The following is a 57,671-nucleotide window of genomic DNA, read 5'->3' as shown; positions in this document are numbered from 1 at the left end:
GCCCGCCAACGATCTCACGGTTAGTGACTTTAATACTGACTCGGAATGCAGATTGATATTCGCCATATCTGTGCAATATGTGGTAAAATCCCTCACTGGATGTAATACGTCCGCCATTGTTATAACTTTTTTAACGGAAGTGCCTCGGCAAAGGCTCTTATCCAGTGAGGGAATACTTATTAATTGCTCGAATTTTTGCGGGATATCTTTCAGCAGAAAAATCAGGAGGGGGCTCGTGTTCCGCCATGGGTTCTCGTTGCTGACAAGTAGGCCCGTAGTCTCTACAGGCAATCCACTCGCCCCAGCTCCCTTTTTTTCTCTTGATAAACAAGACCTACATATCAGCATAGGGATATATTTACTAAGAATTCCTATCGATGTCAAATAATTTATTAGTTATTTTTAGTGGTTTTGGTCATCGATTACGTGCATGGCGAGAGAATCTTAATCTATCTCAAAGTAAAGTAGCTGAATTAATAGGGGTTTCTGGACCTACTATTCATGAAGCTGAAAAAGGTTCAAATGTCGGTGTAAAGTTAATAATTGGAATAGCTAGTAAATGGCCAAACGATATCTACTACCTTCTGACTGGCAAACACCCGGAAACTATCCAGGCAACTACCGAAGAACGCAACCTGCTGGAAACCTATAGAAATGCCGACGACAACACAAAAACCATCGTAGATCTCGCTTTGAAAATTAGAAAATCTTCTTTACCAAAAGGTAAACTGAAGTAGTATTATACCGGCATAATTTCTCTTACCAGTCATTTGGAGGTTTTACAGTTATGTTTAGATTCGTGCCATTTTTACTCTTTTGTTTGCCCCTATTTGCCCCTTCTATTGCACTAGCGGATGAAAATGCTTTTTATGTAAAGGGTGTAGCGGCTTTCTATAAACGTGATTATAAAAATGCTCTACAAAATTTTACTATCGCCTCTAGTCAAGGAGACAAAAGCTCTCAGTGCTTATTAGGTGTTATGTATGCTGAGGGGGTTGGAGTTGCTCAAGACTACGAAGTAGCATTCCGCTTGCATAGCAAAGTTGCGGAAGAATGCATATTTGCACAATATTCTCTTGGTTTTATGTATTCCAATGGCAAGGGGGGGGTCTCACAGGACTATAAAGAAGCCCTCAAATGGTATCGAAAGGGTGCTGAAAGAGGGCACTCAGAGTCTCAACTCGAATTGGCTTTAATGTATGTAAGGGGTGATGGAGTCATTAAAGATAATAAAGAGGCCATGAAGTGGTTTTTAAAATCTGCTGAGCAAGGAAATGATGTAGCACAGAATGAAAGTGGCATGAAATACGCCATGGGACAGGGGGTTGTTCAGGATAATATTCAAGCACATATGTGGTTTACCATTGCCGCATTAAATGGAAATGCGAATGGTAAAGATAACATAAATGTTATCGAAAAACGGATGAGTCAGGCACAGATTTCAGAGTCTCAAAAACTTACTAAAAAATGGATAGAAACTCATAAATGAAACAAAAATATCTGAATTGCCGATCTTATTTTTTGGAGGTAACAGTATGATTTCCGGACCAACACGGACGGATGGACTGAGAACCTATTTTGGAAACAAATCAGACTATGTGAGAAATTTTTTCGAAAAGGTTCCAGTTCTGATCGATAGTTCATTAGGCATTGATATCGTATTAGCTTATGTGTTTTTTAGGCTGGAATATGGACAAAGGTTAATTTTGTATTCAGGAGTTCGTAAATTACATAAAACAAACTCAGAGCTCACGTGGGATGCAATTGAGACTCATGACTTAAAACGCAAGGATTTTATGAACCTTTTTAAAATTATTTATGGTTTTCCTATTAAAAAATATGCAAAAGACGATTTAAAAATCGCAGAAAAATTCAGAGACTACCTTATGCATGGAAAAGATATCAAGACTACCCAAATGATTGAAGCAATAGGTAGGGTACTTGACTATAGCAGCAAGATAAACGAACAAGTAGATCAGAAATGCGGATTCAAGCCCTTTAGTAATCTTAGGGGTCTAACCGGCGCTGGTAAATCTTTAGATAAATCAACAAGCAGATGGGTGTTAAAGGGGATGGGATTCAATTTAGATTAAATGTATTTTTCAAGCATGCAAATATATTTGAAATACTCTGTAATGTAACACCGATGTTATCTTGTTCTTTATGTTAACTCAGGTATTTTCATTACCTTTTAACCCAAGAATTCTCAAAACTATTTCCCGCAACTCAAGATCTTTAAGTCTCAGGAACCTTTCAAACACCCGAACCGAAATAACAAATTCCCTGACGGCATCAAGACTCGACATCATTAATCTCCATATTTTATACTGACCCAATGAATATCTTTTATCCTTCGGATAATTCCTTGTATTCCTACACTGTATTATTTTTTACACTATTCTTCGTATAATCCAATCTACTACCAGAAGCATTCTTTTACACAACTTGTTACAAATCATTTTCAATAATTTCGTGCAAATCTAAATCTGTAGCAGTTCTGTAATTATTTCTTGCTCTCACCATTTTCTTATGCTCTAATTACGGTGCTGTTACGGACCTGTCCCAAAATGAGGACGGGCAGAATGATCTTTGAAAATAAAATATTCAACGATGCTACCCTTCATTGCAATGATTTCATTTCAATTCTCCCTACTCTGTCAAAATGACCACAATCGCGAAAAGATTCTACAGTGTGAAGGAAGCCTCCATCTATACTGGTATTCCGACCGGCACTTTGTACGACTGGGCAGGTATTATAATTCCAGCGATAAAGATTGCAGGACACGGGAAAGGTAAAAAATGTAAGATTCTTTTCGATATGAAAGACCTCGACAATTTTTTAGTGTCAAAAAGGATTGCAGACAAGCGAAAACCCGATTTAAAAAAGAAAGCGCAAGATCTCGTTGGAATGCTATAACTGGCATTTGATTTAATTGCGTTATATTTTTATCATATTAGGCAGTTATGTATAAAAAACCAGGCGGCTCAACTTACCATATTACGATCAGGTACCAAGGTAAGTTTAAAAAAATAAATCTAGGAACATCTTCAAAACGTGAAGCCGAAAAAATTGCGATAAGAATAAAAGCCCAGATTGCGGAAGGCAAGTTTTTTGGATTTTCAAAAGGTGCTAACAAAACATTTTCAGATCTTGCAAGAGAATATCTGAAAGATTACTCCACTAAAAAATCCCACAAGTCACAGCTTCGCGACGAAGGGATCTTTAAAAACCATCTCCTCCCTTTTTTTGGTGACTTTATTCTAAGGTTTATTGAGCCAAGCGATATTCAAAAATATAAAATCAACCGTAGCAAAATTGCTGGATCCCTTGACACCGTTAATAAGGAATTGACACTATTAAAAACGTGCCTGAATGTTGCCTTAAAAGAGCTTGAGTGGATAGAAAAAAATCCCGCTGAAGCAGTTAAAAAGAACAAGCCTGGGAAAAGCAGAATACGTTTTTTAGAAGAATGGGAGATCCAGGCACTTTATGAGGCATCTCCTGAATGGCTTAAAAATCTTATTATCGGTGCACGCCATTCCGGGCTTCGACGCGGGAATCTTCTCGAACTGAAATGGTCACAGGTGAATCTGTTTAAACGCTGGATACTCATCGGAAAAACAAAAAATGGTGAACCGCTGGGTATCCCCATTTTCGACGAATTTCACGATATTCTGCTCAAACTTTCCAAGCTTAAGCATATTCGTTCTGATTACATTTTTGCAGAGCCGGATGGGAAGAAGATACACGAAAGCAAACTTAGAAAGGCGTGGTTAACCGCTTTGGATCGAACTTCGAAACCTCCTATCGTAAGTAAATCTCCAAACAATACAGGAATTGAAAATCTTAGATGGCATGATCTAAGACACGATTTTGCATCCCGACTAGTTCAAGCCGGTGTTGACCTTTACGTCGTGAAGGAATTACTTGGCCATAAAGATATAAAAGAGACTCAAAAGTACGCTCACCTTGCTCCAAGCAATCTGATGAATGCCGTCGAGATAATGAGAAATCTGCCGATCGGGAAAAACAGTGCCCCGCATGTGCCCCATATCGAAAATCCGAAAGGCTAAATCCCTTTGTATTCAATCAGTTACATTAATATAATCCGCCCTCTCACGGCGGTAACACGGGTTCGATTCCCGTTGGGACTACCAAATATTCTTATCTCTTTCTCAACTGCGGTGGGATATCAGTATCTTAATAAATAAGCACGGGGAATCGAATGTGAGCTTGCGGCGCGAGTGAATAGCAAGCGAATCGCGGCTAATGGCGCGGCAACAGGACGTTGACGCGAGAGGAGCCAATTCCCGTTGGGACTACCAATAAACTTACAACAACCCCACTTTTCATGGTGACCTTCATTATTGCGTGCGAACTGGAAAGACATCACACTTTCAAATACGGCAGGAGTGTTCCATCTTTTTCAAGATAACCGTAACCCTACTGTTTAAATCTGGGATAAAATCTCGTTAGGGATATTATGAAGATTGCAGTAGTTTACAACCGTGACAGCAAAAGTGTAATAAACCTTTTTGGCACGCCCAACCGCGAAAAGTATGGCCTTAAAGCGATAAAAAGAATTCTCGACTCCCTTAAAAAAGGGGGGCATCAGGCAATTGCTGTTGAAGGGGATAAAGATCTCATAAAACAGCTGGAAAACTTCATGCCCAGGGCGCTAAAAGGCGAACGGCCAGGAATGGTTTTCAACCTTTCTTACGGGATACAGGGGCAGGCGAGATACACTCATGTGCCAGGGATCCTCGAGATGGTCGGCGTTCCCTACATTGGATCAGGCCCTCTTTCACACTCTCTTTGCCTCGATAAAGTTGTCGCCAAAATGATTTTCAGGCAACATGGATTGCCTACCCCCGATTTTGCCGTTCTTGACGATCCCGATTTCGAAGATCCCCCTCTCGAATATCCGATTATCGTAAAACCCAAAAACGAAGCTGTCTCATTGGGGCTTCGCATCGTTTACAACAAGGAAGAGCTCCGCGAGGCCGCTGGTAAAATATTCGAGATGTTCAATCAACCTGTTCTCGCGGAGGCGTACATCGACGGTATTGAAATTAACGTTGGCCTCCTGGGGAACATGCCAACAGAGGCGTTCGTCCCCGCCGAAATTGTGTTCGAGGGTGGAGGACCGGCGATATATACATGGGAAGACAAAACTCACAGATCCGACAGAACCGTAAGACCTCGATGCCCAGCGCGCATATCCGAAGAAACCGCGCTAAAGGCAAAGGAGCTCGCCCTGAAGGCATTCAAGGCGTTGAACTGCGCCGATTGCGCTAGAGTGGATATGCGTATCGACTCATCTGGGAACATTTATATACTTGAGATAAACAGTCTTCCCAGCCTGGGAGAGAACGGCTCATTTGTCGCCGCCGCCGCGAATATGGGGCTTGATTTCGACGCGCTGGTAAACAGACTCGTGGAAGTAGCAAGCGCAAGATACTTCGGAACTCCAAATCCACCCCCATTTGAAACAACGAAGGAGTCGATAGGTACCGGCGCTTTCAATTACCTTACGGAACGCCGCGACCAAATTGAAAAATCCCTGCAGGAATGGACGAACCTTCCAAGCAGGACATCAGAACCTGTCGAGATTCAAAACATCGCCAACAAACTTGACGAATTCTTTAATCAGATTGCGATGTCGCAGGTTCCCAGGTTTACGAACAACAATTCTGTTTGGACCTGGGAGACAAAAAAAGGTATGGAAAAAGGCGTCCTTATCGTTGGACATCTAGACGTGCCGATAGACGAATCAGCCCCTCGCCAGATGTTCAGGAAAGATCCTGAACTACTTTACGGCGAGGGGATCGGGATTTCCCGCGCTCCGCTGGTATCAATGATGTACGCTTTACGCTCCCTTCGCAGTCTAAAGGTACTTAGAAACGTCCCGCTTGGAGTTCTTTATTACGCGGATGAGGGGGAAGACTACCGCTATAGCAGAGATATCATAAGAAAGGCGATGAGCGAGGCAAATAAAATAATTGTTCTTCGCCCCGGAACGCCTGACTGCAAGATAATCACGAACAGGAGAGGGCAGAAAAATTTCCGTCTTGTGATAGAAGGAAAAAAACGGAGGCTTGGTCAGAGCTTGAAACAGCCGGAGCCTCTCAACTGGCTTATGACAAAAATGAAAGATATCTTTCCGCTGACATCCAAGAAGAATCGCACCGCGGTTTCCATAATCGACATCAAGCTAGATGCGTTTCCGATGTTGCTCCCACACCGAGTTACCGCTCTTTTGCAGATATCATACCCGGATGAAGAACATGCCCAGTCTCTTGAAAAGGAGATTTTTTCCATTCTAGGCAAAACCGATCTCAAATGGAAACTTGAGATGATCGCAGAAAGGCCTCCTATGCTGAAAAGAAAACAGACCGATGTTCTGGCTAAAGAGTTTGTGGATATCGCCTCCCAGTGGGAAATTCCGCTGGAACTTGATTCTTCCGTCTGGCCCTCAGTGGCGGGTCTGGCACCAAAAGATAAAGGGGTTTTGTGCGGGATCGGACCGGTGGCGCAGGATCTTTATACAACGCAGGAATCGGTTCAGCGTATTAGCCTTGTGCAAAGAACATTACTCTTAACAGAATTCCTCGCCACGGAATTAAAAAAAATATGAATTTATGACCCTGAAATCTCATTACGTTGGCGACACGGAAGAGTTTGAACTGAATAATTCCGGCATCCCGAAACCGCAGAGAATATCCGCTTCCCCTCGCGGCATGGTGTCTTCCGCGCATTACCTGGCAACCAAGGCGGGGGTCGAAATGCTTAAAAAAGGGGGGAACGCGGTTGATGCCGCTGTCGCAACCGCCTACGCGCTGGGGGTCTGCGAGCCTCACGCGTCCGGTCTGGGCGGACAGACCATGATCCTCATTTACAACAGCAAGACAGGAAAAACAGTCGCGCTTGACGGTTCGTCGCGCGCACCTCATAGAATTATACCTGGCACTTTTTCCAAATCGGAATTGATTACCGGTTTCCGTGCTTCTACCGTGCCAAGCACCCCTGCTGTTCTTGAATATGTCCAAAAAAGGTACGGCGAACTCCCGCACGAATATGTTTTCCAGCCCGCCATTTCACTAGCCATAGACGGATACCCGATATCCCCTCTACAGCATGCACTGACAAAAAGGGAGATAAAAAATCTAAGGAAAGGATCGGCTGGCGCCCTCTTCTTAAGGAACGGCCAGAAAGCATATCCTGCGGGGCATATTTTCAAACAACCTGAACTTGCCACAGCGCTGAAAAGACTTTCAAAGCATGGTTCAAAGACCTTTTACCGCGGGAAGATAGCCCGTTCGATAGCGAATGACATGATAAAACATGGGGGATTTATCCGAAGGGATGATCTGGCTCAAATCCCGCTCCCTATTGAAAGAAAGCCTATATCAACCAAATTTGGAGCGATGCGCGTTATCACATTTCCGCCTCCCGGCGCCGGGAGAGTGCTGATAGAAATGCTCAATCTCTTTTCACATCTTCCGGCAAAATTCCGAGACCTGGACAAACCCGAAGGAGCCTTGGCTCTTGCCGAGGTTATAAGACAGTGCAACATCGACCGGAATGACCGGCCGAGAAATCCCGATTTCTTCCCCCAGGTCGTTCAGGAAAAGATGTTAAGCGTGGAATACGCTGAAAAGGTTTCAAAAAATATCTATAAAGGCATACGCACAAGCGGCGAAACAACGCACCTCTCCGTAATGGACAAAAATGGAAATGTAGTTTCGTTAACGCAGTCAATAGAAAGGGTCTACGGGTCTTGCGAAATTTCCTCTGAATACGGTTTTCTATTCAACAACTACATGAGCGCGTTTGAATACGACGATATCGGCCATCCATACTACCTGCGACCAAACGCAGTTCCATGGGCAAGCGTGGCGCCAACAATTATCTTCAAAGGAAAACGCCCGTGGGTATCTATCGGTTCTCCCGGAAGTGAACGCATAGCCTCCTCCATTCTTCAGGTGCTGCTTCGCATGGAGAACCGCTCCCCCCTTGAGGCGGTAAGCGCGCCTCGCATGCACTGCTCAATAGATAAAAATGTTTCGCTTGAATCTTCCCGGATAAGAGATGACGTAATTTCCGCTCTTAAAAAACATGGATATACCGTCATAGAGAAAGAGCCGTACTCCTTTTACCTTGGGTGTGTGCAGATGGTATTGCGTGAAGGAAAGAATTTTATCGGTGTTGCCGATCCTAGACGGGACGGCTCCGCCTGCGGGCCGGAATCTTGAAACTGCCTCTGATATTATCCCTTCCTCATGCAGGAACATCCGTTCCAAAGGAGGTAATGGAATACAACCTGCTCACTCACGAACAAATTGTCGAAGACGGCGACGAAGGGGCAGATGAAATTTTCAACTTCAATGACACTGTTGAATCATATGTTACGACAGATATTGCCCGGGCATTTATAGATATCAACAGGGCTCCGGACGATATAAGGGACGACGGAGTGGTAAAAACGAAAACCTGCATGAATGCTCCCATATACAACGCTCCTCTTCCGGAAATGCTGATCAACAAAGTGATCGCAAAATACCATACCCCATACCATGAACGCCTGACCGCACTATCGCGTAACGTTGCCGCCGGAATCGACTGCCACACAATGTTCGCAACCAGCCCGCCGAATTCAGCCGTCCCTGGCATTCCACGACCTCATATCTGTCTTGGTAACGGAGATGGAACCTGCCCTGTTAATTGGATCGAGGAAATGGCAAACTGTTTCAGGAAACAATTTGGCGAAACAAATGTTCTAATCAACGATCCTTTTTCAGGCGGGTACATTATCAGGAAACACTTTTCAGAAATACCCTGGATACAGATAGAGGTTTCGCGCGGACAATTCATGACCAATGCAGAAAAGCGGAGAAAGGTATTTTCAGCTATAGAGTCTTGGGTTCGAAGTATTCAATAATATCCGAATTGCATGTCAATCGGGATTCTTCTCTTTTCCAAGTATTTTCAGATATACGATCTTATCATCATCTGGAGCGTAGTACTGGTCAAACAACGCTACCTGCTCAAAACCGTTGGAAAGATAAAATTTTCTCGCGGGTGCGTACACCTCTCTTGATGAGGTTTCGGCATACAGCCTCCTCCCCCCCATCTCCAGCACTCTTTTTTCTGTGATATCAAGAAGCCTCTTCCCTACCCCCTGGCTCCTGAATGAATTTTCAAGCACTATCCAATAAAGTGAAAAGCTCTCCTTGCTTGCCGGCACCGGCCCGAAACAGGTATATCCGCAGAAACGGTTTTCCAGTTCTCCCATTATGAAATAGTATCCGCTCGCTACCCCCTTTTCCAGTCTTTCACGAACCAGTTCTGCCGAGATATCTATCTCTTCTTCCGAAAATACCACCGCATCCCTTACCAGCTGTCGTATTCTCTCCACATCATCAGCATGGATATTTTCCCTCGCGTTAAAACTGAAAAAGGATATCAGGGTATGCTGTCCGGCGTGTTTGCCAGGTACGCTTTTCCTCGCTTTTTTCCTCATCATTACCTACCCCGCGCTTTCCGCGAGCCTCTTCTCATGGCACGCAAAAGCATCTTCAACTATTCTCTTTAGAACTTCCTCAAACGACATCCTGTTTCTTTCCGATGCCGCGAAAAACCCGGCATCAGGCGAAAGGCATGGATTTGTATTCACTTCCAGCACGTATGGGCGTCCGCTTTCATCTACCCTGAAATCAACCCTGCCATAACCGCCAATACCAAATATCTTCCAGCACTCTTCGGCAATTCCCGAGATCTTGTCGATAAGCGGTTTTTCCTCTTCGGCAAAATCGAAACTCCTGGTGACTTTTATATATGACTCGCTTTCGCTCTCCCATTTCGCGTCATAATCAAGAATCCGGGGTTCGTCAATTCCCCAATCATTGAACAGAAGTTCCGCTACCGGCAATACCTCAACACCGCATGGAGAGCTTATAAGAGAAACATTGAACTCTCTGCCGCCGATATATTTCTCGCCGAAATATTTCTTCCCTTCCTTCATGCTTCGTTTCTTAAGCATCTTTACAAACTCGTCGATATCCGCGACTTCAACCACACTTGCTGAATCGATCCCTACCGAGGCATCCTCCGAGACCGGCTTTATGATATATTTCCCCGTACCGGCGCTCCTGCCAAAGGTTCCGTCGATATTGATCCAGTCAGCCGTAGGTATGCCATTCTCCTTCATCTTCTCTTTCGCCAGGACTTTGTCGGTTGTTTCAATGACCGCACGGCTCCCAGACCCGGTAAACGGTATGCCATGTTTTTCGAGCAGTTCCGGAACCGCCTCAGGGCGAAAGCCACCAGTTGAAAAATTTTCCACGAGGTTGAATACCAATTCGATATTTCCCGAGTGGATAGCAGAAAGAAGGTCGCCGCCGCGCCCGCTATAAAGGTCTATTTTCGGGATAAACCCCATCTTACCAAGACATTCCGAAACATACATCACCTGATGAAAAGTATCCCGTTCGTCAGGATTGCCGTAAATATCCCGACAATCGTGCAAAACAGAAACTTTCACGCGACAACTCTTCCATTTTCCATGCTACACTTTATTCACCTTGCCGCCCCCGGTTCTTTCAAAAGCCGATTCAATGATCGCCTCTATCAGGCTTAGATATTTGATCCCCTTCTTCGTGCAGAGAATCGGCAGGTCGGATTTTTTCGGATCCAGCCCAGGGAGTGTGTTTACTTCCATAAAATTAGGTATGCCATCGGCATCCGACCGCAAGTCGACCCTTCCGCCGTCGTGACACCCCAGCTTCCTCCATATTTTCAAAGCGGTATCAGCGGCAGTCATCGCCTCATCATCATCAGCCAGGCGATATTCAACAAACTCTTCGTAACGTTCCTTATTAATAAGGGTATAACCGTTCTGCTCGGCTCCGTCCTTGTATAGTATTTCAAGGACTCCGACAATTTTGGCTGACTGACCTGTGCCCGTGATCCCAACCGTAAATTCCCTTCCTGGCAGATATGTTTCAACTATCACCGGCTGTCTGCATTCCGCTATCTTTTTAGCGACGCTCTCTTTCAGCTCTTTTAAATTGCCTACTTTTGAGCTTGCATCAATTCCTTTGCTGGTTCCTTCCGCGACAGGTTTTATGAAAAGCGGAAACCCGAGATTTACGCTATCTGCTTCATCCGCGCTATCGAGAACTTCAAAATCGGTCGTTGGAAAGCCCGCGTCTCGAACGAATCTTTTTGCAACACCTTTATGGAAGCAAATTGAAGTAACGAGCGGATCGGAAAAGGTATAAGGTATGCCATATGCGTCTAGAATTGCCGGCACCTGCGATTCCCTTCCGATCCCCAGAAGACCCTCGGCAATATTAAAGACCATGGACCACCTTCTCCCTTCTGCCAGGGATGTGACAAGGTCTTTTACATTACCTATCCTCTCGGTTTTAAAACCGAGAATATTCAGGGACTCCTCTATTGCATCAATGGTAGAATCGGAATCAAACTCCGCTGTCTCTTCAAGGGTATATCCAAGCATCTGGTAATGGCTACGCAAATCATAAGTCAATCCAATAACGGTATTTCTGTCCAAAATTATATCTACTACTCCTCTCCTCTTATCGGATTCATAGGGAATGCCGATTCCTGCGATAACAGGCTTCCAAGGTATTCGGCATTCCCTGCTTTATTCAAAACTGTGCAAATCATCCACGCTATCGATTTGCCTCGCGAATGAACAGGGGGGATTACTCCTCTGGGGCGTCTTCCGAACCTTCACCCTCGCCCTCATCTCCGCCTTCCTCGTCGCCGGAACCTTCATCGGTTGTCTCTTCATCATCCGAAGTGGTCTCCTCATCCGATGACGCTACGATCATTAAATCTTCCGATCCTGTTGTGGTCTGTGCCATCGCCAGGTTTGAAAAACCAATTGCAAGGATAAAAATACCAACAATAAACACCGTGATTAATTTAATGCTATTTTTCATATACCATTCCTATTTAAAAATTTGAACATTAGACACAACACAATCTTCCTTCTACCTGCTTGCGACCCGTCCTCTTTCCTCCTTTCTATTATTTGTTCGATTATTTACACGTTCCTGGATCTGGGTATTCGTAGATTTTCCCCTCAAAGTTTCGAAGAAGTATTTTGTTTTTATCGAAACCGAAAATATTTTCAGCAGTTACCGGTATTTTTCCGCCACCTCCAGGAGCATCAATGACGTATTGAGGCACCGCATATCCTGTGGTGTGCCCCCTGAGACTTTGAATGATCTTTATTCCTGTCTGAACAGGCGTCCTGAAATGTGATGAACCAAGGATTGGGTCACACTGGTACAGGTAATACGGGCGTACCCTCGCCGCCAAAAGACCATGAAATAGTTTTTTCAGCGTCGCCGGATCATCGTTCACCCCTTTCAACAGCACTGTCTGGCTACCGAGCGGAACGCCTGAATCGGCCAGCTTTCCGCAAGCCTCAATCGACTCCCTTGTCAGCTCCATCGGGTGGGAAAAATGAAGGCTCATCCAGACCGGTTTATGCTTTCTTAATACCTTCAGCAAACCTTTGGTAATCCTTTGCGGTAAAACCGCGTTAACCTTGGTACCAATCCTAACAATCTCGAGATGAGGAATTTTTTTCAGCCTGAAAAGGAGCCACTCCAGCTTATCGTCATCCAGCGTAAGTGGATCGCCACCTGAGATCAGCACATCCCGTATTGTCGGGGTTGACTCTATATACTCTATGGCGCGAAGCCATGTTTCTTTTCCGGCCTGAATCCTCCCTTCATGCCCTACTATCCGGGATCTCGTGCAATACCTGCAGTATGTTGAGCAAAAACCGGTCACCAGAAATAGAACTCTGTCCTTGTAACGGTGCACTATGCCTGGAACCGGATTCATGTTATTTTCTGAAAGAGGATCAATATCCTCGCCTTCTGTTATTATTCTTTCGTTATAGACCGGAACAACCATCCGCCTAATAGGATGATTGCTGTTTACCGGGTCGATCATGCTCGCATAATACGGAGTTATCCCTACGGGAAGTTGCCCCGCGCCATTTCTGAGCGCTATCGCTTCTTCCTGGGATATTTGAATTATCCTTTCAAGCTGCTCAGCATTCTTAAACCTGTTCCTCAACTGCCATTTCCAGTCGTTCCACTCCCTTGATGTTGCGTCCGGAAAATATTTTTTCCTGAATGCAGCCTTGGTATATTCCCCTGTATTGCTGAATTCGCCAGATGAAATTCCTGCCTCTTCAACAGAGGGGAATAGGACCTCTGGTATGCTTTCAAAGCCAGCCGTTTCCTTTTCGGTATGACAGAGTTCGGTTTTTTGCCCGGAGTTTACCGTAGCGCTCTTCATCTCCCTGCACCGTCCTTGGCAGAATATTTCCGATAATCTTTCAGATTGGTGGATTTCAAATACATGAAATCATTTGCGGTAATCTCATAAATAGGGTTAGACAAGCTGTCAATTACATCCGGCACTTCCATTTTCTGAATAACCAGGCTTTTCAATTTAAATTCCTCACATTTTTGTTTCGCGTTTGCGCAACCAGCGCACTCATACCCCAATTGAAGGATATTGAGTTGCAACAGATGTGCCAGAGCTATCATATTGATTTTTCAGGGAATTATGCGCCTTAAGGATTCATACAAGAACTACTGATTCCTGTTTACCCAAAAATGATTCGGCGATATATTCGAATTCAGCACCTTTAAGCTAAAAACAGGAATTCTAAAAACACATATATGCAAATATTTATATTTTTATCTGAAAATACAAATAGATATCGACAAGAAATTGAGGATTTAATATTTGCCGACTAACAAGAACTGCCAGTTCCTGTTATTCGGCGGTAGGAATTTTTTGTTCTTATCTGGCAAAACTAATTTTTGAACATCTCTTTCTTCAGGCTATATTTATTCATTAGCTTGTTCAACTGTCTTGTGGTGATTCCAGCAACATCAGCGCTTTCTGCAATTTTCCCCTTTTTCAGCGTCAGCAACTCTTTTAGATACTGCCTTTCAATATTTTCCATCGCCCTCTTTTTTACGTGAGAGATCGTATAGGCCGTGTCGACTGTCAACTTCGCAGAAGGGGCTTTTTTTGCGAAAAGTTCACCCGGAAAGCTTTCAGTAGTGAGAACAGAAGATGTTTCAAGGATATATGCTCTTTCGATTAGATTTTCAAGCTCCCTAATATTTCCTGGCCACTGATATAATTCAAAAGCCTCCATGACCTCCGGCTGTATATCATGTATCTCTTTTGTCTGTAGCCTGTTTAGTTTTTTAAGAAACCCGTCTACAAGCAAAGGGATATCCTCAATTCTTTGCCGAAGCGGGGGGACATCTATCGGAAAAACATTCAGCCTGTAGAAAAGATCCCTTCTGAATTCACCTGCATCGCACAGTTCCTCAAGATTTACGTTTGTGGCGGCGATCACCCTTGCTCCGGTTTCGATTACTTCCACCCCTCCCACTCGGCTGAATACATGGTCCTGAAGAACACTCAAGAGCTTTATCTGCGCCGCGCGCGGAATGGTTCCGATTTCATCGAGAAAAATCGTGCCGCGGTCAGCTATTTCGAATTTGCCAAGTTTCCTTTTTATCGCTCCGGTAAATGAGCCTTTTTCATGACCAAAAAGCTCGCTTTCAATAAGCGTTTCTGGAATAGCGCCGCAATGAACCGAAACGAACTGATTTTCATATTTTTCACTGTGCCGGTGAATGATCCTGGCGATAACCCCTTTTCCGACCCCCGTTTCACCATTTATAAGTACCGAGGAGTTTGTTGCGGAGACGGAGCGAACCTTATCGAAAACCGCCTTCATTGTCGGGCTGTTGGTCCGAACGACTTCCAGCGAATCGCTCTGCCAAAACTCCTTCCTTAGATAATCAAGTTCCGACTGCATCCTTTGCGCCTCATGCAGGCTCTCCGTAACGAACCTGATTTCGGCTTCGCTTAAAGGATAGGTCAGATAGTTGCTTGCCCCGGCTTTAACGGCATTTACAGCCAGGCGAACCTGCTCCTGAGGAGCAAGGACAATAATTTCAGCACTTGGAAATGTTTGCCAAAACGGACTGAGGATCTTCTTATAATTTGTCGGACCTGTATCTTCCTCGCGCGAAAGAAGCAGATCAATGTCGATAAAAATCAGTTCGTACCGCTTGTTCCTCAGTTTTGTCAGGCAGGTCTCCTTATCTTCCACCTTGTCGATGATGTAATTATCGGCTAGGCAAGTGCCGATTACTCCCGACTCACCGCTGGTTCTGGCAATTATCAGGGCCGTTTTCATGATTCAGCTCCTGTATTCCTTTTCGGGCCTGCTCTCATTTTCGCTTTTTTGGTCGTATCAATATGTTAGACGAATATCCTGAGACTATTATCTCAGACATAGATCGGTTTTGTTCCTGGCTTTCACGACTCATCCTGATTTATGCCGGGATAGGTATCGGTTCTCCATTTGGATTAACTGCAACATAAACCAGCTGAGCTTCGGTGACCTTTATTGTCTCGCCTGCCCTCATCCCCCGTTCCGCATATACGCAGACGTCTACCGTAATGGAGGTTTTGCCGATTTTTACTATCTCGCCGAAACAGCTTACGAGGTCCCCCACAAACACTGGCTTCTTGAACTGGAATTCGGTTACTGCTACGGTAACAACCCTCCCCTTCACTTTTTTACTCGCGACAACTGCGCCTGCGATATCGACCTGCGCCATTATCCAGCCTCCGAAAATGTCACCAAACGAGTTCGCGTCCCTCGGCATTGCAAGAACACGCAGATCGGGTTGTCTGTCTAAAGGGATAACGTCTTCTGAATCTGTATTCATATAATTCCTTAAATGCCAATTTTACGACATTATCGCATGTCCGTATGGATAGATATCCATAAAATTGGATATTGTATGATTATGTCGTCTCCCCTCCCCCCTATCCAACGAAATATTCAAAATGCGCCGATGACAAATTTTCTGCACAAATTGTCGGTAATTCTGTTATTGGAATTACCTGAAAAATTGAATAAAATAGCGCAGTTAGACATTTGCGTGTATTGAGGAGTTGCAAATGTATTCACTGCTGAATGTAAACGAATTGCATATGGGGCATAATGCGCTTTAAAACTTTGTTTTTGCTGCTCTTTTGGGCGGGATTTTCCGCAGACCACGCATCTGCGCTCGGGCTTGGGAACATTGAAGTAAAGGCTTCAAAGGGTAAAACCCTTACAGCTGAAATACCTGTGATAACCGACCCCGGCGAAACGGAACTGAAAGCCGAAGTAGGCACCCCTCTCGATTACCAGATGATGCAGATAAAAAGACCCGATTTCATGGATAATCTGGTTGTAAAGATCAAAAACGACCCTTCCAACCCCGCAAGGCAGAGAATTCTTGTCTATTCCGACAAACCAGTCCCGGAATCCACTTTCAACCTTGTCATCAAGGCAAGCTCCGGAAACGGAACGATAATGGAGAACTTTTTTCTGGCAATGAATTTCCGAAAGAGCCTCTCTCTTGAGCTCCCGGGAGATGAAACGATTGCCGATGCCGGGAAGAAGCCTCTCCCTCTTGAAGATAGGCCTCCTATAAAAGTCTCCACTCTCCCCCCGAAGATCAGCAATGCGCTTGTCAGGAAGAACCCGGCACAATATTCCGGCGTCGAAAAACGCGAAAGATCCCGTGTTATTCATGAAGGTGATACGCTTTTGGCAATAATCAGGTCACTTGACATCCCTGTCAGCATTCGACCGCATGTCGCCCTTGCCCTCTATAACAACAACAAACATGCCTTTATTGACGAAAACATTCACAAGCTAAAAGTAGGCGAAACGATTTCCTATGAAAATATTGAATCAAAGGCGGCACAGTATACCTTTATGGAAGCAAAGGTGGTTCTGGATGCCCATCTCGAAAAACTTAAAGCGAGGCCTGATCCCAGAGATTTTGAGGCTGATGTTCCGCTGGCAAGATTCATCCCGGACGGTGAGGTTTTAAAATTCATCGACAGGTGGAAGGCCGACTGGAAAGGAAAAGACGAGGAGGCTCTTGCAAATTACTACTCTACCGATTTCAACGATTCACGCGGACTGGGGAGGGACGACTTTCTCGGCAGGAGAATTGCCTTTAACAGGAATAAAACCAATATCGAAATAGAAATAGAAAATCCCGCCATTAAAAGAGAAGGGGATTTGGTAAAGGTCCATTTCAAGCAGTGGTTCCAAAGCGATACCTTCGCCTCTTTCGGCCTGAAGAAAATGATGATCAAAGACACTTCCAACGGCCTGAAGATAGCGAGTGAAGACTTCATCCCGAAAAAGAGTGAAGACAATAAGCGCCCATGGGTTGTCTACCTCGGGTATTCAACCGAAGCGGAAAAAACCAAATCCGGCATTGAGCGCCTCAGGGCGGCAGGATTTGAGGCATACGAGGCGAGCTCATATATTTTCCCCTCTAAAGGATTCCGCACCATTATCGGAAGGGCAAAATCCCGCTCAGAAGCTGAAGAAATTGCACGCAACTTAAAAGGACTGGGAAAAAAATTCACAAAAGTGTTAGAATTCCCTTTCGCTTTGGAGGCTAATCTTTCGGCGGAAAGGGCAGATGCCGAGTTTGTGTACAACAAGCTCAGGGAATACGGATACTCCCCTTACCTTCTGGAGAAGAGCTATTTGGGTAAGACAAGGTATGGCGTTTATCTTGGAGCTTTCGCGTCTAGGGAGAAAGCCCTCGAAGCATACAACAACATCAGGGAAAACGAATTTTCCTTTAAAATTTTAACACCGTAGGAAGGGATGAACACAAATGACCGATTCGATAAAACCGTTCAGGGGATTGCGCTACAATTTCGACATGGCAGGAAAACCGGAGACCCTGCTAGCTCCCCCTTACGACGTTATATCACCAGCTCAGCAGGACGAACTGTACAAATTAAATGAATATAATATTGTCAGACTGATCCTCGGCAAGGAATTCGACACCGACACACCAAATAACAACAGATATACCCGCTCCGCCGCCGATCTGGAAAGCTGGCTCAAAAAAGAGATACTGAAGCGGGACGAAACCGAAGCCATCTATGTGTACGCCCAGTCATACGAAGTGGAAGGGACAAAAAAGACGCGTATCGGCTTTGTCGCCAGGAAAATACTTGAGGATTTCGGGGGTTCAATCGTCCCTCACGAAAAGACTCTCGCCGGCCCGAAGGCGGATCGCTTAAACCTCACTAGAGCCTGCAGGTGCAATTTCAGCCAGATATTTGGGCTGTATACGGACAAGGAAAAAAAGAGCGACGCGCTTCTGAGTGAAATATCATCGACCGCTCCAGATATCACCACCACCACAAACGACGGATTAACGCACTCCCTCTGGGGGGTTACCGACACTAACTGGATTTCCCGCCTTGCTTCTATCGTGTCGGGAAAATCCATCCTGATAGCCGACGGACATCACAGGTATGAAACCGCACTTAACTACTACAAGGAGATGGTCGCCAAGGGGGAAGCTACCGAAGACGTGAAATACGTTATGATGTACTTCACCAATACAGAGTCGGAAGGTCTTACCATACTCCCAACGCACCGCCTGATTTTCAACCTCAAGAATTTCAACCTGGACGATTTCCTGAAAAAACTCGAATCCGAATTCTCTATCGAAAAGATATCTTCCCAAAATGGAAACAGGAACGACGATGCGGAAACAGGCCTTTCCGAAAAAATGGCGCTATCTCCCCATGGAGTATTTGGCCTCTATTCTGGAAACGGCAATTACCACTTCCTCAAGTATAAAGGAAAAGCCTCTTCGGATCCTCTTGACGAATTGGATGTCGGTATCCTGCACAACAAGATACTTGAAGCACATCTTGGAATAGGACAGAAGGAGCTTGCCGCGCAGTCGAACGTAAAATATTCGCAGGAGATACAGAAGACCGCTGAAAAGGTCGATTCGGAAGGTTTCCAGCTCGCGTTCTTCCTCAATCCCACGCCTGTCGAGCATATGCAGAAGGTCACATCAGCGGGGCTCAAGATGCCGCAGAAGTCGACTTACTTCTATCCAAAACTTGTCAGCGGCCTCGTTATTAATCCTCTTTACTAGCATATTTTGATGGAGTTGCCTTTACTATCAAGGCAACTCCTTTTTTTTGGCGGAAACGGCCTCTTCCATTTCCGCCCTGCGGCTCCATATATTTGACAGGATCGTTAACTTGAAAATTGTATCTGCGAATTTTATAACCAGCGCCTTTGATAAAGGGGGATGGCCCAAAACCGGCATGCCGGAGATCGCATTCGCGGGGCGCTCAAACGTCGGAAAATCGAGCCTCATGAACCTACTTCTGAACAGGCAAAAACTTGTAAAAACCTCCTCTTCACCTGGAAAGACCCGCTCTATCAATTTTTTCGAAATAAACGAAAAGTTCATCCTCACAGATCTCCCCGGCTACGGATTCGCCAAAGGTGATAAATCTGAAATAGCAAAATGGAAACCGATGATAGAGGAATACCTCTCCAAAAGGGAGACGCTGAAGGCGCTGATCCATATTGTCGACGTAAGGAGAGAACCTAACGATCTGGAAGTCATGCTGGCGGAATGGGTCCGGCACAAGAATATTCCGCATATACTTGTCGCGAACAAGGCGGACAAACTTTCAAAAAACAAATGCGCCCAATCCTCCGCCATCATCGAGAGAATACTCGGTGCAAAACCGATCCTCTCATCAACACTGAGCAAGCAGGGACGAAACGAGATATGGGGCGCGATCACCCCTCTTTTGATCTGAAAAGCTGTTATCTTAAAATTCTGCAAAAGTTGAAGGTTTAACGATATACTTTGTCTTAATGTGCGCCCGTGGCTCAGCTGGATAGAGCGCCGGATTCCGGTTCCGAAGATCAGAGGTTCGAATCCTCTCGGGCGCGCCAAATAAATCTGCCTCGAAAAGGGAGATGTTTTTGACAAATCCCATGAAAACGAGATTCGAAGCAGAGTGAGCGTACGCGACCGAACAGGGAGCGTTCACGGACAGGACGTCCTTTATGCGAACGGGAAGCAAAGAACAGCGGCACCACGATGCTGTCGCGTTAGCAAATTCATGCCTTTCAATAGAATCCCTCCGGTCGCAAAGATATTCTTTTGGTTTTCTCCACTTCAATCTGACCAGTTATCGATATTTTTTGCATTTTTTAGTTTACTCATTTATATTTAAATAGATTTATTGCGATGAATATTTATTAGGGGAACTGTCGGCTTAGGACGTATGGCTAGGGGACTCCTTTTGGGAGGGCATCTGCCTTGGTTCCTCTTCTCATTATTGCCGTCAGTGAACCCTGCATTATCACTGTAGCTTGTCACGGGCACAGAATGTGCGAAATACATATTACACTATCTGCATTTGCCCAAAATGCAACAATATGAAAATGATATTTAAGTCGAGAGGATCATGGGACTAATGGAATTTAAAAAGTACAAGCCAAAACCTCCTTACTACCGCGTTTGGCCAGAATTTGGGAGCTCTGGCATTTGGATCCTCGATGAACCTTTGCAGACATCAGCAGGAAAAATGATTGAACATTCTTGCCTTAAGCTACCAAAAGAACTTTGCATGGATTTCAACAAATGGATCGAATGGCATTGGAACTGCCAGCCTGATCTGCAGGGTGATAATTTCAACTGGGAAGCTTTTGATAAAGAGGGATACAAACTTGCAACACAATTAAAAAACTACCTGGACTGCGAAACATATGTTGAATATAAAAACAATCCGGTTCCAATGATGCTCAGGGTAATGCCAGACATTGGATGTTGTGTCTGGACTTATTACAAAGGAGATATTATTGGCGGGGGTTTAGAGCTCCCCTCCGATATTCAAAAACGACTTGATGATTGGAATGATTGGTATGTTGAGAGAATTGATGATTTTCACTGGTCTCATGGAAAAATCCCACCACATGTAAATTCCGAATCCCCCCCCGACAGTAAAGAAATTAATGAATTTATCGAGACTGGACGAAACATTGCCACAAGCCTCAAAGAATACATGGGCGCATATGCTAATGTATATTACGTTGACGACTACAAATCGACTAACAAGATAAAAGATCACGAAACACTGATTGAATAAGTGCTTTAAATCCTATGCTGACAAATACAATTAGAATTTTTCGAGAATTTTTCCCACCAGAGTGCTGTAAAAATGTCTTTATAACTGGTGGAGCAATTCGGGACGATATGCTTGGCGAGGATCGTGAAGATGTAGATATCATCACTTTTTTATCCAAAGACCAAATTACCCAGCTAGGCTTCAGGAAGATTCTAGGAAAATCCACTGATCCGATTTACGTACAAAAAATACCAGCAATAGGGGTCGTTGAAGCAACTATTCCCGCAGAAGGCGTAACGTTAAACGAAGAATTGCAACGAAGGGATTTTACCGTAAATGCAATAGCAATCAATCTATCCGGAGAATTTATAGATCCATTGGAAGGGTTAATCGATTTAAAGAACCGTTCTTTAAAAGCATGTACCAAAAATACGTTCATAAATGATCCGGCCAGAATTTTCCGGATGTTTCGATTTGAGGCAAATGGCTGGACGGCAACTGAAGAGACCAAATATCTAGTGGACTCAATAAACTGGAAAATTGCGCTAAATGACATCCCTGTAGAGCGCTTTACCAGGGAAATGCTAAAAGCCATGGAAGGGATGAATCCCAGCCTGTTTTTCAAACGAATGGTGGAGACAGGGATTGGAGGGTGTTACTTCCCGGAAATATTTCAAATGCAAAAGGTTCCAGCAGGTCCGGAAAAATACCACCCGGAAGGAGACCTGTTTTCACACTCTTGCGAAGTATTAGATAGGGCAGTCAGCCTTACAAACAATGCAATAGCCAGGCTGGCGGCATTTCTCCATGATATCGGCAAACTGGGTACAGATCCTGGCAATTATCCTCACCATTTTGGTCACGACGAGGCTGGTTTCCAAATTGCCGGTGAAACGTGCGATCGACTTCGTCTCTCATCGTTAATCAGGAAATCAGTCAAATGTACTTGCCGTTTACACCAGTCACTAAATGAGTGGTCGAAGATGAGAACTTCCAGCAAATTGAAAAAGGTCATGCATGCCTTAAAAGCCGGAATTGAGGGTTGGTTGCCGGATGTTATTGAAGCAGATCATGGAACACTTGATATTAAAGAATGGGAGACTGCCGTCAAAGTATGTAAAAAGACCACCAAGATGCTAGGCATTAATCCCAAAAGATTTGAAAGCATAAAACCAAACGACATTAATTCGATATTGATGCAATATCGGATAGAATGTTTTGAGAAATGTATGAAAGTTTGCAAATCTTTATGAATCACTCTTGGTTTTGCAGAAACCTTTAAATCATACAATTAAAGCTTTGAAGGCGGTCTCCTTTTAGCGGGAAACGTTTTACGAAAAAGTTCAAGATTGAGACTATAAAACAGATTACCGGGAAGGGCTATTCAGTTCCGCCTGATAGCCGGATTTGTTTACAGCATCGATGACCTGTTCGGGGGTGACCTTTTCCGGATCGTAGGTGACCGTTACGTCCCCTTCCCTCTTGGCGCGGTCAATCTTTACTTTCACTCCGCTTACGCCGTCGAGATTCTTTATTGCCCGTTTGACGGGACGTTCGCACTGTCCGCAGATCATCCCTTTTACCGTAAGGGGAATGGTCGATATTTTTTTCTCCTCTGCGTTGACGGATAGCGTGAAAAGGGGAATGGATAGCGAGAATATAAGGAGTATCGAATAGGTTCTGCATAAATGCTTCATACGTTCAATGTTAGCACCCATGAGGAACTTTACACAATCATAGGATGTGAATAGAGAATCGGGAACGTCCGAACGCCAAAAAAAAGCCCCCCTTCCCTTTACGGGAAGAGGGGCTGAAACGAATTTAAAAACTAGTTCTTGTAAGCCTTGTCAGCCACGATTATCGCGTCCGCGCTTGCAGCGGCGGCGTTAGTAATGACAGCAAGAGGCTCTACGTTAGCAGATGTGTTTTTGGTAATGTTGTCGGAGAGAGCCGCAACATCGGTAAGCCACGGGGATGTGGATGGCATCACAGGATTCCCGGCCTTATCTGGATTGGTCGAAAGCTGACCCCACTCTATCCACGCGCCATCGTATACCTTTGCCGGATTGCCAAGTATGACGTTGCTCGCAATCATCGTTACCATCGCTCGGTATGAAGTCCTGCACCAGGTGTAAACAGTTTCACCGGAGGTGTAGCCCAATGTGGTGACCAAAGTCGAAATATCAGCTTTGCTCTTGTACGCATAACCCGCTGTAGCATCCAAGAGATTCGTGTATTCGAGGTTCACAGCACCCTTGATGGTCCCTTCGAAGGCTACATAAATACACGGCGGGTTGGTTCCAGTTCCGCATCCCTGAGTTGCTGTTGTACCTGTTGTTTTTGCCGCATCGCCGTTATACTCGGCTGCGCTCCTCGCATCCCAGAGGAATGCTCCACCCGAAGGGAGGTTCTTCCCCTGCGCAACGTCGAACATTTCGCCAAGGCTTGCCTGTAGAGCGGTGTTGTCAGCTGAAAGAGATTTAACCGAGAATGTACCAGTATCAGGAGCCGTATCCGCGGTTGCCGTGAAGTATGAATCAGGAAGATCGGTAGTGTGGACAGCAAGCGCGCCATTGAGTAGCGCAAGGTGCTCCTTTTCTACGCCCCAGTATCGGAAGAGGTACCAGCCGCGGCCTGCCTGCATGGCTGGACCACCATTCGTTGCGGATCCCATAACCCAGACGATCATGTCTGCCGAAGGATCAATTCCGTACAATTTAAGAAACAGGTCCATTTTGGCGCCGCTAAGTACCATTGAAGGGGTTTCGGTCACGCCGTTTGATCGTGTCTCTACCAGACCTGAAGTTGTTACTTTATAGGACTTAATGCCGGTTCCCGACGCAAGAAATTCCCTTCCGGTACCGCCATCGGACACGCTCATAATAACGAGATTGCCGGTAATGCCTGTCGGCTTGTTCGTGGCCCAGTCATCGATCCATGTTTTAAGGGTAGCAGCTGTGATAATACCGTTGGTGTTATTGTCGTAATCCGCATCGGATGTCTGGACAATATTTGCGGCAGAATCCCATTTTGACGTTGTGTCTGTTGTATCCTCGTCCTTCGCGCATCCGCTAAGCGCCATAAGGCCCCCGAGCACAAGCGCTACTGACAAAATTCCGAAAGATCGCCACAATTTCCCCGGTACAAAGTATTTCGAATCCATGAAATTTCCCCTCTCCTAAAAAATGAAGCATATCCAATAGAACACTAATAACACTCCCAAGTGTCAAGCATCATTTTAGCTATATCCCATAAAAAGTCCAATGCAAATAACTCTTTTACCACTCGGTTATATATGTAGGGAATATTTAATTTGCAGGTAGCATAAAGAATATTTTGAATAGCTATACAATTATAGTTGTCATATAATTTCTGAGTAGGATAACAATCGTTTTGGTAAACGAATTATGCCCTTGGGATGTTTTTTCAAAAGGTTTGCAGACAATATCTTTTTTTGTAAAGGGGGGTCTTTTCGATGAGCGCAAATTTTCGATTCGGCTTGACTGGCGCTTTTGCGATAATGCTTTATTTCCTTGCGACACTGCTTCCAAGCTCTACGTCTGATTTCGGAGGCTCCGTAGCTTCAGCGGCATATACCGCCGGGAAGCTGACATCATGCTTTACCTGTCATGTCCAAAAGAAAAAGGCGGGGTATACAGACTCTGTTCAATGGCACAAGGATCATTCAAAGGTTCAGAACTCATGCCCCGGCTGTCACGGCGGGAAGCCTTGGAGCAAATCAAAGGATGCCGCCCACGCGGAGATGAGAAACAAGCCTATGACCGATACAGCCTCTTCCTGCGGTTCATGCCACATGGAGGGGATCCCCGATAAATCGAAGGATTACAATACCTCTTCAATAGATCAAGAGGTTCGCACGGCACAACTCATTAGCATGTAAAACAGGGAAAGGGGATAGCGGATGACAAGCTTGTTTCGCAACAGATACTGTTCAAGAATTATTGCCGGATTTTCCCTGCTTTTCCTTTTGGCAACCCCGGGAACGGCGTTCCCCCAGGAGGAGCAGATACCGAAGATCTTCTACTATTTCCAGTTCTGGCTACAGTCGCGCGATACCGGCTCCGGCCCGGACAAGACAGAAGCTACGAACGACATGCATTTCCGACGCAACAGGCTCGGCTTTACAGGCGAAGTTAGCGATGTCATCTCATACTACGTCCAGGCCCAATACGAACATACCCCCGACAGACGGATACGCTCCAACGGCGTTTACCCCGCCGGCGGTAACGAGGGGATGAAACTACTCGATTCGGCCCTCAGTTTCTATCTGACAGACGCTTTCCAGCTCCAGGCAGGGATGTTCAAACCCCCTTTCAGCCGCTCGAACAATGAAGGTTGCAGTTCTGCCCTTACCCTGGAGAGATCTGCTTACATATACGAACCGTACCGCCTCAGCAGGGACAACGGTTTCGCGGTATGGGGGAACCTTCTCGACGCGAAATTGAGCTACCGGCTTGGCCTCCTTGAAGGGAGAGATGGCGATTACGGCTCCAACCTGGAACCGCATTCCAATTTCCGCTATCAGGGGAGGCTTCATCTCTCGCTGCTCGACCCGGAAGCAGACTACGGGTATCTTGCCACCTACCTTGGAGGAAGGAAAGTGCTTACAATCGGAGCGGGGGTCTCGTACGAGCCTTCCGCAGTGTTCGGCAACCTTGGCGGTGTCGAACCTAGCGATGAAAAAGACTACACCGCAACAACCGTTGACCTCTTTTTCGAATATCCGATGCTGCCGGGAACGTTTACCTTCACCAGCGCAATGTTCGATTTCTCGTGGGACGGCGCATACAAGGGGAAGGAGCCCGATACGACCTCGTACGGCCTTTCCGGCGAACGAAACGGATACTATGTGGACGCCGCCTTCATGCCGAGAACAAAGATCGGTTCCGGAGAGATACAGGTTTTCGTCAAGTATGAGGATTGGAAATTCGCGAGGATCGGCACGGTTGGAAATCAGGGGCTGAACCAGACCGAGGGGGGGATCAATTACTTCATCGGCGTCATGAAATTCACCCTCGACTACTCCATGACCGCCTACAAAAAGAAGGAACTGAAAACCGATCCGACATATCCGGCATATCAGGATTTCAATACGACTACTTTCCAGGTTCAAATGATCTTCTAGGTACCGGATCGCATACAGCTCTGAAACAATAAGGCACGATAGACAGAAAAGCATCAGGAACAAGGATGGAGGAATAATAATAGTGGGAAGGAATTATTTTGGGTCGTTTCATGTCCACCCCGCGCATTTTGCCAAATTCCCCAGGTTTCATACGCCTCTCCGCAGACAGGCGCATCAGCCGGTCGCGAGGTCAAAACATACAGACAGGCTCTTACTCCGCATGAAGAAGGGGCTTCGCGCGATACTCTCACGTCCCATACCTCTTTGGACCAGAGCGAGGAGATTGCCGCTACTCTTCCCGCTCCTGTTTTTCGTTTTGGCTCTCCTGCCGGAGACTTCATACGCCCTCTCTCTTGGCAGTAGCGAAAATGTAAAATCGGCAGCCAGAGAGGGTGCGCTTCTTCTGGATGTTCGCGGATATGGGGAGTTCTCCAAGGGACATATTCCGGGCGCAGTAAACGCACCGTTCTTCGAACTTATGGACAGCACCCAGCACCTCTACCCCCCTGATGAAATAGCCGCCATCCTCGGCGATTACGGGGTAGGCCGTGATATGACCGTAATTGTTCACGGAGAGAGAGGCTCAATGTTCGCCTCATACATGGGGTGGGTGCTCGAATACCTCGGATCAAAAAACGTACTTGTCTATACCGGGGGGATCGAAGATTGGCAGGAAATCGGCGGCATACTCTCCACCGATACGATAGAGGCCGAGCCGGCCGACTTCGAGCCTGAACTTCGCGAGAATATGAGGGTCGACGCGGAATTCCTGAAACAGAACGCTGGGAGCGGAAAAATTGCGGTTGTCGACTCGCGGTCGGACCGTGAATTCCTTGGACAGGACATACGGGCTCTGAGAGGGGGGCATATCCCCGGAGCAATAAACATTGACTGGATGTTGACGATAAATCCCCAGACAGGCGACTTGGCCCCCGTAAAGAGATTGAATCAGCTCTTTGCTTCAGTTCCAAAGGATAAACCTGTCGTTGTCTACTGCCAGACAGGCGCAAGGGCAAGCATGGCCCTCCTTGCGATGAAAGCCGCCGGCTTCAGCGATGTCCGCCTCTATCCGGAATCGTGGAAGGACTGGGGAAGCAACCTCAGCCTGCCGGTGGAAGGCCAGACATTTTTTGACTTCTTTGGCGCGCAGATGAAGATGAACGACATCACAGCGGAAAACAACAGGCTTAAAGCCGAACAGAAGGCAATCAGCGACGCATCCAATGTGAACACCCTCTTCCTTCTCTTCGGAGCCATCACGGTCTATGCCGGATTTATCGTCCTTCTTGGAAGGAAGGATCACAGCATGACCACCGCGACATGGATATTGATCGCGGTACTTACCCTCTTCTCAGGCTATTTATTCGGTTACGTCGTATCTACCAAAACTGGAATACAGTCTCTAAGCGAGGAGATTGGACAGGCCGAAACCGGCGGCTACGGTAAATGAAAATTATTTGTGAGGATGCAGAACATGCCAAAAAAAATCGCGGTAATTGCAACTGACAGACAGGGGGAAGCTTTGAGGATGACCCTTGGACTGCTCCTGGCTGATGACGTCCCGACCCTTTTTCTTCTTGGCAAACTCGAAAACAGCGAGCAGAACCTCCACAATCTTGAAACAATGCAGATGATGGATGTGGAAGTTTTTTCAAACAGCGACAATCCCGGATTCACCACCATATCAAACTCGGAAATAGCCAAAAGGCTCGCCGAGGCCGACATTGTGGCCCCCTACTGAGGAGAGAAGAGGATGAAAATTTTGTTCATGCAGAAGAAACAGCCTGACAAGGATATGAAAGAGATCATTGAAGCGCTGGAAAAGGAGGGGGATGTGACTAAGATCGACCTCAACAGCGAAAAGGATTACGCGAAGATCATCGAACTGATAGACGCCAGCGACAAGATTGTCTCATGGTAACGGCGAAGGGAGGCATATTATGAAACTTGGAATTCATCTCAATACTGACAAATACCGCGATGCCGCCGTCGGCTTGGCAAATGCCGCTGTGAAACGTGGTGACGAGGTTACATTCTTCATCATGGATGCCGGGCTTCATCTTCTGAACGATGCAGCGTTTTCAGGACTCTCCAAAAATGAGAAAATCTCCATGAGCTTCTGCGAGCACAGCGCAAAATCCATGAATTTCGACGAGAGCAACATTCCGGCAGAGATAAAGGCTTCCAGCCAGCTGAACAACGCGATCATGTTCAACGAATCGGACAAGGTAATCGTCCTTTAGTTTCCACTGAATTCCCGCTTCCGCGGGAATGACATCCCTGGAACCAAAACCAGTTTATAAATCTATATAGGGAGCGGCTTTCGCCGAACCGCCAGACGACCGCGGTCTTAAGTGTAAAAAAAAAAAGGGAGCGGCTTTCGCCGCTCCCCATCAGGAAAAACTGATCCTTCTTTATTTCGTGACAGCTGTCAGATCAACGGTAATACCGCAGAGCTTCCTGTCTGTTGTAACCGGACCTGTAAGTTCGTGACATGCATTACATACACTTACCGGTTCGCCAAGCTGTTTACCGTTCGCAATGTCGAAGAGCTGTACCCCGCCATCCTCAACACCGGTTGCAGTTGCCCTTGATCGGATAGTAAGAACCGCGTATTTGCCGTCCGGTGTTGATGCCGCATCGTGATTCTCAACCTTTACCCTTGTTCCACCGATTTCTTTGGTGTTTACAAGCGGGGCCTTGGAAAGGTCTGTAGCATCGAATACCACGAACCTGTCAACACCAGCCTGGAATATCTTTGAATCATCGGGCGTCCATGATGAGCGGAACGCCATTGAAGGAAGTACGCCGGAAGCGGCTGCCGTAAGGCCTGTTAATGAGCCGGAATCAAGCACCGAGGTTGAACCCACAGTACCTGCTGTTACGTCAGCCATTTTCAGGATCCTAACATCCCAGGTGCCGTTGAACGCGGTAGAAGCCCCGCCGTTTCCTGCTGTGGTTTTCCCCATTGCCAGGTAAAGCTTGCTACCATCGGCGTTCGAACTACCGTGTGCCCAAGTGTAGTCCGTATTGTCATAGAATGAAGATACATCAGTCCTTTTAATATTGGAACCTGAAGTCAATGTCGCGCCTGCAGTAATTGCACTTTTGGGTATTGCGTCGAAATACGCCGGGGTTGCCATTCCTACCGGAATATGCACATCTGTGGTGTGGCCGGAGGCGCAGTATGCCAGCTTTCCTACCGATGAAGTGGCAGTATCAACGGAAGCATCTACGATTGTTGGTGCAGTTGTAAAAAAGTCTGCGCTATCAATATTGGTCAGGTCAACATATCCGACATGCGTCCTGCCGTTTGTCGCTCCACCTGCGGCATCCTCTTTTATGGAAGAGTAGTACAGCTTTGAAGCATCGGCGTTGAGCCTGACGTCATGGATGTTGTGAGTCTTGGCAGTGGCATATGCCTGTTCAGCGATTTTTATTCTTTTCAGTTCGTTCACGGTTATGTATGGTGTTGCCGAAGGATCAATAGTCACCTTTGCAACGGCAACGTGTGCGCCATCGGTTGACGCGACAAACAATCTCCCTTCATAGGTAGTATTCGTGGTCTTCTCATCTTCGGTCTTTGCGCAACCAGCGTATACCGCTATTCCGGTGGCCAAAGCCACAGCTGTGAATATTGATAGCGTAATACGCGTGCTAAGATATTTCCTGAAATTTCCCATTTTAAACCCTCCCTCTCTGTTTTAAGTACACCTGTAAAACACCTAATTGCACCATTAAACCGTATCCTACACAAACACCAACCGGCAAACAACTGACAATTATATTTATGTTTGCATTAAATATTCTTTTAGAGTCGGCCTCTATCGCGAAAATGAAATAGTTAAATCGTATTTTTTCGATGACGGCTCATTTTGGCTATGTTATATTATATTGATAAGTGAATTTTAATTTTGAATAAAAACTGATTAGGATGCGCAAAAAATAATGAAGAGTATCTTTTCTGATATTTTTAAATTCATCTCCGTTACAGGCATTGTCGCACTTGTCCTCTTTTCCTGTGGAAGCGAATACGAGGATAAGACCTACACGGCCACATCCACTAACACATCGACGAATACCACTACAGACACTGGCGGATACTGACCGCTTCATTACGGTTTTCCCGGCAAGGGGCCTAACTCAAGGGATCGCCAATATTCGGGAAATTTGTGATTCTGGATATCTGGGTATTGTTATTACATACAGAAGGATGCAGCCGATCTACCAGCTTCCTGAAAGCTTTTCCTTTTTCCGCCTGAACAGGGCTTTCTCCTTCAGTATCCAAAAGAGACTTTTCAGTCCACTAAAGGCCGCTTTCAGATCGTCGGCTGAACGGAGTCCAAGCGTCCTGCGAAATAGGAACCTCGGCCTTGTATAGAACTTCCTGAAAGCAAGGTTTCGCATCTCGGCCATCTCCCCCCTGCTCATGGAGTGCGGGACAAACGCCCCCCCCTGATAGGTGTACTCCGTAAGGTCGTCCGACATGGAGCCGTATTTCGCGATGTTGTCGTGCAGTTCCGTCCCCGGAAATGGTGTGAGGTAGTGGAAATTGACCACATCAGGGTCTATTTCGAGAGTGAAATCTATCGTTTTCTGGAGGTTTTCCCTTGTTTCCCCGGGAATTCCTATTAAAAACGGGGTAAATACCTTTAAACCGGCCTCTTTTGCTTCCCTGACCCCTTTTCTGACCTGTTCTACGGTGGTCCCTTTCCTGAGAGTATTCAGATTCGCCTGAACCCCGCTTTCAGCCCCAAAGAGTATTGCCCAGCACCCCGCTTCCTTGAAAGCCTTGAGAAGCGGTTTATCCACCTGGTTGACTATTGCCGAGGCAAACCAAGTGAAATCAAGCTTCCTTCGCTTTATCTCCGATGCTATCCGCATAGCCCTGTCGTAATCTGATGTGAAGGTATCGTCGATGAACTTTATCTCCCTGTACCCCGCCCTGAGACACGACTCAATCTCCTCCATGACATTCTCAACGCTCCTGTACCTGATGCCGCTCTTCCTCTCCCTGTCGAACTGGAAACAGAAAATGCACTTTCTGTCGCACCCTCTTGACGTCATCATCACCGCTACCGGCTTCCTTCTGTATGTCGCGGGGGCCGGGAGATATTTTTCGAAATCGCCAAGCAGTTCCCGGGCCGGAAAAGGGATGGAATCCAGGTCGTCTATCAGTTTCCGTTCGTTGTTGCTGACTATCTCCCCACTCTCCCTGTAAATAACCCCTTCCAATCCTGCGAGGCTCTCCCCCTTTTCAAGCCTCTTCACCAGTTCCGGAACTGTCACTTCCCCTTCACCTGTCACAACGGCGTCGATATCCTCCGCACCATTTAACGCTCCCCCTTTTGCCGCGGACGGGTAAGGCCCTCCGGCAGTGATAAAGACGTTGCTGGTTCTTTTCCTGATATCGGAAGCGAGGCGCACCGCCCCTTTCCACCCAAAGGCTGTGGAATATATTCCGGCGAAACCGGGTTTGAATTGATGCAGTTTTTCGAGAATCTCTTCATTCGAGAGGAACGCCCCATTCAGGAAGACCACATCATGCCCCGCGTTTTTCAGAACGGCCCCTACATACAGGGTCCCGAGTGGCTGCCAGTAGTTAATCTGGGATGATGCGGTTTTCTCCGGGAAAATATCGCCGGGTTGCCAGGGGGGTATTACCAGGGCACATTTCATTATTCATCTATACCGGCAAAAGGGATTCTTCCTTTACGCGCGGCCCTCTATCCAATATTGTTTCAGCCGCTATCAGTCCCGACTCTATTGCGCTATCCATATTTAGATACCGGAAGGTCCCCCCTCTCCCCGCGAGGTGAAGATTTGAGAAACAGCCGAGGTATCGCATGACCCTATCATAGCTCTCCCTGTACCCGACATCCAAAATAGGATAGGCGTAAGGCACTCTTACAACCTTGCTTCCTGCAACTTCCCTCTTCGAAATGAAATTGAGTTTCTCAAGCAGGTCGGCTGTATTCTCCGCGATCGTTTCATCCCTTTCCTTCCAGAGAGGTTCATCCCTGTTGCAGAAATACTCTGCAACTATGCTGGTGAATCCGGCAGGGGACATCGCGCGGCTCCAGTTGTTAGGTTCGTGGATCCTTCCTATCTTCACGTCCTTCTCAGGAAGATAGAGCCATGTGAGGTCGCTGACAGCGGGCTTCTCCAGCATCACCGCCGCAACTATAAGATCCCTGAATTTAAGCCTCTTCGCGGAAACAAGAATATCCTCCGGCGGAGCGGGATCCAGCATCCCTAAAAGCTCGGTAAGCGGGATTGTGGAAACAAAATCCCCCCCTTCCGCTTCAATCGTATCGCTTGCGGTTCTTACTTTAACGTACTTTACGGTGAAATTTTCGTGGAACACCTTCTCCACCCTCGCGCCTGAAAATACGGCGTTACCGTTTCCAAGCGACCGCATGAGATTATCCGATATCTCCCCGATCCCCGTTTCAGGATAGATGAAAGAGTCGGCAAGAGTATCTATGTCGCCCCCTGAAAACTTGAAGAATGCGTTCTTGAGGGCCGACCACATGGAAAGCCCTTTTATCCTCTGCGATACCCACTCCTGGCTTATCCTGCTACTCTCTATCCCCCAAACCTTTTCGCTGTATCCCTTGAAATAGAGGTTGAACATCTTCCGCCCGAATCTGCTTACAACCCAATCTTCAAGCGATCTTATCTCTTTTGGCGCGATACCGTTCATTGCCGTGGCGGCGATGTAGTCACCGAGAATTTGTAATGTTGTACGCAAACCGAGACCGAACACCGCATTTGCCGGCCTAAGGGGGTAGTCGAAATATTTCCCGAACATGTATATACTGCTTTTCCTCGGGACCGTCAGATAGCTGTCATTCAGGATCGACGATACGAAATCCATGATCCTCTTGTTTCGTGTTATAAACCTGTGTCCGCCGAGGTCGAATCTGAACCGGTTATGCTCAATGGTTCTCGCGAGGCCGCCAACGGTTTCACCCTCTTCGAACAGGGTAATATTGGCTGATGATTTCGAAAGGAGGTGGGCGGCGGAAAGCCCGGCAAGACCCCCGCCAAGAATTATATTCATGTTAAAACCGTAAAGTATCCATTCAGCAAGCCTCTCCGGTTCTGAGCGCTTCTGTCATGCCGAGTGATTATTTATAACCGGATGATTCAACCTTGTGCCCCGCATCAGTACCGGACACAAACGCGGACGAACTGTATCCAAGCAGGAAACCTAAAAATGCCATAACGATAATAATTACGATCCAGAGATCTCTGCTCATATATTCTCCCGGCAATATTCTGAGGAAATCAATCCTCTGATTTCTTTATTGACCAAATCAGTTTCCCGCCCTCTTCCTTTTTCTCGATAATTTCGTTCCCCTGTGATTCACACATTGAAGCGATCGATTCTCCTGAGGAGGGATTATCGAATATCACATTTATGACATCGCCGGGATTCACCTTTTCCAGCGATTTTTTTGTGTATAACTGCGGATGCGGGCATACGAATCCCTGAACATTGAGTTCGTACAACCCATCGCCTTTCTTTTCAAACGTCATCGCCATTTTGTATCCCTCCTATATTATCCGTTTATTTCATTAAAAAGCGGCCATCTCCTTCGCCATCTGCCGTTCCGTCCACCATGCAAAGAATTTGACTCCGATATATGCTCCGCCTATCATCCCAATGCCGAAGAACCAGCCGTTGGGATCGCCGTTTGCAGTCCTTACGAAAAACGCTCCTACGTTGCATCCAAGCCCTATCCTGGAGCCGACACCCATGAGAAAACCTCCGAGTATGGCCCATACAGCTAGTTCTCTTGTAGGCATTTTCAGCTTGAATTCATTATTGATAAGGGCAATGACAGCCGCGCCGAAAATAAGGGCGATCGACATCCACCCCGGCCCGTTCACGAGAGGATTCGGTATGCCGTTCACATATCCGAAAAATATGTTGTCCATCACATTTATTCCAAGTTTGTCCATTACCCATGCCGCCCACTGCCCCTCCTGTGAGGTCACATACCAGTAGCCGGGGTCGAATACCGTGCCATTGATCGACAACCCCGAATCCCATCCCATTTTTTTTAGCAGGGTTCCGCCGTTGTCTATGCCGAATTTTACTCGCAACCCCTGCATTACATATATATGAAGTCCAGCTGTCACTCCGAGCACCAAACCCGCAATCGAGGTCCTTTTAGATGAGATAACCATAGTCCAAAAGCCTTGAATGTCGTCTCTGAGGACCGGCTCAGCCCCCCTCTCCTTCTTAACCTTCTTCAGGTGCTGTTTCCTGGCCCAGAAATAATAGACGATGATAAGGAGAAGAACTGCCGGAACGGTTGTCCCTATCAGGAAATCTCCAAAGAATACACCTGAAAAACTTTCACTATCCATCCCCAGCATTTTTGAGATCCTGGTTGTGGGAAGATTCCAGATATGACCGGCAAGGAATTGATCTATCCATCCATCGTTTACAGTAATTGAATCTGGAAGGTTCTTGGTCAAGGCCGACTCGGCCCATTTTTTTGGAACGAAATAATTTGCAAAACCTCCAATGTCGACGAAAATCGCGAGAGTCGTCGCGAGTGAAATCACAACCAGCAGGGAGGTTCCATTCCCCTCACCCGTCTTGTAGAGCGAGCCGGAGGCGCAACCGCCGGCAAGAACCATCCCGACACCGAAAATCAGCCCAGCAATTATGGAATGGATCCCGAAAGGCGCGGAGTGGAAACCGCTCATCCCGGAGGCCATCACGAATGATGACACGAAACTGAAAAGTATCGTGGCGATCATAATGCCAACCACCATTCGCGGCACCCCTACCGCAAAAAGGTCGCGAAACGCTGATGAAAAGCAAAATCTGCCGTATTGCAGGCACATCCCGTATATGAAGCCGAACCATATGTAGGCGACGAAATACATGTTGTACTCGTCATATAAAAGAGCGATCACACTCCCTATTGAAAAAATGGAGAGGATGACGATTATCCATTTTCTTCTTATGCTTTCGTCCACCTGTTATCTTCCCTCCGCATTATTTGAGTCGCGCAAATGAGCCCCACTTGAAAAAACCCAGTGTAAACGCCAATGTCGTTCCTGCTCTATTTCGTATTCAGCAAGCTGGAACACGATTCGCATTTCAGGCAATCGACTATTCAACATCCCCTGTTTGCGGTATCAGAATACCATGTTTTATATTTCCCGATGAAGGAAATATCTGCCGGGGTTATCCAATCATCTTATATTTTTCCTCACTCAAGAACACTCTTTCCCGAAAATGGTCACATATGTTTTAAATTTAAAAGCATTTGTCGACTTTTCGAAAAGAGCCAAAGTCCCATGCTCTTCGAGGTTATTAATAATTTCTATAGGCGCCTCAATAAGTTTTTCGCTCGATACAACGGCTATTGGAAGTTTTTCATCAGGAGAGATCCTCCTTGCGAACTTCCCCCAGTCGGGCGCCCAGGTGAACCTCAGTGACGATGCCTGAGCTTCATCATCGGCCCTCATCTCCATGTTCGGAATATTTACCATCTCCTTATCGCTGAATATGTCGAGAAGCGGTATTGCTATCTCCGTATTAGCCTTGGAATTTTTTTGCGGCAATATATAAACGCCTACCGAACCGCATTTAAGCGTATCGATAAATTCCCCAGCATCCTTTATATTGGCTGTGCTTATCGACCCGAGGAACGGAAGATATAGCAGGTAAAAAATGGCCAGCGAAACGGACACTATCCCAAATCCGGCAAACCGCCTCACTTCTCTCTCCCCCAGGCTGCACACTCCACAGGAAGCCGCCAAGGCAAGCATCGGAAAAAGAGGGAGCAGATACCGTATCCTTTTTAGTTCCAGCAGGAACGCGATCACTGCTATCCAGAGAACGACAAGAAACTTTTTATCCCTTTCCCTATAGGATGTATAGGCGCCTATCAGGGAAAATATCGCAAGAAAGGGGGAAACCTGAAAAAGGAAGGTTGATACATGGCTCTCTCCCCAAGAATCGAGCCTTGGAGCCTGATACTCCATGAACAGTCTTGCCTGCTTTAATATCGTCTCCCCCATACCGAGAACGGCAAGAGATGCCAACAGGAGAAGAGCGGCAGATACCAGGGCCACCCTTTTAAGCACAACTTTTGCCTCATGGTCGCTTATAACAAAGGCGAGTGCAGGCAAAGGGGCAAGGAGGAGTATCGCGGAGTATTTCGTCAACACAGCTAGAAATATCATAAAAGGCGACAACAAAAGATATTGTGTGCTCCCCTCTCGAACCGCGATGATAAAAACGTAGTATGAAGCGGTGGTCATGAACATCGTCGGGATATCCACCATCATCAGCGGAACCTGCGTAAGGAGATAGGGAATAGCTAGCAGAAACAGGCCTGCGTAAAAACCCCGCTCCTCGTCCCAAAGCTCCTTTCCAATAAGAAATGTAATTACGACAGTCGATGAGAAGAGAACCATGTTGAAAAGCTGAACATATATTCTCTCTTCCCCGAACAGACTGAAAAGCAAACCGTATATCATCGGGACAAGAGGCATATCTGTCCATACAGGTATTCCGCCCCCCCATTCGCTTAAAAAATATCCGGCCCCATACATCTCCAGGTGCTTTGCTTCAAGAAAATACCTCCCCGCGTCCAAGATGATTTCAGGCATCCCCATAGCCGGCACAGCGGCAAAAAATGAGAGTGCAAACAGAAAAGTGCGCGGATATCTGCCGGGAGATTCCAGCTTTGAAACCATAAACGCCACGGCAAGAGCAAGTACTAAAAATAGATATACCTCCCCCATTTCCGCGCCGTAGAATACCCATCCCCATCGAGCCAGGGTGTTATCGTCGAATCTCCTGAAGATGAACTGAATAAATACCGACACTATTATGAGGATCGCCGATAGAACGATCTTGTCATCTGATTTTAGTTTCATCCTGCCAATCCCCTCTGCTTCCACTCCGAAATCGCCCGCTGTTAGATCTGCATATATTCCCGTGCAAGCGCCGGGTAGGATGCGGGATTAAAAAGGGTGTTCATCATCGTATAGCACTCATGCGTGCAGAAACAGCCCTTCTCCCCTATCTCGGCGACGATCTCCCTACCCTTTGGACCATTGAGCATTTTCCTGATGTCATATCCGCTCTCGCGCACGTTCCCAATCCTGCTATTGAACGATTCGCAAGGATATACGTCTCCAGTTTCCGTAAGCACTGCGGTAAGTTTTCCGGCGTAGCATTCCGTATGCTTCACCTTCTCCTTCGCTGTGGCGTAGATCAGCCTACGCTGTACGATATCCTGCGCGGTCTTAAGCCTTGCTCCGCTGAAACCGTACACGCCGCGCTTCTCGTTCTTGTGCGAAAACTCCAGCTTCCCTATGGTTTCATTATATTTTTCGAGGTCGACATTTTTCAGCGATTCATCGGAGAGATCGCCCCTTGCGAGCGAAACGGTATGGGTTCGCACCCCTTTCATGCCTTTTACGAAATCGAGGATATCCCCCATCCTCTCCTGATTCGCGGAGGTAAATACCGTGTTCACACCCAGATCGATGTTTCTGTACCTCTCCTGAAGTTTCGCAAGCATCTCGCATGTCATTAATGTTTTTTCGAACGCCCCTTTCACGCCGCGGAGCGCATCGTTCTCCTCTCCAATACCGTCGATGGAAAGTTTCACCACGATATTGCTCTTTTCACAGGCGCGGAGAATCTCCTCCGTCTTTTCGGCTATCACTTCCGGCAAAAGACCGTTCGTCGGCAGAAGAATGAATGTCGGCCTGTTCTCCCTGTAAAATATCTTTGCTATCTCCGCGATATCGCTCCGCAGGAATATTTCACCGCCGGAAAACGCCAGCCAGAGGAGTGAGCCAAGTGACGACGATATTTTTTCGATTTCTGCGAGCGACAACTCGTTACCGTTTTCTTGTCTTGAAGGATCATCTTCGCCACGCGAAACAGAGTATTCCACATTGGCAGAGCGCAAATGAAACTCGCCGCGGCGAGTCTCCTCCTTCATGCTGCCCCTCCTCCCCTTTGAGAGATAAAAGCAGTGGCCGCATTCAGCGTTGCATCTCCTCGTGACGAAAAAGGTAAACTGGATCGGCCTTCGCTTCCAGATCACCGAGCTCATATGCCGGAATGGTGAATATTTCATCCTTGAGCGCTCCTCCGTTCTCCAAGGAGATATTCTACCACCCCGGCAAAAGCTCCGGCTCCAACGGCGAGAGGATATAGCGTCAGATAATATAGCGCGGAGCCAAGACCGAACAATTTCCCGCCCGCGCGGAAGAAGGAGGAAAGAATCCCCCTGCTGATATAGATGTTCAATGCCTGAAGAGCGGCAATAAAATTTAAATATCCGAAGCCCCCTTGCGCAAGGAGCAACAAAGACAGAATTAGCGCGGCGACATCCGCTTTCAATTCAATTGAAGCTGTTCCCGAATCGGCAAAGAGATCCCTGTTTCCGATTGAATAGACGACCCAGTACCTGCTTTTCCTGAAGGCGTTTTTAAGCGATCTGAATAAATTGAAATTAAAGATATGCCCCACTTTCATCTCGGGATCTATGCGAAGCCTCGCCCCGCTCCTCCGCAACCTGTGGCTGAATTCCACATCTTCTACTATCGGCAAGCGGTTATCCCTGAACCCGCCGTGCTCCCTGAAGAGCCGGGCCGGCATCGCCATCGCGTGCGACGCGACATAGTCAGGATTGTCGGCATGCTTTGTTTCCGAATAGTTTATGAAGAGCGATTGAAAATCTGAAAAGAAGCGTCGGTCGTAAGACAACTCCGTATATGTCCCGCCGAGAACGATTTCCTCATTTACATCCTTGATAGAGTTCAGGATCAGGCCGAGCAGACCCGGCGTAAAAACGCAATCTGCGTCAGTAAAGAAGAGTATCTCACCCTTAGCCTGAGACGCCCCTGCGTTGCGCGCCTTTGCCGCGCCGGAATGTACCGGCAACGTGATGACTCTGCACGGAAACTTTCCGGCAATATCGGCAGTGCCGTCCTCCGACGCGTCGTCCACAACTATTACCTCAATGGAAAACCTCCCCTCACTCTCCCCCGATTTCGAAACGTGATTCTCATTTCCTCTCCCCTCTGCATACGAAGCGGAGTCCCCGCTTCCTTTCCCCTCCTTAGCGAAGCTATGAGGAGGGGTGCAGGGGTGGTGCTCAATCTCTTGGCGGTCATCCGCGATTAACTCTTCAAGGCATACGGCCAGCGTAGCTTCGGCGTTACGCGCGGGGATGATAATGGATATCAGTGGAGGCATCCGCTGAGTATACAGAAGAGCGTCAGCCCTTTAAAGGTCTCTGCATGCTCCGGGATACATATATGGACGGGGAATGCACATTTCGTTTAGCCATTGGTACAAATAGCGGGATGAACTTCGGGATTCCGCTGAAAGCCCTCTTCCGAAATGAAGGAGAGAGCTTCCAGCGGTTTCCAAAAAAACCTACTTGAAGTCGTAGGCCCAGACGGTTCCATTCACGTCACCCATGAAGATCATGTTGCCGTCGAAGTTCGGCTTACCGCCGGATTCGATCCCGAGCGGCGCGTTCCAGAGGAAAGCCCCCGTCGCCCTGTCGATTGCGATAATATTATGGGTACCTAACAAAAACGCATATACTACATCTCCGACAACCACCGGGGACTGCGTGTTGTAGTTCATCGGCTTGCATCCTGTCCGGTATTCCCAGACTTTCACTCCGGTCTGGTTGTCTATCCTGTAGACCCTGTTGTTTGCCGAGCCGACATAAATTTCATCTCCCGCGCCGGCGAATTCATGCGACCAGTTGCCTGTGTAAAACCTCCATGCTTCCACCCCGTCAGTTTGGCGTATGCCGACGACGTAATCCTCATAGCCGAGGTAGCTTGTAATACCGCCATTGGAATAAAGCGTTTTCACCCGCCCATCGCCAGAGTGAAACGTCCAGTCGACGATGCAGTTCCCCACCTGGCAGGAGGCCAGATCCAGCCCATATGCCCACAATTTATGCCCTTCGTTATCTTCGTTCGGCGGCCCGTCCCAAATACCGGCAAGATACAATTTCGCCCCTTCTATACTGGGAGTACCCAGCCAGTAGTTATCTGATGTATAAGTCCATTTTGTCACGCCGGTTACGGCGTCCACGGCGTGGAGAACCGCTTTTCTATCCCGTAATATCCATGAATACGCCTCCGGGATATAGAGTGTTCCGTCCTTGAGAAGTGGCATGCGAACTTTGTACTGCAAGCCTGTGGTCAGCGATTTTTCCCAACGGATCGAGCCGTCCGCCGCATTTAGCGCGTAATATTTGTATACCGGGCCCGCTATATACAAAATACCGTCAGTCGGATTGACTATCAGGCTTTTCGGGAAGTCGGGTTCCTTTGTGATAGTACCCGGAACTTGAAACGACCAGTTCAGGCTCCCTGTCGTCCTGTCCAGTGCATACAGCGTATTGTTTTCGGAAACCGCAAAAACCTGGTTCCCCATCACGATTGGGGGATAATTTATTTTCCACAGCCCTGTTTCAAACTTCCATTTGAAATTCACATGCGGGTGAGTCCCTTCCATGACCGCGGAATTGTCCTCGTTACATTTTTCCGGCGTGTCGCTGTTTGTATCTGTCTGTGTACCTGTATCGGTTCCTGTACCTGTATCGGTATTTGTATCTGTCGTCACGTCCGTTTTGTTCCTGTTGTCGTTGACTCCACAGGAAAAAAGGGAGAGTGTGAGGGTCAGCATCGCCAATATAATTTGATTTCTCATTTTTTCAATTCCCGCCGTTCCCGATTTCAGCATAAAAGATGTCAGAGTCATTTCTTGTTCCCTCCTGCCAGACAAGCCCTATTTTATCGCTGTCGGTCAGCGCTATCTCGTAGCCGAGGGAATTCGCTTCCGTCTCGACAAGTTTAACTACATCCGACCATTTTCCATTTTCGCCGCTAATGTAATAGATATCGTAGTTGTCAACCCCGCTCATTTCGTTCCAGAACAGGTGCAACCGCCCCTTTGAGTCCAGAAGAACTTTTTCAACATTTGATCTTTTACCCGTAGATGTGATGGCGGCCGCCTCCGTCCATTTGCCGTTTTCCCTGGAAGTGTAAAAAATATCTTCCCCATTGCCGGTATTCGAGAGAAAGAAAGCGTGAAGAACGCCTTTCCCGTCCATTACAACCCGGCCAAGCGCGGTGAATTTCGTTCCGGCGGCGATATTGACCGGTTCGCTCCATTTCCCGTCTTTCCCCTTATGCCTGTATTCGATCCCTTGCTCTGTGGCGGAATGGTGGTAAACTATATGAACCACTCTGTTTTTGTCGACGAACAGCGAAGGGAGCCAATCGCTCGCATTATTTTTCTTCGAGAGGGGCTCGCGTTTCCCCCATTTCCCCCCTTCGTTCAGGAGATAATAGATCGCCGCGTTATGGCCAAAATAGACGTTCCACGCAACATGGATGTTTTCATCACCGTCCAGCACAAGCGTAGGAGGATAGACGTTGTCGAGCCCTTCCGAGAGGTTCTTCGGCCGGGACCACCCGCTTTCATCCAGTTTCGCGTAATAGGCGTAGTAGCCCTCTTCCTCCCCCTCCGGTTTCCCCCTGAAGGCGATATGAACCGCCCCTTTTGAATCGGCGGCCATCGCCAGCGACATGATCCTTCCGCCGTAAAGCCCTTCCGTATTCACGGGTTCCCACAAGTCCGAACCCGGTTTTTTCTTTTTTATGGTGATTTCGCTTTTAGCGATGGATGTTTCCACCCATCCGGCGTATGTATTGCCAGATTTGTCTATCGCTATTGCCGGAGCTATGGAACTGCCGTAGTTATCCGATATGTTCACGCCGTTTGCCACCCGTTTTGGAAGGGAGGATACCGCGGGTTTTTGAGGTTCCTGTATTACCTTTTCTGCCATGCCTGCGCCGGAATTCCGAGCCGCATCGCGGCTTGATATTCCGGAGCCTTCGCCTCTGAGAAGGTATCCCCCTGATAAACCCAAGGCCAACGCGATAAACGCAGTGATTATATTTTTTTTGTCCATTCTATACCGCCTGCCACCCGTAAAATATTTTGGTTCCTGTAAGGTTAAAAAAAAAGCCCCCCCCCTTTTTCAGGGAGGGGGCCGGATTTACCCGGTAGGGGAGGGTTTGAAACCCTCCCTTGGCGCGGGTTAAAGAACCCGCGCCAAAGGAAGTTTTATGAACTTCCAGCAAGTAAACCGTTACTTAGGATCAGGACAAGTTCCCGAACAAAGGAACGGAACATTCTCCAATGCGCCCGCTTTAATCCATGCCCCTATGAGGTTGATCTCTGGGGTGTCGCGGTTCGATTCGTCGTTACCACCAAACGTCCAGTTCGGCGGCATTCTGTTGTTCCTGAGGCGCTCCCTGATCTTCGATTTGCTCCAGTTTGTGTCTGTCGCGAGACCCGTGCCAGGCGCTGTCGGGGTAGTGGCCGATCCAGCATTGCCATAATAACCATATGCTGCTATGGTGTCTTTCTGGCCAAGGATGGAAACCCCCTTGCCGTCCGCGCCTGCTATGAGGCCGGCATACGTGGACAGATCCAATTCATGAGCAGTGCCGTCATGGCAAGATGATGCGTTACATGCCTGGCTTCCCGAGAAGAAAGCGCCGGCAGCCGTGAAGAGGCTCTCGATAGTTGGTGTGCCGGTAGTTAACTGCCAAGTCTGCGCGACTGTATGTGTGGCTGTAATGCCGTATGTGCCGTCAGCATTATCCTTTTTAATCGAAGCAAGAGGCGTATCCCATCCGATGGTAGTATTCGCTACTTCAGTCTCAAGCGCGCCGCCTTTCACCCATAACTCAAGTGCTTTAATCTCTAGGGTATCGCGGTTCGTTTCGTCGTTACCACCAAACGCCCAGCCCGGCGGCATTCTGTTGTTCCTGAGACGCTCCTTCATTTTGCTTTTGTCCCAATTTACGCCGTTCAAGGACGGGTGCTGCGCGGAGCCGTCTCCGCCGTAGGAGCCTCCTGAATCCTTCTGGCCCAGGACGGAAACAAATTTGCCGTCGGCGCCGGCGATAAGGCTGTTGTACGAGCTCATATCAAATTCATGGGCAGTGCCGTCATGGCAAGATGCTCCGTTACATGCCTGGCTTCCAGAGTAGAAAGACCCGGCAGTCGTGAAGAGCGGAAGTACGTCTTTTTTGAAGTCGTAAAGACCAGCGCCAGGACCCGTAGGACCGGTAGGACCGGTGTCGCCGGTGTCCCCGGTGTCGCCTTTAAGGCCAGCAGCACCATCCGCGCCGTCTGAGCCGCAAGCTGTCAGGCTGACAGTCAGCCCCAGCATGAGAGCAAAAAGAAAAAATTTCTTCATTATGTTAAATCCCCTTTTTTTACAAATTTTTATGTGAACTAATTATGCCTTAATCGTGATGCCTGATTTACATCAACTGAATATTTCCTGAACCACCCCCCTTTCAGTAGTTATTTTTTTTGACCATTAACTGTAATTGCCAAATAAAGCGCCAGTTGGATGAGATATTGAGGATTTCGAAACCCATCGTATCCAACTCCCCCTTTAAATTCGGCGTTTTTAAACTACTACTAAACCGTTCCGAAATCTTACAAGAACCCGATTATTTTGTCAAAAGTTTTTTTTGGCTGTGCCGAGGAGAATGCCCTAACAGAATTGCCAGAGCCGGGGAGTTGATATCACGCTATCGTAATTGGCGGGCAACCACATACTATTCAACAAGTTAGCGGACAAAGAGAGATTTCCAGAAGAGATATTTTCCTGGAAATCTGCGCTCCGGGAATTTCTTTTCGCACTGCTATTTTATGGATATTTTGGCTCCCTTTTTCAGCTCTTCTACAAGGGCATTGTACAGCGCCTTCTCTTTCTTTTCCCTGATAAGATTTTCGATCTCCCCTTTAAGATTCGCGAAATCGGAGATCGGGTTCTCCCTTTTTTCAATGACCTTGATTATCTGCCATGATGTTCCTGCCGGCATCACGGAGCTGATCCCCCCTGCTTCCAGGGTAAAAAATTCACCGCGCCATTTTTCCGGAATCTTCTTCCAGTCGAGAAAACCCATATCCCATATCTGCTTCTGGCCATGCCCGGCCATTGCCATATGTTTGCTGTTCGTTTCCGCCATCTCCTCAAAAGATGCCCCCGCTTTCAGTTTTGCATGAGCGCCTCCGGCCATTTTCTCGTCCACGAAAACCAGCCTCCCTATATGGAGTTCATTCCTGAACATTGCGGAGTTTTCGTCATAGTATTTCTTCATCTCTTCAGGTGTGACAGAAATTTTCGATGATTCCGACTGAATTGCCAGCGACGCAAGCTCGGCCCTTTTGAAGACCTTGTTGTTCACCTCGATCATGCGCAGCTTTTTCAAGTATCCCGGATCCTTGTCAAGGCCTAGTCTTACAGCCTTTTGCGCGAGAAGCTCCTCCTCAACCAGCTTTTCTACCTGCTTTTGTACGGAACCGCTCTTGGCATCCTGGTGAAACCCGCCAATCTCCTCAGCGATTATCGAAGCGCCGTTTACTGTTGCGACAACCTTGCCATCGGGTATCGAGGCCGGTCTCTCCACCTTATTACAGCCTGTGGAAACGAGAAGGGAAAGAATGGCCAGGCTCTTGATGAGCCTGGCCACATTTGAATGACCTGCAACGCAAATCGTGCTGTCTAACATGCTGCCAAATCCTTTTGCGTCTTAACTAAACTAAAGCTACTTCAATTTTGCTATCGAAGCATCCAGCACATTTCTCACGAAACCGGGGTTATGCACACCCTGGTAGTACTCGCCGTCCGCGTTCGCAGTCCCTACAAGGAAGTAGTTCCACCCCGCCTTCACGACGTCGTTGTCTGCCGTGTATATCGCGGTGCCGCTGACCTTAATGTCCTCAAGCTTGCTGCAGTAGGTGTTCGCGCCTACTGTAAGTTTGTAGCCCTGCTTCTCTCCAACCCTTACCGGTACAGCCGCATCAACAGCCGCAGTAAGCGTTACCGGCGTGCCGGTTGCCGCCGTACATGTGCCTGCTGTCGAATCGTAGTAGTCGGTTATGGTCGATGCCGAACCCATCGCGGTTTTCACCTTGCTTCCAAGTGACGATGACAGCGTAGTCAGCTTCGTTTTAGTATCGTCCACTAGATTTTCATACGGATTTGCCGTATGGACATGGTGCGAGGTGCATATCCTCTTGCTTGCCACGAACTTGTGGTTCGTGCTTGCCGTAGTCGAGGTGGAGGTAGCCGATGCCTTCAGATCGTCCGGGGCGCCTGTCATCTCCATATGGCAGACCGCGCATGTATCCGGGAACATTGTCGTATTGGCATGAGCAGCGGTCGTTCCAGTCGTCACGAAGAATGCGTTCTTGCCGACATAGATATCGCCTTGCGCGCCATGGTGAGGCGCCGCGAAGTCGTTTGATGTAGCGCTATCATCATGCTGACCGTGCGCGGTGTTGTGGCATGTTACGCAGAGCGCGCCGTATCCGAAATCCGAAACGGAGTAACCCGCAGGAAGGATCGGCGAGTTGTCCATGATCCTCGTTTTAACATTGTGTGTGCCAAGACCTGTCTTGAAGCCCGGGTCGTGAGGATTGTGACATGTCTGACAAGTCTGTGGATGCGCTCCAGCCTCCGTAATGCCGTAATTCGTCAGTTCGGTCACCGTTGCGGCCGTCACGCCATCTACTCCCAAGATATTGTTATCCAAGGTAGCAATCGCGCCTGTTGTCGCATTCGTATTCTGCTTAAGCCACTTCAGGTAACCCTGAGAGGTATGGCACCTCGCGCAGTCCGCAGCATCTGCGCCGGAATTTCCAGCATTCTCGACCGCGGCGGCTACCGCATTCGTGTATTTTGCGTGCCTGCTCCTCTTCCACTGCTGAACCCTTCCGCCGTTCGGCTCTGAGTGGCAGTTTCCGCAGAGGTCAGCCGAGTAGCTTACGCGCCAGATGTTGAGGCCGTTGCTCTTCTCGCTCATTGAATACATAGCGGCATCTTGATTTGGAGATGGTCCATGGCAATTCTCGCACTGAACGCCCCCCTGCTTCGCAATGGCAGTATTGTCGGTTTTCAAGGTATCCCAGTCTGCTATCGTCGCAATGTCGGTTGTTCCGGCCGTATCGTCAAATCCGTTGTTTGCCGCAGTGGTGTTGTAGCCGAGGGTGTGACATGAGAGGCACTCCCCGGTTATTTTGCTAGGAGTTTCCATCAGTTGTTCAAGTGTCCTTGAATGACCTGTATTTTTCCAAATTGCTCCATTAACCCCAGCAGACGAAACGCCATGGCAACCTTCACAAGTAGCATCAGGAGCGCCGTCGTTATCGTACCAGGTTCCATCAGGATTAATCGTGATCACATCGAGCAGATCGTATGTTGGAAGAACGACGGTATCGCTGGTTGCTACGGTTACCGAAATATATTCGGTCGTACTGTCTGTGCCGTCGGTGCCACCAGACCTGACGGTATAAGTGCCGTCTGCGGCAACTGAAACTGCCGTGCCTGCCGCGGTGTCTCCCGGGGCGGTGTAGGTAAGCTCTTGGGTTTTCTTTTTGTAGCTCAAGGTAGCCTTGCCCGATGTGGCTGTAACAACATCAGTGATCTTTATACCCTGTGAAGATAGAGCCTTGTACCAGCCTCCGATGAATCCTCTGCTGAAATCACTCCCGTAAACTTTAAAAGTTGTTGCATCCGGGGCTGTTACCGTATAAATACCGACGACATCGGGCGTGAATGTCGTGTCTTGTTTGTCGGTCGCGGACAATGTCGCCGTCGTCGACCCGGCCGGTGGAGTAATGGACCAGCTGTAAGCGGTTGCCTGGGTCTTGGCGTGGAGCACTACAGGAAGGCCAAGCGGAACCGTCATCAAGCCGGTGGATACTTCCGGTTTCGTAAGACCGGTGTATGTGATCGGCACGTTCACAACTGAGGAGTAGGTATCCGTACCAACCGTGGCGGTAACCCTGAAGGTTGCCGATTTTGATGCATTGTTCACCGGAACAACTCCGGTCCTGTCCGACTGGAGGTTGCCGTCTTTTGCCGCGCCGGTATCAAATACCTTGCTGGCGAGGTGGGCCATGTATGTCGCGTCGTTGGCCGCCACAAGGGTCGCAGTCGCGTTTGCGGTTGTACCATTTGTGATAGTGGAGATACTGCTCCCGATCTGCTCCCAGGAATATGTAACGCCTGTAGCAGATGGTGAAATAGAGGCGCTCAGGGTGACTGTTCCCTCAGGGGCCACGCTTGTCTCTGTAGCGCTCGCGGTGACTACATAATCTGTCGCAGTTACAGAACCGTCCGCATTGGTACCTGCAGCCACATTAGTGTTTCCGCCTGTTGCGAGGTCGTCCTCGCCGAGCGAACAGCCCGTATATGTAACCGCAAGCGAAAGCGCGAACAAACAGGACAAAAATCGGTAGACAGTTTTATTTCGCAATGTTACCTCTTCTTTTTTATGGACGGGTTTTACACCCGCCTCTGCATTAAATATATTTTTCATGGTTAAAAGCTCGCATAGTTAACGGTCAACAGAATTAGGCTCCCCTGATAATCAGGCGTTGAACCCGTCATTGTCAATACCTGAGGCATGATACCCGAAAGCGGGTCTATCCCCTTGGTCGCCCAATCCTCCGACTTGAATTCCTCGTTCTTGTATCCAACACCGAGGGAAAGCGAATCGGTCAAGCCGTATTTCGCAACAAGTTCGTATGAGGTGAGGCTCGTTGTCAGGTCCGGGAGCTGTGTCGGCACCATGTGCTCCGAGCCTGCCCCGATCTGGATCGAGGTAGTCGAAGTCGTCGTAGTGTAGTTGAAATCAAGCTCCAGCTTTTCGCCCATAAGCTTCATGCGGGCGCCAAACCCGAGCGTCGGAACGAGGTCGTAATGGTTCGCGTTCCAGTCCCTCGTTACATCGTTGTACTGCGCACCTTTCAGGGCATCAAGTATGTACCTGCTAGCCTGTGCCGCCTTGTTCTCCTCTGTGGAGTAGAACGCGGTAAGGGTTATCTCCTCCGTTGGGAGTACAGCGAAGTCGACCGAGTACTGCTGGTTCTCGGTGCTCTTCAGGCCGAGTTCCGAGCTGGCGTAGTCGTCCGCCCAGAAGTTATAGAAGAATCCGACCGTTGCGATCTCTATCGGATTGAGGATAACCTTCGCGCCGTACTTCGTCCTGTCCCTGTCGGCAATGTCGAATTTCCTCATGAGCGGGTTGTTGTCGAAGTAATCGGACTGTGTCGCGATGTACTGTGACGTGTGAACCGCGTTGTAGACATTCGCCGTGTTGTAGGCGTCGTCGGCTTTCCTGCTGGAAGATGCGTAGTTCAGCCTCAGGAAATCGTTAGTACCGAACTGGGAATTGAGACCTGCCTTCAAAGTGGTTTCAGTTGTCTTCTTGATCTCCCTGTTCGTCCTCTCCATTCCATCGGTGATGTATGAGAGCTTTAGGTTAGTCCTGCTGAAGATGTTGTAGGTAACATCCATGTCCATCTTGCTCTGGGTGTAGTCATAAGGAAGGTTGTACAGCGCCCAGCTGTCAGTTACAGATGCCTGGTCGGTTCCGTCGTTCCTTACATACTGGAAAAGGCTCTTGGTGGTCTTGTTCTCAGTGGTGTAAGACTTGTAGCGAAGCGCCAGTGTAAGAGGGGTAATCGGCCTTGTCGAAGCGCTCAGGATCATCGTCGTGGTATCGATCTCAGCTTCTGCCGTGGACCTCGGAAGCGCCGCTGTTATATCGGTCTGGTCCGAGTTGTTCGAGTATGGAAGAAGGGTTTCATCCTGCTTCATTACCCCTGTTTCATAAATAAGCGAAACCCTTGTAGTTCCTGGAAGCCTCAACCCGGCCGAGATGTTCGTCCTCGTGGCGGTATTGTTCGGATCAAGCGCTGTTACCGCCGTATCAGGTCCGACACTGAAAGGGTTATCCCATGTAAGCGTCGTGTTGTTATTCGTGAAGTTCGACGAGAACATGCTGACCCTTACGTTTGCCATTTTGCTCTGGTAGCCGATAGTCGTGGTCATTTCATCTGTTTTGTAATCGATAGGCATCGGGAGGTCTATGCCCCTTCTGTCGGGAGCCCAGCTACCGACAACGGAACCGAGTGACTGTGTACCCTTCTTGGTTTCAGACCTAGCGGTAAAATCGAGCCTCAGTTTTTTCCAGGGAACGCTGAAGCCGTACTGCATGTCGTCCCTGCCAAGCTCCAGATTCGCGTCCGCAATTGATCCCGCCAACGCGGTCGCTACGTCCGAGGGGTCGGTCCCCCTTGTATATGAAGCCGGAAGAGTCAACGCATTCGTCCCTTCCCCTGCATGAAACGTCTTGCTGTTGTTGGAGATCATGTGAGGAGTCTGGTCATAGCGCACGAAAAAGCTGTACTTCCAGGCCTGACCCAGTTCGAGGTATACCCGCCTGTTATGCAGAAGGAGGTCCTTCCCCCTGAGGTCTATGTAAAAGCCCCTGTTTTCCTTTATCAGTTTGAATTCCGCGTTTGGATGAAATCCCTCTTCGGTAACGCCGTTGTATTCGCCGAACTTGTAAGAGGGTGCGTCTATCGATACCAGGTCGCCGCCGGCCATCACATGGATATCTAGTACCGGCTCAAGGTCGTATTCATCTTCTTCCTCGGCGTCTGCTTCTTCCTCAGTATCTTCTTCGGCATCGGCTTCTTCATCTGCCACTACCTCTTCCTCTGCGGCATCTTCTTCCTGTGCCATCGATACAGCCGGGAGGGCCGCTATCGCGAACAGGAAGAAGAACAGAACTATAAATCTCTTTGAAACTTCCAGAATCATATTTTTCTCATTCCCTTTATACATGTCCGCCCCCCTTTACCTTTGGAACCTTGCCCCGGAGGGGTGGTTTGAACCGTGAATTTTGGAATGGCAGCTAGTGCAGAATTTTCCGATGATCCTGCCTGATGGAGCCGTTCCATCGGCCAACCTGCTACCGTCATAGAGTTCGCTGGCGTGAAGAGCCGAAGCGTGACACGATTGGCAAAGGAAATTCGATTTTACCTTAAGGAGGTTCGGGTAGTTTGAACCGTGCGGCTCGTGGCAGTTCGCACAATTTTCCCTAACTGGAGCGTGCTCCCAAACCAGAGGACCGCGCTTCTCCTGATGGCACTGGTAGCAGGTGTTGTTCACGTTTGCTTCCTTGAGGAGCGTAGGACCCTGTCCGCCGTGCGGGTTATGACAATCCGCGCAAACGAGCTTCCCTTCCCTTATGGGCATATGGGAATTTCTCTGAAGCTGAGCCTTTTTCTGCTGGTGGCACTGGAAGCAGACATCCATCTGCCTTTCCTTGATAAGTGACTTATCGTCCGAGATCTTGTTCATGACCCTGTGACAGTCTGCACAAGATACATTCTGGCTCTCGTGAGTGCTTCCCACCCATGACGTTCTGTTGTAATCACCCTCGTGGCAGTGTAGACACATCTCGTTTCTCTCTGCTACTGAATTAAGTGAATGTTTTTTAAATGAAATTATTGTTGTAAGGTCAAGCTCGTCAACCTCTTCCCATGACGCAACGTGGTCGCTGCCGGGGCCGTGGCATGTTTCACACACCCTCGCCTGGAGCTCATCCTGGGGATTGTTTATGAAAAGCCTCCCCATTTTTGTTTTTGCGAACGCTTCATAATAATCGGCATGGCACCCTTTGCAAGGCTCCGGTCCGATATATTCGCGCGCATCAGCCGTGCCGGCAATTGAAAGAAACATGCAGGCAATAGCCAACGTCAAGAACCTGTAGAACACATTTGATTTTTTCATAGAACCCCTACCACTATTACTCGCCATCATTTGAAATCTGCCAAAATCTGTCCTGGCTGAACGACGAGGGGGTTCTGCCTGAACGATAGTGAACTGTTTGGAAATAATAAAATCATACAATCTCCCCTAAAATCCCCTAGATAACCTGACCTATAGTTTAAATAAACTAATACCCTTTGAGAGAAATTAGAGGAAAAACTGTGTCATGTCAAGACAGTTTTTCTATTTTTGAGTTTCTGCAGAGACTTTATATGGCGTTTACAGACATCCGAACCACCTGACTGATTCATCATGCCGTCTGCTTAATGGAAATTCGGCATGTTCCAGCTGGAAACTTACGGTTATATATAATGAAGGCAATATGGAGAAGAAGGAAATGGTAAAGCGCAATTACTCCGTGAAAGTACCAATCCGTCGAAATTTTTCCCTTCTCTGGTCGACCAATTTTCTAACCGGAAGTTCGGAGAGTTCAGCCAAATGGCGCCTTAGGACCCTTCTTAGGGTATGTGCGGCAACTGCAGGGTCCCTATGTGCTCCGCCGATAGGCTCCTGAACAACTTCGTCTATTATCCCCTGCTGGAGCAAATCATTTGCTGTTAGGGCAAGCGCCTCGGCGGCTTCGGCTATTTTCGCCTGATCTTTCCATAATATGGCCGCGCACCCTTCAGGGGATATGACGGAGTAAACAGAATATTCCATCATCAGCACGCGGTTGCCAACGCCGATAGCCAGCGCTCCGCCGCTCCCCCCTTCGCCGGTTACAACGCATATAACCGGAACTTTCAGCGATGCCATTTCAAGGAGATTTCTCGCGATCGCCTCCGCCTGCCCCCGCTCTTCCGCCCCGATCCCGGGATAGGCACCTGCGGTATCGATGAGAGTGATAATCGGTGTCTTGAATTTTTCGGCGAGCTTCATGAGCCTGAGGCTTTTCCTGTAACCCTCGGGGTGAGCCATACCAAAATTCCTGTACATCTTTTCCTTGGTATCCCGGCCCTTTTGCTGACCAATGATCATCACCGGCTTGTCGTCCATCGTGGCGAAGCCCCCTACAATCGAAGGTCCGTCGCCAAAATACCTGTCGCCGTGAAGCTCCACAAAACCTGTTGTCATCTCTCTAATGTAGTCGTAGGCATATGGACGGTCGGGATGTCTTGCGAGGAGCGTTCTTTGCCACCGCGTCAGGTTCGTGAACGTCTCCTCACGCATCTGGTTTATCTTTTTGTGCATCTTTTTGATCTCGTCGGAAAAATCGGCCTTCTTTTCCTTGCCGAGTGAGCGAAGCTCTTCCAGCTTCTTCTCCAACTCGGCAATCTTTGCTTCAAAATCGAGGAAATATGTACTCATAGACGCATTCTATCAAAAGAACATCGACGAAAACAAATAATTATGCCTTTAAAATTAATACTTTACATTTACGCTATGGATAGCGGGTAAAGAGGATATATAATCAAGGGATGGACAAGCTGAAGATATTCACAACTGGATGGTGCCCGGACTGTCATAAGGCCAAAAGGTTCCTTGAGAACAAGGGTATTGAATTTGAGGAAGTCGATATTGAGGAGAACCCCGAAGCAGTGGATATCGTGGTTGCGGCAAGGGGAAAGAGGGTTGTACCAACCCTTGAATACAAGGGGAAATATATTGACGGCAACCATTTCAGCGTAGAGAAATTTGAAGCCGACCTCGCTACGCTTCTTTCGTGAAGCGCAGAAAAAACATAATAACTCTTACCTGTTTGGTGATCAAACATCCAAACTGTAGGATCATTTCATCTTCAGATTATACCTGCTGATCTTCTGCTGAAGGTTCCTTCTTGAAATATCCAGGAGTTTGGCCGTCTTCGTTACGTTGTATCCGTTTGAGGAAAGAACCTGAGCGATGTATTCCTTCTCGAAGTTTCCCATAACGTCCTTTAATTTATGGTCGCCGTTTAAAACCGCATTGCCATTACCCCCTAGACGGGTGATCTCCAACGGCAGATCGTTATGTTCAATAATGCCATCCCTGTCGAGAACTACCGCCCGCTCGATCACATTCTGCAGTTCCCTTATGTTCCCGGGCCACGAATAGTTCGCCAGATCGTTTAAGGCCTGTGCGGAAATATCAAGCGGCATCTTCCCGGTTACGTTGCAGAACTTCCGCATAAAAAAGGCCGCCAGACTTGGGATATCGTCTTTCATCTCCCGCAATGGTGGAACGTCTACCGGTATCACCCCTATTCTGTAATACAGGTCGTCCCTGAACTTCCCTTCCTTAACGAGCATCTGAAGATTTTGGTTTGATGCTGTAATAAGGCGGAAATCGACATTAATGGTTTTCGAACCGCCAACCCGTTCCACCTGTTTTTCCTGAAGTACGCGCAACAGCTTTATCTGTATTTCCATTGAGATCGTGCTGATCTCGTCGAGAAATATTGTCCCTCCGTTTGCAAGCTCAAAACGCCCCTTTCTTTCCGCCACCGCCCCTGTAAAGGAGCCTTTCTCGTGGCCGAACAGCTCGCTCTCAAGCACACCGGGTGAAAGTGACGCGCAATGTACCTTTATGAAGGTATTTGCACTCCTTTTGCTGGCTTTGTGAATGAAGTTAGCGGCTACTTCCTTCCCCACGCCGCTTTCACCAAGAAGCAGAATTGCCGATTCGCTTGATGCGGCAATCTTCAGCTGCTCCAGGGCCACTCCCATTCGAGAACTTTTGAATTCATAAAATGTGGGATCCTTGTATACATCGGAGTGCTTTAAAATGAAATTTTCCGACCTCAGCTTGCTTGTTCTTGCCGCTTTCTGAACTTCCAGGAGAAGCCTGTCGACCTTTAAAGGCTTCAGGAGGTAGCTGTATGCCCCTTCCCTAATTGCCTCGATCGCCGATTCGACAGTACCAAAGCCTGTAAATATGATGACTTCCGCCTTTGCGTTGGTGGCGTTCAGCTTTTTTAGGAGTTCCAGCCCGTCCATACCCGGCATCACCATGTCGGTAATGATTACATCGTAGCTCCCCTTTTCATTGGATTTGAGCGCCTCAACTGCCGTGGACGCGGTTGAAACATTTATCCCGTGCATTCTGAAATATTCAGCCTGGGTGGAAAGTATGTCGTGGTCGTCGTCCACCAGCAACAGATGTATGGTTTCGTTCGCCGGGAGGCTTGTTTCAGTTATCGTCTCTTGAGGGGGCATCTGTTTATAACCTGTTCTCTCTTATCCGGTTGAAGGAGTATATCGCCTGATAATTAACTCTAAACTCTAATTGCGCGGCAAGCCAATTTTGAAATAACCTGAAAAAGACATCGTAAATCATTTACCGGGTTTCCGCTCATTATAGTTTGGTCAAACTTGATTTTCAAGAAAAACCGAGGATACCACGCGCTTCTTTTTACTCCCATTTGCCAAACAGGATGGGTAAGATAAGCCATGATCAATTCAAGGGATATCCTTGTCGACTATACCAATATGCTGGAAAAGGCAATTGGTGGCGAACATGGCATATCTGAAAAGGAAATTACAGAAGCTGTCGCAAAAACCCCCGCAGTACACTCTCGTTTGAATGAGCTGCGCACGAACGGCACAATTGGGTTCTTCGACCTTGCATCAAACGACACTGCTCCTCTCATAAAATTCGCGCGGAAAATACGGGAGAAGTACGAAAACCTGGTCGTTCTCGGCATAGGGGGCTCTGCTCTAGGCGCGTCAGCGGTTCAATCCGCTCTAAATCCATCCTTCTATAATCTCCTTGCGCGAAACAAAAGAAAAGGTTTTCCGCGGCTCTTCGTTGCCGACAATATTGATCCAGACTGGTTCGATGAAGTCCTCTCCATCGCCGATCCGAAGAAGACAATATACAACGTAATATCAAAGTCGGGGACGACTGCCGAGACGATGAGCCAATTCATGGTGGTTTTCGATCTTTTGAGATCAAAGCTGAAAGGGAAGTGGAAAAAAAGGGTGGTGATCACTACCGACGCGAAGAACGGGATACTGCGCGAGATAGTGGACGAATTCGGGCTGGAGTCGTTCGAGATACCGGCAAACGTTGGGGGTCGCTTCTCAGTATTCACTCCGGTCGGCCTCCTCCCGCTCGCTTGCGCCGGGATCGATATCAACCTCCTCCTTGATGGGGCCTCACGGATGGCGGAGCGATGCTCTTCCGAAAAGTTCAACGAAAATCCGGCGTACATTTTAGGCGCACTCCACTACCTCGCCGATGTAAGGAAAGGTAAATCATCAACCGTCATGATGCCCTATTCCACTAAACTGTACGGCGTTGCCGATTGGTTCCGGCAACTCTGGGCCGAAAGCCTCGGCAAAGCGAAAGACCTTCAGGGAAAGCAGGTCAATACCGGACAGACGCCGATAAAGGCGCTCGGAGTGACCGACCAGCACTCGCAGGTGCAGCTTTATGTAGAAGGGCCGAACGACAAGATGTTCGTATTCCTTGAGATTGAAAATTTTTCAAAAGAGGTCGTCATACCTGAAGTGTTCGAAGATAAGGCGCCTCTGAAATATCTAGCCGGAAAGAGCCTCAACAAACTTATCAAAACGGAGATGGAAGGGACCGAATACGCCCTGACTACTCACAACCGCCCCAGCATGACAATAAAGTTACCGGAATTGAATGCTCATACCCTTGGACAGCTTATGTTCATGCTCGAAGCGGCGACAGCATACGCCGGTGGGCTTTACGGCATCGACCCGTTCGACCAGCCCGGAGTGGAATTCGGAAAAAAATATACATACGCCATGATGGGGCGCGAAGGTTTCGAGAAGATGAGATCGGAGCTCGAAACCGGAAGCGGCAGTGTAAAACGGAGAACCGTTTAACTCTCTTTTGCTACCCTCTCCCACTACTTCTTGCTATTCAAGGATGAAGCCCAAAGCAGGGAAATGCCTGTTACAGGAAGATCATACGGGGATAAGAGATAGGCGGGTATGCTAGCAAGGTTATTCGATGCCGAGTTCCTTGATGAGGCGCGAGAGGTAGGTGCGCTGTATGTCGAGCAACTGCGCCGCCTTCGTCTTGCTTCCGCCGGTGCTGTCGAGCGTACGCCTTATGAACTCACGCTTGAAATTGTCCTGGGCATCCTTTAGAGAAATGCCGACCTCTACCTTCCCTTCACCCTGTTCGAATATCTCAAACGGAAGGTCGGCAGGTTTTATCTCTTTCCCGCTCCCCATTATGAGAGCGCGTTCTACCACATTCTCAAGTTGCCTTACGTTGCCAGGCCAATGATATTTCTTCAGCACTTCCATCGCATCGGTTGAAATCCCTTCAGCTTCGTATTTTGAGTTCTTGCGGAACTTCTGGATAAAGTGTGAAACAAGGAGCGGTATATCGTCCTTACGCTCCTTTAGATCCGGCATCTTCACCCGCACGACATTAAGGCGGTAGTAAAGATCCTCACGGAATTTTCCCGCTTTGACCTCTTCCTCAAGGTCGCGGTTCGTTGCCGCAATGACGCGCACATCGACATTTATCGTCGCCAGCCCTCCAACGCGGTTGAACGCCCCCTCCTGCAATACACGAAGAAGTTTTATCTGCATGTTCGGCGACGTTTCGCCTATTTCATCAAGGAATATAGTCCCGCCGTTCGCCGCTTCGAAAAGGCCGGCCTTTTTCGAGTCCGCTCCGGTGAAGGATCCTTTCTCATGGCCGAAAAGCTCGCTTTCGAGGAGTGTCTCAACAAGCGCGGCGCAGTTTACGGCAATGAACGGATTTTCGCTCCGGGGGCTCGAGTCATGAATATACCTTGCTATCAGTTCCTTCCCTGTTCCGCTGTTACCGGTAACCATCACAGTTGCCTTTGAATGCGCCACCTTCGCACAGTCGGACATGACTTTCTTCATAATTGGGCTGTCGCCGATTATTGTAAATTTCTGGTCGAGCTCCTTTTTCAAACGGGTAGCCTGACTTTTTACGGATGAATAGACCCTCGCCTTCAATATAAGGGCGGCGGAGAGTTCGCTGAAGGCGTTCAGCATTTCCAGATCGTTGCTATCAAGCACGCTTCCATCCTCATGGTCGATGATCTCGATAACGCCTAGTATCCTGTTATCGACCTTCATCGGGGAGCATGCTATGGAGTTGGTTTCAAAACTGGTCTCCTCCGCAATTTTGCTGCTCCAGCGTGGATCCTCTTTTACATTAGGTACAAGTATCGGCTGTCCGTTCTCGGCTACCCACCCTGCGAGACCTTCCCCTTTTTCAAGCTCATACCTGCGAACCTCATCCTTCTTGTCACCTGTGGCGATGTGGAAAAAGAGCTTGCCGGTCAGCTCATCCTTGAGGAGTAATGAGCTCGCTTTGGCATTCATTATCTTGGTAGCGGTAACCAGAATAACGTCGAAAAGATTATCAATATCTATTACAGAACCGACGATATCGGATATATGTTTAAAAACTTTTAGACGCGGATCAGTCATTTGTTATTTTCTCCCATGTTCGGAGTGCATTTTATAACACTTTTATGAACTCCAACAAGATAAAGTTTAACAAAAACAGACCTTTTTCTGTCAGCTGAAATCCGGTTTGAGACACTAGTATAAGCCCTTGATTTTCCAAGAGATGAAGGGGGATTTTGAATTTTTCCCGAAAACTTCCGCCGAAACTGGTATCAATTTCCCGAAAGGTGATCTCATCCCCTATGAGCCTTAACCTCATCAGAAGATAGTTCGCGAATCTCTCCTTATCGTCTTCAATTATCTTTTTTGAGGGGTTCCCTCCCCTTGATACCGTTTCAATA

51 protein-coding genes and 2 tRNA genes (1 of these 53 only partly in view) are annotated in these 57,671 nt (G+C 47.8%); 24 read left to right on the top strand and 29 right to left on the bottom strand.

Translation table 11 applies throughout. The annotated features are described in order from the left end of the window. Positions 1 to 377 precede the first annotated feature (377 nt). From OEY64_03620 to OEY64_03580, 9 genes are all read left to right on the top strand, one after another. Positions 378 to 737, top strand: coding sequence for a transcriptional regulator (locus OEY64_03620; protein MDH5542034.1), 360 nt, complete (start codon positions 378 to 380; stop codon positions 735 to 737). Positions 738 to 787: 50 nt separating this feature from the next. Continuing rightward, positions 788 to 1,489, top strand: a complete 702-nt coding sequence (locus tag OEY64_03615) for a sel1 repeat family protein (protein MDH5542033.1) — start codon at positions 788 to 790, stop codon at positions 1,487 to 1,489. 46 nt (positions 1,490 to 1,535) lie between these two features. After that, positions 1,536 to 2,093 carry a hypothetical protein gene (locus OEY64_03610; GenBank protein ID MDH5542032.1) on the top strand — a complete coding sequence of 186 codons (558 nt, stop codon included), beginning with the start codon at positions 1,536 to 1,538 and terminating at the stop codon, positions 2,091 to 2,093. A 599-nt stretch (positions 2,094 to 2,692) separates the two neighbouring features. Next, entirely contained in the window at positions 2,693 to 2,917 is a 225-nt protein-coding gene (locus OEY64_03605) for a hypothetical protein (GenBank protein MDH5542031.1), read from the top strand. A 47-nt stretch (positions 2,918 to 2,964) separates the two neighbouring features. Next, positions 2,965 to 4,074: a site-specific integrase gene (locus tag OEY64_03600; GenBank protein ID MDH5542030.1), complete on the top strand. Its 1,110-nt coding sequence runs from the start codon at positions 2,965 to 2,967 to the stop codon at positions 4,072 to 4,074. Between the two features lie 8 nt (positions 4,075 to 4,082). Then, positions 4,083 to 4,158 (top strand) — tRNA-Glu (locus OEY64_03595). A 326-nt stretch (positions 4,159 to 4,484) separates the two neighbouring features. Then, the gene (locus OEY64_03590) at positions 4,485 to 6,638 is read left to right on the top strand and encodes an ATP-grasp domain-containing protein (GenBank protein ID MDH5542029.1); all 2,154 of its coding nucleotides are present in this window, start codon (positions 4,485 to 4,487) and stop codon (positions 6,636 to 6,638) included. Positions 6,639 to 6,642: 4 nt separating this feature from the next. Continuing rightward, positions 6,643 to 8,256: a gamma-glutamyltransferase family protein gene (locus OEY64_03585; GenBank protein MDH5542028.1), complete on the top strand. Its 1,614-nt coding sequence runs from the start codon at positions 6,643 to 6,645 to the stop codon at positions 8,254 to 8,256. Beyond that, positions 8,253 to 8,942, top strand: coding sequence for an N-formylglutamate amidohydrolase (locus tag OEY64_03580; GenBank protein MDH5542027.1), 690 nt, complete (start codon positions 8,253 to 8,255; stop codon positions 8,940 to 8,942). The genes OEY64_03585 and OEY64_03580 overlap by 4 nt, the downstream gene beginning before the upstream one ends. A 15-nt stretch (positions 8,943 to 8,957) precedes the next feature. Here OEY64_03580 and OEY64_03575 read toward each other — a convergent pair whose 3' ends face one another. The 7 genes from OEY64_03575 to OEY64_03545 form a co-directional block, all read right to left on the bottom strand. Next, positions 8,958 to 9,527 carry a GNAT family N-acetyltransferase gene (locus tag OEY64_03575; protein ID MDH5542026.1) on the bottom strand — a complete coding sequence of 190 codons (570 nt, stop codon included), beginning with the start codon at positions 9,525 to 9,527 and terminating at the stop codon, positions 8,958 to 8,960. 3 nt (positions 9,528 to 9,530) lie between these two features. Next, positions 9,531 to 10,544 (bottom strand): hypothetical protein, encoded by a 1,014-nt coding sequence (locus OEY64_03570; protein MDH5542025.1) that lies wholly within the window; start codon positions 10,542 to 10,544, stop codon positions 9,531 to 9,533. 24 nt (positions 10,545 to 10,568) lie between these two features. Then, a complete protein-coding gene (locus tag OEY64_03565) occupies positions 10,569 to 11,576 on the bottom strand; it encodes a D-alanine--D-alanine ligase (GenBank protein ID MDH5542024.1) in 1,008 nt (335 codons plus the stop codon). Between the two features lie 154 nt (positions 11,577 to 11,730). Beyond that, entirely contained in the window at positions 11,731 to 11,859 is a 129-nt protein-coding gene (locus tag OEY64_03560; GenBank protein ID MDH5542023.1) for a hypothetical protein, read from the bottom strand. Positions 11,860 to 12,070: 211 nt separating this feature from the next. Then, a complete protein-coding gene (locus OEY64_03555; protein ID MDH5542022.1) occupies positions 12,071 to 13,348 on the bottom strand; it encodes a KamA family radical SAM protein in 1,278 nt (425 codons plus the stop codon). 526 nt (positions 13,349 to 13,874) lie between these two features. Further along, on the bottom strand, positions 13,875 to 15,284 hold the full coding sequence (locus OEY64_03550) for a sigma-54 dependent transcriptional regulator (GenBank protein ID MDH5542021.1): 1,410 nt from the start codon (positions 15,282 to 15,284) through the stop codon (positions 13,875 to 13,877). A 139-nt stretch (positions 15,285 to 15,423) separates the two neighbouring features. Next, positions 15,424 to 15,822 carry an acyl-CoA thioesterase gene (locus tag OEY64_03545; protein MDH5542020.1) on the bottom strand — a complete coding sequence of 133 codons (399 nt, stop codon included), beginning with the start codon at positions 15,820 to 15,822 and terminating at the stop codon, positions 15,424 to 15,426. 293 nt (positions 15,823 to 16,115) lie between these two features. On the opposite strand from OEY64_03545, the gene OEY64_03540 reads away from it, so the two are divergent. The 6 genes from OEY64_03540 to OEY64_03515 all read left to right on the top strand — a co-directional run bounded on the left by OEY64_03540 (position 16,116) and on the right by OEY64_03515 (position 22,332). Further along, entirely contained in the window at positions 16,116 to 17,774 is a 1,659-nt protein-coding gene (locus OEY64_03540) for an SPOR domain-containing protein (protein MDH5542019.1), read from the top strand. A 16-nt stretch (positions 17,775 to 17,790) separates the two neighbouring features. Continuing rightward, the gene (locus OEY64_03535) at positions 17,791 to 19,080 is read left to right on the top strand and encodes a DUF1015 domain-containing protein (GenBank protein MDH5542018.1); all 1,290 of its coding nucleotides are present in this window, start codon (positions 17,791 to 17,793) and stop codon (positions 19,078 to 19,080) included. A gap of 109 nt (positions 19,081 to 19,189) precedes the next feature. Continuing rightward, on the top strand, positions 19,190 to 19,762 hold the full coding sequence (gene yihA, locus OEY64_03530) for a ribosome biogenesis GTP-binding protein YihA/YsxC (protein ID MDH5542017.1): 573 nt from the start codon (positions 19,190 to 19,192) through the stop codon (positions 19,760 to 19,762). Between the two features lie 62 nt (positions 19,763 to 19,824). After that, a tRNA-Arg gene (locus OEY64_03525) sits at positions 19,825 to 19,901 on the top strand. Between the two features lie 527 nt (positions 19,902 to 20,428). After that, positions 20,429 to 21,100 carry a hypothetical protein gene (locus OEY64_03520; GenBank protein ID MDH5542016.1) on the top strand — a complete coding sequence of 224 codons (672 nt, stop codon included), beginning with the start codon at positions 20,429 to 20,431 and terminating at the stop codon, positions 21,098 to 21,100. A gap of 14 nt (positions 21,101 to 21,114) precedes the next feature. Then, entirely contained in the window at positions 21,115 to 22,332 is a 1,218-nt protein-coding gene (locus OEY64_03515) for an HD domain-containing protein (protein MDH5542015.1), read from the top strand. A 114-nt stretch (positions 22,333 to 22,446) separates the two neighbouring features. Here the strand turns inward: OEY64_03515 and OEY64_03510 are convergent, their stop codons facing one another. Beyond that, a complete protein-coding gene (locus OEY64_03510; protein ID MDH5542014.1) occupies positions 22,447 to 22,776 on the bottom strand; it encodes a cation transporter in 330 nt (109 codons plus the stop codon). A gap of 131 nt (positions 22,777 to 22,907) precedes the next feature. Next, on the bottom strand, positions 22,908 to 24,191 hold the full coding sequence (locus OEY64_03505) for a rhodanese-like domain-containing protein (protein ID MDH5542013.1): 1,284 nt from the start codon (positions 24,189 to 24,191) through the stop codon (positions 22,908 to 22,910). 363 nt (positions 24,192 to 24,554) lie between these two features. Here OEY64_03505 and OEY64_03500 point away from each other — a divergent pair, with 363 nt between their 5' ends. The 6 genes from OEY64_03500 to OEY64_03475 all read left to right on the top strand — a co-directional run bounded on the left by OEY64_03500 (position 24,555) and on the right by OEY64_03475 (position 28,468). After that, positions 24,555 to 24,980, top strand: a complete 426-nt coding sequence (locus tag OEY64_03500; protein ID MDH5542012.1) for a hypothetical protein — start codon at positions 24,555 to 24,557, stop codon at positions 24,978 to 24,980. A gap of 21 nt (positions 24,981 to 25,001) precedes the next feature. Then, a complete protein-coding gene (gene extI, locus OEY64_03495; GenBank protein MDH5542011.1) occupies positions 25,002 to 26,225 on the top strand; it encodes a selenite/tellurite reduction operon porin ExtI in 1,224 nt (407 codons plus the stop codon). 82 nt (positions 26,226 to 26,307) lie between these two features. Then, positions 26,308 to 27,675 carry a rhodanese-like domain-containing protein gene (locus OEY64_03490; GenBank protein ID MDH5542010.1) on the top strand — a complete coding sequence of 456 codons (1,368 nt, stop codon included), beginning with the start codon at positions 26,308 to 26,310 and terminating at the stop codon, positions 27,673 to 27,675. 24 nt (positions 27,676 to 27,699) lie between these two features. Further along, positions 27,700 to 27,966 carry a hypothetical protein gene (locus OEY64_03485; GenBank protein MDH5542009.1) on the top strand — a complete coding sequence of 89 codons (267 nt, stop codon included), beginning with the start codon at positions 27,700 to 27,702 and terminating at the stop codon, positions 27,964 to 27,966. Between the two features lie 12 nt (positions 27,967 to 27,978). Then, a complete protein-coding gene (locus OEY64_03480) occupies positions 27,979 to 28,146 on the top strand; it encodes a hypothetical protein (protein MDH5542008.1) in 168 nt (55 codons plus the stop codon). Between the two features lie 19 nt (positions 28,147 to 28,165). After that, positions 28,166 to 28,468: a DsrE family protein gene (locus tag OEY64_03475; protein MDH5542007.1), complete on the top strand. Its 303-nt coding sequence runs from the start codon at positions 28,166 to 28,168 to the stop codon at positions 28,466 to 28,468. 171 nt (positions 28,469 to 28,639) lie between these two features. Here OEY64_03475 and OEY64_03470 read toward each other — a convergent pair whose 3' ends face one another. Further along, on the bottom strand, positions 28,640 to 29,908 hold the full coding sequence (locus tag OEY64_03470) for a hypothetical protein (GenBank protein MDH5542006.1): 1,269 nt from the start codon (positions 29,906 to 29,908) through the stop codon (positions 28,640 to 28,642). A 265-nt stretch (positions 29,909 to 30,173) separates the two neighbouring features. Here OEY64_03470 and OEY64_03465 point away from each other — a divergent pair, with 265 nt between their 5' ends. After that, on the top strand, positions 30,174 to 30,332 hold the full coding sequence (locus tag OEY64_03465; protein ID MDH5542005.1) for a hypothetical protein: 159 nt from the start codon (positions 30,174 to 30,176) through the stop codon (positions 30,330 to 30,332). 117 nt (positions 30,333 to 30,449) lie between these two features. Here OEY64_03465 and OEY64_03460 read toward each other — a convergent pair whose 3' ends face one another. The 16 genes from OEY64_03460 to OEY64_03385 form a co-directional block, all read right to left on the bottom strand. Next, on the bottom strand, positions 30,450 to 31,904 hold the full coding sequence (locus tag OEY64_03460) for a B12-binding domain-containing radical SAM protein (protein MDH5542004.1): 1,455 nt from the start codon (positions 31,902 to 31,904) through the stop codon (positions 30,450 to 30,452). Positions 31,905 to 31,911: 7 nt separating this feature from the next. Continuing rightward, positions 31,912 to 33,291 carry an FAD-dependent oxidoreductase gene (locus tag OEY64_03455; GenBank protein ID MDH5542003.1) on the bottom strand — a complete coding sequence of 460 codons (1,380 nt, stop codon included), beginning with the start codon at positions 33,289 to 33,291 and terminating at the stop codon, positions 31,912 to 31,914. Positions 33,292 to 33,358: 67 nt separating this feature from the next. Then, positions 33,359 to 33,490, bottom strand: a complete 132-nt coding sequence (locus OEY64_03450; GenBank protein MDH5542002.1) for a hypothetical protein — start codon at positions 33,488 to 33,490, stop codon at positions 33,359 to 33,361. 28 nt (positions 33,491 to 33,518) lie between these two features. Beyond that, positions 33,519 to 33,776: a sulfurtransferase TusA family protein gene (locus OEY64_03445; GenBank protein MDH5542001.1), complete on the bottom strand. Its 258-nt coding sequence runs from the start codon at positions 33,774 to 33,776 to the stop codon at positions 33,519 to 33,521. A gap of 33 nt (positions 33,777 to 33,809) precedes the next feature. Further along, the gene (locus OEY64_03440; GenBank protein MDH5542000.1) at positions 33,810 to 35,228 is read right to left on the bottom strand and encodes a YeeE/YedE family protein; all 1,419 of its coding nucleotides are present in this window, start codon (positions 35,226 to 35,228) and stop codon (positions 33,810 to 33,812) included. Between the two features lie 240 nt (positions 35,229 to 35,468). Next, positions 35,469 to 37,142, bottom strand: a complete 1,674-nt coding sequence (locus OEY64_03435) for a glycosyltransferase family 39 protein (protein MDH5541999.1) — start codon at positions 37,140 to 37,142, stop codon at positions 35,469 to 35,471. Positions 37,143 to 37,183: 41 nt separating this feature from the next. Next, positions 37,184 to 38,359: a radical SAM protein gene (locus tag OEY64_03430; protein ID MDH5541998.1), complete on the bottom strand. Its 1,176-nt coding sequence runs from the start codon at positions 38,357 to 38,359 to the stop codon at positions 37,184 to 37,186. Beyond that, positions 38,356 to 39,483: a glycosyltransferase gene (locus tag OEY64_03425; GenBank protein ID MDH5541997.1), complete on the bottom strand. Its 1,128-nt coding sequence runs from the start codon at positions 39,481 to 39,483 to the stop codon at positions 38,356 to 38,358. Before OEY64_03425 ends, OEY64_03430 begins: the two co-directional genes overlap by 4 nt. 183 nt (positions 39,484 to 39,666) lie before the next feature. Beyond that, positions 39,667 to 40,965 carry a PQQ-binding-like beta-propeller repeat protein gene (locus OEY64_03420; protein ID MDH5541996.1) on the bottom strand — a complete coding sequence of 433 codons (1,299 nt, stop codon included), beginning with the start codon at positions 40,963 to 40,965 and terminating at the stop codon, positions 39,667 to 39,669. A 4-nt stretch (positions 40,966 to 40,969) separates the two neighbouring features. Further along, a complete protein-coding gene (locus tag OEY64_03415) occupies positions 40,970 to 42,232 on the bottom strand; it encodes a glycoside hydrolase (protein MDH5541995.1) in 1,263 nt (420 codons plus the stop codon). A 180-nt stretch (positions 42,233 to 42,412) separates the two neighbouring features. Continuing rightward, positions 42,413 to 43,531 carry a hypothetical protein gene (locus OEY64_03410; GenBank protein MDH5541994.1) on the bottom strand — a complete coding sequence of 373 codons (1,119 nt, stop codon included), beginning with the start codon at positions 43,529 to 43,531 and terminating at the stop codon, positions 42,413 to 42,415. Between the two features lie 457 nt (positions 43,532 to 43,988). Continuing rightward, positions 43,989 to 44,858 (bottom strand): peptidyl-prolyl cis-trans isomerase, encoded by an 870-nt coding sequence (locus tag OEY64_03405; protein MDH5541993.1) that lies wholly within the window; start codon positions 44,856 to 44,858, stop codon positions 43,989 to 43,991. 36 nt (positions 44,859 to 44,894) lie between these two features. Beyond that, on the bottom strand, positions 44,895 to 47,672 hold the full coding sequence (locus OEY64_03400) for a cytochrome c family protein (protein MDH5541992.1): 2,778 nt from the start codon (positions 47,670 to 47,672) through the stop codon (positions 44,895 to 44,897). Positions 47,673 to 47,674: 2 nt separating this feature from the next. Then, on the bottom strand, positions 47,675 to 49,987 hold the full coding sequence (locus tag OEY64_03395; protein MDH5541991.1) for an MtrB/PioB family decaheme-associated outer membrane protein: 2,313 nt from the start codon (positions 49,985 to 49,987) through the stop codon (positions 47,675 to 47,677). Positions 49,988 to 49,999: 12 nt separating this feature from the next. Beyond that, complete coding sequence (locus OEY64_03390) at positions 50,000 to 50,938, bottom strand: DmsE family decaheme c-type cytochrome (protein ID MDH5541990.1); 939 nt, start codon at positions 50,936 to 50,938, stop codon at positions 50,000 to 50,002. A gap of 390 nt (positions 50,939 to 51,328) precedes the next feature. Then, on the bottom strand, positions 51,329 to 52,285 hold the full coding sequence (locus tag OEY64_03385) for an acetyl-CoA carboxylase carboxyltransferase subunit alpha (protein MDH5541989.1): 957 nt from the start codon (positions 52,283 to 52,285) through the stop codon (positions 51,329 to 51,331). Between the two features lie 110 nt (positions 52,286 to 52,395). On the opposite strand from OEY64_03385, the gene OEY64_03380 reads away from it, so the two are divergent. Next, positions 52,396 to 52,644, top strand: a complete 249-nt coding sequence (locus OEY64_03380; GenBank protein MDH5541988.1) for a glutaredoxin family protein — start codon at positions 52,396 to 52,398, stop codon at positions 52,642 to 52,644. Positions 52,645 to 52,704: 60 nt separating this feature from the next. Here OEY64_03380 and OEY64_03375 read toward each other — a convergent pair whose 3' ends face one another. Continuing rightward, the gene (locus OEY64_03375; protein ID MDH5541987.1) at positions 52,705 to 54,111 is read right to left on the bottom strand and encodes a sigma-54 dependent transcriptional regulator; all 1,407 of its coding nucleotides are present in this window, start codon (positions 54,109 to 54,111) and stop codon (positions 52,705 to 52,707) included. A 234-nt stretch (positions 54,112 to 54,345) separates the two neighbouring features. On the opposite strand from OEY64_03375, the gene OEY64_03370 reads away from it, so the two are divergent. Continuing rightward, on the top strand, positions 54,346 to 55,752 hold the full coding sequence (locus OEY64_03370; GenBank protein ID MDH5541986.1) for a glucose-6-phosphate isomerase: 1,407 nt from the start codon (positions 54,346 to 54,348) through the stop codon (positions 55,750 to 55,752). 120 nt (positions 55,753 to 55,872) lie between these two features. Here OEY64_03370 and OEY64_03365 read toward each other — a convergent pair whose 3' ends face one another. Together OEY64_03365 and hemW are read right to left on the bottom strand one after the other, a co-directional pair. Further along, the gene (locus OEY64_03365; protein ID MDH5541985.1) at positions 55,873 to 57,351 is read right to left on the bottom strand and encodes a sigma-54-dependent Fis family transcriptional regulator; all 1,479 of its coding nucleotides are present in this window, start codon (positions 57,349 to 57,351) and stop codon (positions 55,873 to 55,875) included. A gap of 31 nt (positions 57,352 to 57,382) precedes the next feature. Then, positions 57,383 to 57,671, bottom strand: the 3' end of a protein-coding gene (gene hemW / locus OEY64_03360; protein ID MDH5541984.1) for a radical SAM family heme chaperone HemW. 845 nt of this gene lie beyond the right edge of the window; the window shows 289 of its 1,134 coding nt (coding positions 846-1,134); its start codon lies off the right edge, out of view — the gene reads right to left on this strand; the stop codon is at positions 57,383 to 57,385.

Source organism: Nitrospinota bacterium (genome assembly GCA_029881495.1).
GTDB lineage: Bacteria > Nitrospinota_A > UBA7883 > JACRGQ01 > JACRGQ01 > JAOUMJ01.
Note: the sequence above shows the minus strand (reverse complement) of the source record. Positions and strands in the feature narration are given on the sequence as shown.

Coding starts and splice junctions, on each gene's coding strand:
- OEY64_03620 (MDH5542034.1), top strand. CDS start 378: ATGTCAAATAATTTATTAGTTATTTTTAGTGGTTTTGGTCATCGATTA.
- OEY64_03615 (MDH5542033.1), top strand. CDS start 788: ATGTTTAGATTCGTGCCATTTTTACTCTTTTGTTTGCCCCTATTTGCC.
- OEY64_03610 (MDH5542032.1), top strand. CDS start 1,536: ATGATTTCCGGACCAACACGGACGGATGGACTGAGAACCTATTTTGGA.
- OEY64_03600 (MDH5542030.1), top strand. CDS start 2,965: ATGTATAAAAAACCAGGCGGCTCAACTTACCATATTACGATCAGGTAC.
- OEY64_03590 (MDH5542029.1), top strand. CDS start 4,485: ATGAAGATTGCAGTAGTTTACAACCGTGACAGCAAAAGTGTAATAAAC.
- OEY64_03585 (MDH5542028.1), top strand. CDS start 6,643: ATGACCCTGAAATCTCATTACGTTGGCGACACGGAAGAGTTTGAACTG.
- OEY64_03575 (MDH5542026.1), bottom strand. CDS start 9,527: ATGATGAGGAAAAAAGCGAGGAAAAGCGTACCTGGCAAACACGCCGGA.
- OEY64_03560 (MDH5542023.1), bottom strand. CDS start 11,859: ATGATCGTAGCGTCATCGGATGAGGAGACCACTTCGGATGATGAAGAG.
- OEY64_03555 (MDH5542022.1), bottom strand. CDS start 13,348: ATGAAGAGCGCTACGGTAAACTCCGGGCAAAAAACCGAACTCTGTCAT.
- OEY64_03550 (MDH5542021.1), bottom strand. CDS start 15,284: ATGAAAACGGCCCTGATAATTGCCAGAACCAGCGGTGAGTCGGGAGTA.
- OEY64_03545 (MDH5542020.1), bottom strand. CDS start 15,822: ATGAATACAGATTCAGAAGACGTTATCCCTTTAGACAGACAACCCGAT.
- OEY64_03535 (MDH5542018.1), top strand. CDS start 17,791: ATGACCGATTCGATAAAACCGTTCAGGGGATTGCGCTACAATTTCGAC.
- OEY64_03520 (MDH5542016.1), top strand. CDS start 20,429: ATGGAATTTAAAAAGTACAAGCCAAAACCTCCTTACTACCGCGTTTGG.
- OEY64_03515 (MDH5542015.1), top strand. CDS start 21,115: ATGCTGACAAATACAATTAGAATTTTTCGAGAATTTTTCCCACCAGAG.
- OEY64_03510 (MDH5542014.1), bottom strand. CDS start 22,776: ATGAAGCATTTATGCAGAACCTATTCGATACTCCTTATATTCTCGCTA.
- OEY64_03500 (MDH5542012.1), top strand. CDS start 24,555: ATGAGCGCAAATTTTCGATTCGGCTTGACTGGCGCTTTTGCGATAATG.
- extI (MDH5542011.1), top strand. CDS start 25,002: ATGACAAGCTTGTTTCGCAACAGATACTGTTCAAGAATTATTGCCGGA.
- OEY64_03485 (MDH5542009.1), top strand. CDS start 27,700: ATGCCAAAAAAAATCGCGGTAATTGCAACTGACAGACAGGGGGAAGCT.
- OEY64_03480 (MDH5542008.1), top strand. CDS start 27,979: ATGAAAATTTTGTTCATGCAGAAGAAACAGCCTGACAAGGATATGAAA.
- OEY64_03475 (MDH5542007.1), top strand. CDS start 28,166: ATGAAACTTGGAATTCATCTCAATACTGACAAATACCGCGATGCCGCC.
- OEY64_03470 (MDH5542006.1), bottom strand. CDS start 29,908: ATGGGAAATTTCAGGAAATATCTTAGCACGCGTATTACGCTATCAATA.
- OEY64_03465 (MDH5542005.1), top strand. CDS start 30,174: ATGAAGAGTATCTTTTCTGATATTTTTAAATTCATCTCCGTTACAGGC.
- OEY64_03460 (MDH5542004.1), bottom strand. CDS start 31,904: ATGAAATGTGCCCTGGTAATACCCCCCTGGCAACCCGGCGATATTTTC.
- OEY64_03455 (MDH5542003.1), bottom strand. CDS start 33,291: ATGAATATAATTCTTGGCGGGGGTCTTGCCGGGCTTTCCGCCGCCCAC.
- OEY64_03450 (MDH5542002.1), bottom strand. CDS start 33,490: ATGAGCAGAGATCTCTGGATCGTAATTATTATCGTTATGGCATTTTTA.
- OEY64_03445 (MDH5542001.1), bottom strand. CDS start 33,776: ATGGCGATGACGTTTGAAAAGAAAGGCGATGGGTTGTACGAACTCAAT.
- OEY64_03435 (MDH5541999.1), bottom strand. CDS start 37,142: ATGAAACTAAAATCAGATGACAAGATCGTTCTATCGGCGATCCTCATA.
- OEY64_03430 (MDH5541998.1), bottom strand. CDS start 38,359: ATGAAATATTCACCATTCCGGCATATGAGCTCGGTGATCTGGAAGCGA.
- OEY64_03425 (MDH5541997.1), bottom strand. CDS start 39,483: ATGCCTCCACTGATATCCATTATCATCCCCGCGCGTAACGCCGAAGCT.
- OEY64_03420 (MDH5541996.1), bottom strand. CDS start 40,965: ATGAGAAATCAAATTATATTGGCGATGCTGACCCTCACACTCTCCCTT.
- OEY64_03415 (MDH5541995.1), bottom strand. CDS start 42,232: ATGGACAAAAAAAATATAATCACTGCGTTTATCGCGTTGGCCTTGGGT.
- OEY64_03410 (MDH5541994.1), bottom strand. CDS start 43,531: ATGAAGAAATTTTTTCTTTTTGCTCTCATGCTGGGGCTGACTGTCAGC.
- OEY64_03405 (MDH5541993.1), bottom strand. CDS start 44,858: ATGTTAGACAGCACGATTTGCGTTGCAGGTCATTCAAATGTGGCCAGG.
- OEY64_03400 (MDH5541992.1), bottom strand. CDS start 47,672: ATGAAAAATATATTTAATGCAGAGGCGGGTGTAAAACCCGTCCATAAA.
- OEY64_03395 (MDH5541991.1), bottom strand. CDS start 49,987: ATGTATAAAGGGAATGAGAAAAATATGATTCTGGAAGTTTCAAAGAGA.
- OEY64_03390 (MDH5541990.1), bottom strand. CDS start 50,938: ATGAAAAAATCAAATGTGTTCTACAGGTTCTTGACGTTGGCTATTGCC.
- OEY64_03385 (MDH5541989.1), bottom strand. CDS start 52,285: ATGAGTACATATTTCCTCGATTTTGAAGCAAAGATTGCCGAGTTGGAG.
- OEY64_03380 (MDH5541988.1), top strand. CDS start 52,396: ATGGACAAGCTGAAGATATTCACAACTGGATGGTGCCCGGACTGTCAT.
- OEY64_03375 (MDH5541987.1), bottom strand. CDS start 54,111: ATGCCCCCTCAAGAGACGATAACTGAAACAAGCCTCCCGGCGAACGAA.
- OEY64_03370 (MDH5541986.1), top strand. CDS start 54,346: ATGATCAATTCAAGGGATATCCTTGTCGACTATACCAATATGCTGGAA.
- OEY64_03365 (MDH5541985.1), bottom strand. CDS start 57,351: ATGACTGATCCGCGTCTAAAAGTTTTTAAACATATATCCGATATCGTC.